Origin of the sequence: Rathayibacter rubneri (genome assembly GCF_023743255.1) — a bacterium.
Lineage (GTDB): Bacteria > Actinomycetota > Actinomycetes > Actinomycetales > Microbacteriaceae > Rathayibacter > Rathayibacter rubneri.
In genome coordinates this window covers 1-42946 of the sequence record NZ_JAMRYM010000021.1, presented here as the reverse complement: position 1 = coordinate 42946, position 42946 = coordinate 1, and the positions used below count along the sequence as shown (strand labels likewise).

Here is a 42946-nt window from a genome sequence, read left to right as displayed (position 1 = left end):
CCCCCGGCGCTCCTCCCCCGGCGCCCCTCCGCGAGATGCCACTCCGGTACGCCCCGCCCGGCGCGCCGCGTACCGGAGTGGCATCTCGCGGTGGCCGCCCGCGGTGCTCCTCCGGGCCCCGTCCTTCCCAATGGTGACGTCAACATGTACCGTGGCGCTCGAGCGTGTTCACGTGAACGCGCATCTCTTCTCACCGCCGAAAGAGAGACAGCATCAATGTCGATGTCCGTTAGACGACTGGCCGCGCTCGCCACGAGCGCCGCACTGGCCGCCGGGGCGGTGCTCGCCCTGCCCACGGCGGCAGCCCCCGCCGAGGCCGCGGACGGGGTCCGCATCACCCCCAATCCCGCCTACTCCGGCGAGGCGTACGAGGGCTGGGGCACCAGCCTCGTCTGGTTCGCCAACGCCACCGGGAACTACCCCGAGGCCCTCCGCGAGGACCTGTACCAGAAGGTGTTCGGCGAGGACGGCCTCGACCTGAACATCGCCCGCTACAACATCGGCGGCGGCAACGCCTCCGACGTGAAGGACTACCTCCGCCCCGGCGGCGCGGTCGAGGGCTGGTGGGCGGAGAACCCCACCGGCGACGCGTCCGTCTACGGCGGCACCTCCACGAACCTCGCCGACCGCGACGCGCTGCTGGCGAAGTGGGACCCCTCCGACCCCGCCTCCTACGACTTCACTGCCGACGAGACTCAGCGCTGGTGGGTCGAGAAGCTCGCCGCCGAGCAGCAGATCACGCACTGGGAGTCGTTCGCCAACTCCGCCCCCTACTTCATGACCGAGAGCGGCTACGTCTCGGGCGGCTTCAGCGCGACGGCCGAGCAGCTCAAGCCCGCCGCCGAGGCGAAGTTCGCCGAGTACCTCGCCACCGTCACCGAGCGGATGGAGGACGAGTACGGCATCGAGTTCGACACCCTCGACCCGTTCAACGAGCCGAACACGAACTACTGGGGCACCACCCTCACCAACGGCGTCCCCACCGGCGGCCGCCAGGAGGGCATGCACATGGGCCCCGCCGCCCAGGTGAGCCTGCTCCCCGACGTCGCCGCCGCGCTGGCCGCCTCGGACTCCGACGCCGGCATCGCCGCGATGGACGAGACCAACCCCAGCATCTTCAAGACGAACTGGGCCGCGTACCCGCAGTCCGCCCGCGATCTCGTCGACCGGATGAACGTCCACACCTACGGCACCGGTGACCGCCTCGCGGTCCGCGACCTCGCCAAGCAGGCCGACAAGGACCTGTGGATGAGCGAGATCGAGGGCAACTGGGTGCAGGGCTGGAACCCCACCAGCATCGAGAACGGCCTCGGCATCGCCGGCCGCATCACCGACGACCTCCGCGAGCTCGAGCCGAAGGCGTGGGTGCTCTGGCAGCCGGTCGAGGACTACTACAACATGGAGAAGGCTCCGCCCCGGGGCGAGAACCTCAACTGGGGATCCGTCTTCATCGACCTCGACTGCAAGCCGTACCAGGAGGGCGGGGCCGAGGTCTGGAAGTCGGTGCGCCGCGTCGCGGACGCCGGCGGCGACTCCACCAAGGCGCCCGTCTGCGGCGTCGAGACGAACTCGAAGTTCAACACCATCCGCAACTTCACCAAGTTCATCCACGAGGGCGACCACCTGATCGCCGTCGACGACGCCGCCAGCACCGCCGCCACCCGCGCGGACGGCTCGGGCGCCACCGTCGTGCACACCAACACCGGCACGGCCGAGCGCACGATCACCCTCGACCTCTCGCGCTTCGGCACGATCGCCGAGGGCGCGTCGGTCACCCCCTACGTCACGACCCAGGCCGCCTCGGCCGCTGCCCCCACGGGCAACGCGCTCGTCGGGAAGGCCCCCGTCGTGATCGACCGCGAGGCGCGCACCGCGACCGTGACGGTGCCCGCGAAGTCGGTCACCACGTTCTCGATCGACGGCGTCTCCGGAGTCGCTGACACGGCCTCCGCGTTCCGCGACGGCCACGACTACCAGCTGGTCGGCACGCAGAGCGGCAAAGCGCTCACGGCGACGACCTCGTCGACCGCGATCACCGCGCTCGCGACCGACTCCGCCACCGCCGCCAAGCAGACCTGGACCGCGCACGAGGTGCCGGCCGGCGAGCGCGAGGCCACCCGCCGGGTCGTCCTCGAGAACGGCGACGGTCGCGTGCTCGGAGCGACCAGCGCCGGCACCGACCTGCGCAGCGTCTCCGTCGACTCCGCGAAGGGCACCGCCGCGACCCGCTGGATCGTGAGCACCACCGACGGCGCCCGGTACACGCTCGTGAACGAGGCGCTCGCGCTCTCGCTCGACGTCAACGGCCAGTCGACCACCGAGAACACCACGGTGGGCGTCTACGGCTCCAACGGCGGAGCGAACCAGTCGTGGCAGCTGCGCGACCTCGCCCCGCTCGCCGCCCAGACGGTCCCGGTGCGCACCACGGTCGGCGTCGCGCCGACGCTGCCCGCCTCCGTGACTCCGCAGTACCAGTGGGGCGCGGGCGCTCCCGTCGCGGTGACCTGGCAGCAGCCGGCGTCCTCCGCCTGGGGCACCGCCGGCCGCGTCGAGGTGCCCGGCACCGCGACCGACCTGTACGGGCAGTCGATCCCGGTCACCGCGCTCGTCGACGTGGGCGGCCTCACCGCGACCGACCCCGTGTCGGTGACCGTCGCGAGCGGAGCCTCCACCAGCGCCGTCCGCGCCGCCGCTCCCACGACCGTCCCGGCTCGCGTCGGGGCCTCGACCAGCACGTTCGCCGTGCCGGTCGCCTGGGACTGGACGCCGCTGACCACCGCCTCGCTCGCGCAGACCGGCTCGGTCCGCATCACGGGCACCGCGACCGCCGACGGAGCGACGCTGCCCGCCACCCTCACGGTGCTGGTCACCGCGGGGACGCTGCGCAACTTCGCCCCCGACGCCGGCATCACCGCCACCGCGTCCTCGTCCGAGTCGGGCTACGGCCCCGAGCGCACCCGCAACGGCGTGCTCGGCGACAAGGGCTGGTCGAACTGGGTCTCGTCGAACAAGGCGACGCAGAGCACGCTGACCTACACCTTCCCGGCGGCGAAGCAGGTCGAGAAGGCGAGCGTGCAGTTCTACCGGGACGGCACGAACAGCTGGGCGCAGTCGATCCAGCTGCAGGCCCGCGGCACCGACGGCACGTGGACCTCGGTCCCCGGCTGGGAGACGGCGCAGCCCGTCGCCTCGCCCGCCGACGGCACCGCGCCGACCTACTCGGCGACGTTCGCCCCGATCACCGCGACCGGCTTCCGCGTCGTGATGAACGCCTACGCGAACACGCACATGATCGTGTCGGAGGTGCAGCTGTTCGACGCGACGGCCTCCCCCGCCGCGGTGAGCACCCTCGGCGCCCTGCGCGTCGACGGCGTCGGCGTGGCCGGGTTCGATCCGGCCCGCACCGAGTACGCGGTCGTCGTCGAGGGCACGCGGATGCCCGTGCTCGGCGCGGTCGCGACCGACTCGGCCGCGAAGGTGCGCGTCACCCAGCCCACCACCGCGAACGGCGGAGTCGGCACGGTCGCCGTGACGTCCGCCGACGGGTCGAGCACCACCACGACCCGGGTGAGCGTCGAGCTGCGGCCGCCCGCCGCGCTCGCCGTGACGGTGACGGCGTCGACCCGCTGCATCGGCGGCAAGGTGACGCTGACCGCGACCGGGCGGAACGACTCCGCGGTGCCGGTCGGCATGACCGTCGCCTCGGCGTTCGGCTCGAAGCAGTTCACCGGAGTCGCCCCCGGCAAGTCCGCGACCGCCGCGTTCTCGACCCGCGCGGCCTCGGTCGCCGCGGGCGAGGTGTCGGTCACCGCGACGGGCACGGTCGACGGGAAGGCCGTGACCACGGTCGTCACGGCGCCGTACACGGCCCGCGCCTGCTGACCTCCCGTCCGCTCCCCTCGTGACCGCCTCCGCCCCTCGGGCCGGGGGCGGTCACGTCGTCTCGGCGCCCTCCTCTTGCTGGTCGAGCAGCCGCGGAGCGGCGTATCGAGACCCACCCACGCCCGGAGAACGGGGATCTCGATACGCCCGCTGCGCGGGCTACTCGATCAACAGGGAGCTGCACAACCTCAGCCAAGAGCCCGCGTCAGCCACCATCGCCGCTGAGCCGCACTCCCAGCTGACGTTCTGCACCCCACCGCCCGGCCACCCGCCCGCTCTGCTGGTCGAGTAGCCCCGAAGGGGCGTATCGAGACCCACCCTCGCCCGGACGACGCGGATCTCGATACGCCCGCTACGCGGGCTACTCGATCAGCAAGAGGCGCCGGGCGGCCCGTCATCGAGCAGGGGCGCGTCGCTCGCTCCGCGAGTCGCCGCGAGTCGGGTTGCCCGCGTCCGCCGGCCCCCGCTTCGCGTCCACTCGTCGCCGCCGCAAGTCGCGACTCGACCCGTGACGGGCCCCGCGCGCACTGCGGCCCCCGCTTCGCGTCCACTCGTCGCGCTCCTGCGCCCTCGTCCCGGCCTCGCCGGTACGTCAGCACACGGGCCCAGCCGCCCGGCCTGCTGGTCGAGTAGCCCCGACGGGGCGTATCGAGACCCCCACTCCCGGAGGACGCGGATCTCGAGACGCCCGCTGCGCGGGCTACTCGATCAGCAATGCGCGGAGGCCCGGTCAGCGGGAGCCCGAGGTCAGTGCCCGGTCGGCGCCGGCTCGCCCTTGCGGCGCAGCGCCGAGATGCCGGTGACGATCGCGACCACGATCGCTCCGAGCACGAGGCCGAAGATCATCGAGACGAACGTGTCGGCCAGCCACACCACGACCGGCCCGGCCGCCTCGACGGCGTGCGTCACGACGTGCACGAGGTCGTACGGCAGGTGCCAGAACGTCTCGGCGAGGTTCGAGATCACGAGGTGCCCGCCGACCCAGAGCATCGCGAGCGTGCCGATGATGCTGATGACCCGGAACACGACCGGCATCGACGCGACGATGCGCGCACCCGCACGGCGCACCCCGCGCGAGGAGTTCTTCATCATCCCCAGGCCCACGTCGTCGATCTTGACCAGCAGCGCCACGGCGCCGTAGACCAGCGCGGTCATGCCGAGGCCGACGAACGCGAGCGCGCCCAGCGTCAGTCCGAAGCCGAAGTCGGGGTCGAGCCCGTCGAGCGCGATCAGCATGATCTCGGTGCTCAGGATGAGGTCGGTGCGGATCGCGCCGAACACCAGCTTCTTCTCGTCCCGCGCCTCGGTCTCGGCTGTCGCGTGGTGCAGTCCGAACCACTCCGCCACCTTCTCGGCGCCCTCGAAGCAGAGGAACGTGCCTCCGATGATCAGCAGGAACGGCAGCACCGCGGGCGCGAAGGCCGACAGCAGCAGCGCCAGCGGGATGATGATGACGAACTTGTTGAACAGGCTGCCCAGCGAGATCTTCCACACCACGGGCAGCTCGCGCGCCGGCGTCAGACCCTGGACGTACTGCGGAGTGACCGCCGCGTCGTCGATGACGACTCCCGCGGTCTTCGCGCTGGCTTTCAGGGCGGCGGTGAGGATGTCATCGACCACCGCGAGCAGACCGACCGACATGTTCTTCTCCCGTATCGTCTCGCCCGGCCGCTCGACCGGGACGACGTCCACAGTACCGACGCGCACACCGCCGGGCGGGGTCGCGCCGAGGGGGGTGCGTTCCGGGCGGATCCGTGCGCGGCGCCGCTGCGCGTGGTTCGCTGGAGCATGAGATCCGATCGGCCGATCCCCGGCGACCCCTGGCCGCACGACATGGCGATCCGCGTCGAGGAGTCCTCGGCGGTGCTGCTCGAGCTCCTGTGGGTCCGCGAGCGGTTCGGACTGGCGCCGGCCGGCGACGACCTGCCTCCGCTGCTCGTCGATCCTCCGTCGCCGATCACGGATCCCGACCGGATCCTGCATCAGGACGCCTGGGCCGGGCTCTGGCGGGGTGCCCTCGAGCACGCCGCAGCCGGTCAGGATCCGACCCTGTTCGACCGGCTGATCGTGACGGAGGACGGGTCGGTGGAGCGCGCCGACCTCCTCGCGCGGCTGATCGGCCCGCGCTGGGGCGACCGCTTCGGGACGGACGGGCTCGGCGAGTCCTTCGAGCAGTGGAGGGCCGAGCAGCTGCCGGAGATGCCGACCGCTCTCGAGGACCACCCCGAGCGACGCGACCTGGACGCCCTGGTCCCGGCCTGGCGGGCGGGCCTCACGACGATCGTCACCGTGCCGTGCCGCGGGGAGTGGTCGCGCCGGATCGGCCGATCGGCCCTGCTCACGACGGCTGCGACCCGCGCCGACAGCGCCTCGTTCCGCCGCGCCCTCGGTCTCTTCGTCCGATCCGCCGGCTGAGTCGCCCCGAGCGGCTCGCAGCACGCCGGAGGAGCGAGCCCTTCCCGGAGACTCGAACCCGTCAGGCCGGGGCCGGCCCCGTGCTGGCCCGCACGACGAGGCCCGTCGGGACGAGCACCGCTCCGGTGCGCTCGCCCGTCTCGAGCTCGTGCAGCAGCATCTCGACGGAGTGGCGGCCGGTGTCGGCGAACGACTGCTGCACCGTGGTGAGCGGCGGCCAGAAGCTCGCCGACTCCTCCATGTCGTCGAAGCCGACGACGCTGACCTCGCCGGGGACGGCGCGGCCGGCCTCGTGCAGCGCGCGCAGCACGCCGAGCGCCATCTGGTCGTTCGCGGCGAAGATCGCGGTCACCGACGGGTCGGCGGCCAGCTCGGCACCCAGGCGGTGGCCGGAGGTGCTCGACCAGTCGCCGACGAGGACCTCGGGCACCCCGGCGCCCCGGGAGCGCAGGGTCGCCTCCCACGCCTCGCGGCGCCGCTCGGCGGAGTAGGAGCGGGGCGGCCCGGCGATGTGGTGGACCGTGCGGTGACCGAGGTCGAGCAGGTGCTCGACGGCCTGGCGCGCTCCCGACACCTGGTCGGTGTCGATGACCGCGTGGGTGTCGTCGCCGGCGGAGTCGACCACGACGACCGGCAGATCGGGCGGCAGCACGATGTCGGCCTCGTCGAGCAGGTGCGCCTCGACGATGATGATGACGCCGTCGACAGCCTCCTCGCTCAGGCGGTGGAAGGCCACCGAGACCTCGCCCTGCGTCGGGTGCGGCACGGGGATGAGGGTGATCGAGTAGCCGGCGTCGGCCGCTGCGACGGCGATCGCGTCGAGGGTGCGCATGTTGCCGAACGAGGACAGCGTGAACATGATCACGCCGATGCTGTGGAACCGGCCGGTGCGCAGGGCGCGGGCGGCGCTGTTGGGGCGGTAGCCGACCTGCCGCATGGCCTGCAGGACGCGCTCCCGGGTCTCGCCGTCGACGTTGCTCCGCCCGTTCGACACCCGCGAGACGGTCTGACCGGAGACCTTCGCGAGGCGGGCGACGTCGGCCATCGAGGGACCGCGGCGCCGCGGAGCCGCGCTGGTGGTCGGAGTCGCGTCGGCAGCCATGGTCCCTCGTTTATAGCGCGTGCCCGAACCTGATCGCGCCGAGCAGGGCCCCCCGTGCGGGAAACCACCGTGATCCGATCGATATCGGAGGTGTTGACGTGAACATGGTACGGTGGGTCTCGCCGTGTTGACGTCAACACGAGAAGACACCCTTGAAACGGAAACCCCAGATGACGACGACGTCTCCACCCGTCCCTCTGCGCGAGGTCGACCCCCCGGTTCCGCCCCTCAAGCAGGCCCCCCGCGTCCGCGCGAAGAGCGAGTGGAAGGGGCTCGCTTTCGTGGCGCCCTTCCTGGTCGTGTTCCTGCTCGTGTTCATCGCGCCGGTGATCTACTCGGTCTACCTCAGCCTGTTCCGCGAGCAGCTCGTCGGAGGCACCGCCTTCGTCGGGTTCGACAACTACCTGACGCTGTTCGGGGACCCGAACTTCTGGGAGGGCTTCGTCCGCGTCGTCCTGTTCCTGGCGGTCCAGGTCCCGGTGATGCTGGTCCTCGCCCTCGTCGCGGCGCTCGCGATCGACAGCGGCCGGCTGCACGCGACCGGCTTCTTCCGCATCGTGGTGTTCCTCCCCTACGCGGTCCCCGCCGTCGTCGCCGTGCTGATGTGGGGCTTCATCTACGGCGACAACTTCGGCCTCGCGGCCAACGTCAACGACCTGCTCGGCTCCGATGTCGTCGCTCCGTTCTCGCGCGACTGGATCCTCGTCTCGATCGGCAACATCGTGACCTGGGAGTTCGTGGGCTACAACATGCTGATCTTCTACTCCGCGCTGAAGACGATCCCCGGCGAGCTCTACGAGGCCGCCGAGATCGACGGCGCCGGGCCGATGCGCGTGATCCGCTCGATCAAGCTGCCCGCCCTGCGCGGCGCGATCGTCATCGCCACGATCTTCTCGATCATCGGCAGCTTCCAGCTGTTCAACGAGCCCAACATCCTCCGGACGCTGGCGCCGAACATCATCACCACCTACTTCACCCCGAACATGTACGCCTACAACCTGTCCTTCGCGGGTCAGCAGTACAACGCGTCGGCCACGGTCGCGATCGTGATGGGAGTGATCACCGCGGTGATCGCCTACGTGGTCCAGCTCCGCGGCGCGCGCAAGGAGAACTGATGGCCGTCACGACCGCCCCCACCGCTCCCCGTTCGACGCGGCCCCGCCGCGCTCCCCGCCGCGGATCGTCCGTCCAGCCGAAGAAGTCGATCGCCTTCACCCTGCTGATGTCGGTGTTCATCCTCTACAGCCTCGTACCGCTGGCCTGGCTGGTGATCAACGCGACCAAGACGCAGGCCGGACTGCTCTCGAGCTTCGGACTCTGGTTCGACGGCGACTTCGTCCTCTTCCAGAACATCGCCGAGACGCTCACCTACCGCGACGGCATCTTCCTCCGCTGGCTCGGCAACACCCTCCTCTACGTCGTCGTCGGCGCGGGAGGAGCGACGCTGCTCGCCACGCTCGCCGGCTACGGCCTCGCGAAGTTCCGCTTCGCCGGCCGCAAGGCGGTCTTCGCGGTGGTCCTCGGAGCGATCGCCGTGCCGGGCACCGCCCTGGCCGTCCCGACGTTCCTCATGTTCAGCCAGCTCGGCCTCACCAACACCCCGTGGGCGATCATCATCCCCTCGCTGATCAGCCCCTTCGGGCTGTACCTGGTCTGGGTGTACGCGGTCGAGTCGGTGCCCACCGAGCTGCTCGAGGCGGCGCGGATGGACGGAGCGGGCGAATTCCGCACCTTCTTCACGATCTCCATCCGGCTCCTCGCCCCGGGCATCGTGACCGTGCTGCTCTTCTCGGTCGTCGCCACCTGGAACAACTACTTCCTGCCGCTGATCATGCTGAGCGACCCCTCCTGGTACCCGCTCACCGTGGGTCTGAACCAGTGGAACGCCCAGGCCACCGGCGTCAGCGCGCAGCCGATCTACAACCTGGTGATCACGGGCTCGCTGCTCACGATCATCCCCATCGTCGTCGCCTTCCTCGGACTCCAGCGCTTCTGGCAGTCCGGCCTGAGCGCCGGCAGCGTCAAGGGCTGACGCCCTCGACCTCCCCCCCGCACCGGAGCACCCGCGCCGGTCGCCACCACCCGCAGCACGAAGAAGTGAAGGGACCCCCCCTATGAAGTTCACGAGCTCCGCCCTCCGGCGGACCCTGACCGTGGCCGCCGCGGCCGCCCTCGCCGCCGGCTCCCTGGCCGCCTGCTCCTCCCCCTCCGCCGGTGGCGGAGCGAGCACCGGCGGCAGCGCCGCCGACCTCGACGCCGCCCTCGAGGCGGGCGGGAAGCTCACCTACTGGAGCTGGACCCCCAGCGCCGAGGCGCAGGTCGCCGCGTTCGAGGAGGCGTACCCCGACGTCGACGTCGAGCTGGTCAACGCCGGCACGAACACCGACGAGTACACCAAGCTCCAGAACGCGATCAAGGCCGGCTCGGGCGCCCCCGACGTCGTGCAGATCGAGTACTACGCCATGCCGCAGTTCGCCCTGTCGGACTCGCTCCTGGACCTCTCGCAGTACGGCCTCGGCGACCTGGAGGACAAGTTCAGCGCCTCCACGTGGGGCAGCGTGAACGTCGACGGCAAGCTCGTCGGCCTCCCCCAGGACTCGGGCCCCATGGCCATGTTCTACAACAAGACGGTCTTCGACCAGTACGGCATCGCCGTCCCGACCACCTGGGACGAGTACGTCGCCGCGGCCGAGAAGCTGCACACCGCCGACCCCTCGAAGTACATCACCGCCGACACCGGCGACGCGGGCTTCGCGACCAGCATGATCTGGCAGGCCGGCGGACAGCCGTTCCAGTTCGAGGGCGAGGACATCACCGTCGACGTCGCGGACGAGGGCACCAAGAAGTGGACCGGAGTCTGGAACCAGCTCGTCGAGAAGGGCCTGCTCTCGGACACCCCCGGCTGGGGAGACGAGTGGTACAAGGGCCTGGGTGACGGCTCGATCGCCTCGCTGATCACCGGCGCCTGGATGCCCGGCGTGCTCGAGTCCAGCGTCACGGACGCGGCCGGCGACTGGGCCGTCGCGCCCATCCCGACCTACGACGGCACCCCCGTCAGCGCCGAGAACGGCGGAGGCGGCCAGTCGGTCACCTCGCAGAGCGAGAACCCGGCCCTCGCGGCCGCGTTCCTGCGCTGGCTGAACAGCGACCCGGCCTCGGTCGACGTCTTCCTCGAGAGCGGCGGATTCCCGTCGACCACCGCCGACCTGACCGACGCCGAGTTCGTCGGAGCCGAGTCCGAGTACTTCGGCGGCCAGAAGATCAACGAGGTGCTGACGCAGGCCTCCGAGGACGTGCGTCCGGGCTGGTCGTACCTGCCCTACCAGGTCTACGCGAACAGCGTCTTCGGCGACACCGTCGGACAGGCCTACGCGAACGGCACCAGCCTCGACGACGGCCTCGCAGACTGGCAGAGCAAGCTCGTGCAGTACGGCAACGAGCAGGGCTTCACGGTCTTTGAGTAGATCGCAGGGCCTGTTGAACAGGAGATCGCCGTCGCGAGCACGGCCTGGTCGTGCGAGCTGCAAGGAGGAAGCCGAAGGTCGATGCGGGCATCGACCGAGGATTCCGCCGCAGATCGTGCGATCAGGCCGAGCGGAGCACGCGAGATCGTGTTCAACAGGCCCGCCCCAGGGAGGCCGGCCGGATCGCTCCGGCCGGCCTCCTCGCGTACCACCCGCTTCTCCTGATCCGAGGGATGATCATGACCACCGCACCCGAGAGCCGCTTCGCCATCGGCGCCACCGACTTCGAGCTCGACGGGCGGCCGCACCGGATCCTGTCCGGCGCGCTGCACTACTTCCGGGTGCACCCGGACCTCTGGGCCGACCGCATCCGCAAGGCGAGGCTGATGGGCCTGAACACGATCGAGACCTACGTCGCATGGAACGCGCACGAGCCGGTCCGCGGCTCCTTCCGCGCCGACGGCGGCCTCGACCTCGGCCGCTTCCTCGACCTCGTGGCGGCCGAGGGCATGCACGCGATCGTGCGCCCCGGCCCCTACATCTGCGCGGAGTGGGACAACGGCGGGCTCCCGGCCTGGCTGTTCCGCGACCCCGAGGTGGGCGTGCGCCGATGGGAGCCGCACTACGTGGCCGCGGTCAGCGACTACCTCCGCGAGGTCTACGCGATCGTCGCTCCGCGCCAGATCGACGCCGGCGGCCCGGTCGTCCTCGTGCAGATCGAGAACGAGTACGGCGCCTACGGCTCCGACAAGGAGTACCTCGCCGAGCTCGTCCGGGTGACCCGCGACGCCGGCATCACCGTGCCGCTCACGACCATCGACCAGCCGACGCCGCAGATGCTCGCCGACGGCAGCCTGCCCGGGCTCCACCTCACCGGCTCGTTCGGCTCGCGGACCCCGGAGCGCCTCGCGACGCTGCGCGAGTTCCAGCCCACCGGCCCGCTGATGTGCATGGAGTTCTGGTGCGGCTGGTTCGACGACTGGGGCACCCAGCACCACACGACGGACGCGGCCGCCTCGGCCCGCGAGCTCGACGCGCTGCTGGCGGTGGGCGGCTCCGTCAACGTCTACATGTTCCACGGCGGCACCAACTTCGGCCTGACCAGCGGAGCGAACGACAAGGGCCGCTACGCGGCGATCACCACCAGCTACGACTACGACGCGCCACTGGACGAGGCCGGGCATCCGACCGAGAAGTTCTGGGCGTTCCGCGAGGTCATCGCGCGCTACGCGCCGGTTCCGGAGGCGTCGCCCGCGCCGCGCACGCCGTCGCCCGCGCTGACGGCGCCGCTGGTGCCGGGGCCCGCCCTGCTGGGCCTGGACGCGTTCGGCGCGGTCGCCGAGCTCCAGGGCATGGCATCGTTCGACGAACTGGGCCACGACGACGGCTTCGTGCTGTTCGAGACCGAGCTCGCCGGCTCCGATTCCCCCGCCCGCCTGGTCGTCGGCGAGGAGGTGCGCGACCGCGCCTGGGTGCTGCTGGACGGCGTGCCCGTCGGCGTGCTGGCGCGCGACCACCACGAGCGCGCGCTGACGCTGCCGCGCGGCCGCGGATCCCTGGCGATCCTGGTCGAGAACCAGGGGCGCGTGAACTACGGAGTGCGCATCGGCGAGCACAAGGGCCTGATCGGCGGCGTCGCGCTCGACGGCGCCGAGCTGACCGGATGGACGGCCCGGCCGCTGGACCTGTCGCGGGTCCCGTCGCTCGCCGTCGCCACCGGAGCCTTCGCGGCCGGGCCGTCGCTCGCCTCCGGATCGGTCGAGCTCGACGAGCCGGCCGACCTCTTCCTCGACACGCTGCACTGGGGCAAGGGCCTGGTCTGGGTGAACGGGTTCCTGCTCGGCCGCTACTGGCGCCGGGGACCGCAGCGCACGCTGATCGTGCCGTCGCCGGTCACCCGCGCCGGGCGGAACGAGGTCGTGGTGCTCGAGCTGGAGGGGCTCGCCGAGCCCGAGATCCGGCTGCTCGCCGCCGCCGACCTCGGGCACACCGAGGTCTGACGCTCCCGCCGAGGCCGGGTGACCGCGTGCTGCGGGCACCCGGCCTCCGTCGTTCGCGCGGGAAGATCCCGGCACCCTGAAGGGGGCCGCATCGGGAGGACATCCGCCCGTCGCGGCGCGGATGTTCACGGTAACGTGCGGGCGACCCTTCAGCGGAGAAGGTCCGCGGCAGGTGCTCCCCGCACCCCCGCGGCCGCTCGGGGCGCGACCTCCTCGGAAGGACCTCATGCGACGCCAGGCCCTGCTCCCCGGTGCACTCACCGGACTCCTCCTGCTCTCCGGCCTCGCCGCCGGAGGGCCCGCCTCGGCGGCGCCGGCCGCCACGGCGCCGACCGCCACCGTTCCGTCTCCCGCTCGCGCTCCCGCGCCCGACCGCCCGGTCGCGGCTCCGGACGCCGAGCCAACCCTCGTCGAGCCGGAGGCCGACGCCACCTCCCAGCAGGCAGCGCTCGCCCTCGACGCCGACTTCGTGGGAGTCGAGATCCCCGCCCGCGCCGAGGTGCAGACCCACCGCGTGACGATCGCGCTCGTCGCTCCGCAGGGCACGACGCCCGGCGCGTTCACGACGGCCGACGCCGTGCGCTCCCTCGAGCTCGTCGACGACTTCTACGCGCGGGAGACGGGCGGTGCGATCCGCTTCGAGCTCGAGCGCGTGATCGACTGGCAGGTGGTCGACGAGCCGATCGGCTGCACGAACACGGGCGGTCTGCAGGACTGGATCAGCCGGACGAACGGCTGGCAGCCCGGCCCCGCCCGGCACCTGGTCGCGATGGTGCCCGAGGGCGACCCGTGCCCGAACTGGGCCAACGGCGAGCAGCCGGGCGATCCCGACGACGGCGGACGCACCTTCCAGCCGGGCCCCGACGCGTACTTCCTCGCGCACGAGCTCGGCCACAACCTCTCGCTGCCGCACGCGTACAGCGTGCACTGCGGCACGACCCGCGACTACTCCGCTCCGCTGCCGGCCGACTGCCGCCGCGAGGAGTACGGCAACCGGACCGACGTGATGGGCGACTCCTGGTCGTTCCTGCCCCTCTCTGCTCCGTCGCTCGCACGGCTGGGGACGCTGCCGAACACCCGTCAGCCGGTCTGCGGCGCTCCCCGCACCGCGACGATCGACACGCTCGGGGCCGGAGTCGCCGCGCAGCGCGCGCTGACGTGGACCGACCCGCAGGACGCGTCGATCCGCTACTGGGCGCAGTACAACGACCGGGCGGACACGACGTCGGACGGCGGGGCGTACAGCAGCCCCTTCCAGGTGCGCCGCGACGTCTCGGGCGTGCAGATCCTGAGGTCGAATCCCGGCCAGCCGTACGCCGGCGACCTGCTCGAGCGCCCCGGTGACGCGAGCGAGGCGAACGAGTTCGTCCTGGCCGGCGAGACCGCGACCCTCAACTCCGGCATGTCGGTGCGGGTCGACCGGATCGACGCGGTGACGCGTCGCGCGACCGTCACGGTGACCGTGCCCTGCACCCAGTACGTCGGCGACATCGCTCCGCTCGCCTCCTCGACCACCGCCTCGTACAGCTCGCCGTGGACCTCGGTCGGTGCCGCCGTGGACGGCGACACCGGCACGATCTGGGGCACCTGGCCGCGGGTCGGCGAGCAGTCGCTGGAGCTGCAGTGGCCCTCCGCCGTCACCGTCGACAGCGCCTCGGTGCGCTTCGCGAGCGACGCGGCAGACGCCGACGGGCGCGGCCTGATCCCCGCGCGGTCGTGGCGCGTCGAGCACCTCGTCGGCGGCACCTGGACCCCCGTGAGCGGAGCGGCGCCCGGGCGGGCGCGCGACGTGCTGAACACGGCGTCGTTCGCTCCGGTGACCACGACGGCTCTGCGCCTGGTCTTCACGGCCTGGGGCGCGGCCGAGTACGGCGGATCGACGGGCGTCGCCGAGCTCGCCGTGAACGGCGTGGCGGTCGCCGCGTCGCTCGAGGCGCGCGGGGCGGCGTCCAGCGTGCCCGCCTCGACGACGCGCGATCTCGCGCAGTCCGTCGTGGTGCGCGACGCGTCGGGACGCGCCCTGGCGGGCCGCAGCGTGGGCTTCGCGCTCACCGGGCCGGCGACGTTCGAGAGCGGAGCGACGACCGCCGCGGTGCTCTCGGGCGCGGACGGCACCGCCGCCCTGCCCCGGATCCGCACCGGCTCCTCCTCCGGGACCGTGGCGATCACGGCGCGCGCCGACGCGGCCACGGCCAGGCTCGCCGGGGCGACCGTCACCGCCGGCGCCTCCCTCACCGCGAAGGCGACGACCCGACTGGTCTCGGGGCGCGTCGTCCTCACGGCGACGGCGACCAACACGGGGCCGGCTCCGGCCGACATCACCGTCGTGACCGCCTACGGATCCGCGACCGCCCTCGCGGTCGCGCCGGGGGCCACGGTGTCGAAGGCGTTCCGCACGGGGAAGACGTCGATCCCGGCGGGGACGGCCTCGTTCACGGCCGTCTCGGGATCGTCTCGGGCGAGCGTCTCCGCTCCCTACCCCGCTACCTGATCGGCGGCCGCTCGTCGAGCCTCCGACCCGGCGCGGACCGGGTCGGGGGCAGCTGTTAGCGTCGGAGGGTCCGTCCGGCCTCCCGCCGCGGCGGAGGGGGACGGGGACACGATGACGCGCACGAGGACGGCCGGAGCCTGGGCGGCGGCGGCACTGCTGCTCGCCCTCACGGGATGCACGGGAGGCGGCGAGCCCGCGGCCACGTCGGAGGCGGTCCCGCAGCTGAGCGAGGACGAGCTGGCGGCGGTCCTCACCGGCATCCAGTTCGTGCCGGACCAGTACGACGGCACGCAGGAGATGCTCGACTCGATCTACCCGGGGCTCACCGCCACCGATGCGAGCTGCCTCGCTCCGTTCGGGCTCGGCTGGGACGAGGACGAGACGCTCGACGACTCCGAGGTCGAGTTCGGCACGAGCAACGACCGCTCGATGACGTCGGTCGTGGCGAGCACGGGCGACGCCGACGTCGCCTCCTCGCTGGTCGCCGACGCGGAGGACGCGCTCGAGCGCTGCGCCGACGGCTCCGACCTGTTCGCCCTGCAGGGCGAGCCGGTGCGGACGACGGTGGAGCAGACGGAGCCGGCGCTGACCGGGACGGACGACGCGGTCGGCTGGACGGTCACGGGCGACGTGGGCGGCAGCCCCTTCACGCTGGTGGGCATCACGGCGCGGGTCGGCGGCGACGTCGTCGCGCTGGTGGGCTGGGACCCGGCGACGAACGAGTCGTACGTGCCGCAGGCCACGCAGATGTTCGTCGACGAGCTGTAGGGGCGGCTCGACTCCTCAGAAGTCGTCGTACTCGAGCGCCCAGTACGACGACTTCTGGACACTCGCGCTCCGGCGCGCGGCTCCCCGCGGGGGCGGTGCGCTCGACTCCTCGAGAGTTGTCGTACTCGAGGCCGAGCACGACAACATCTGCGGAGTGGCGATGCGTGCGACGAGCGCGAGGGTCAGGTGAGCCAGGACAGGCGGCCGCCGTGCGGCGTCGTGCAGGCGAGCGGCACGCCGTCGGCGGCGAGCAGGAACGGGGTCGGCTCGGGTGCCGTGAGCGCGGCGCGCGGTGCGCCGAGATGCGGGAGCAGCGACTCCGCCTCGAGGGTCACGAGGCTCGCGCCGGCGGCCCCGACCGCGGCCAGCACCCGCTCGCGGGAGGCGCGCGGCAGGTAGACGAGCGTCCCGAGCGAGACGACGACGGCGCGCATCCCGCGCGGCACCTCCAGCAGCAGCGCCGGCAGAGCTTCGGCGGCGTCGCCCGCGACGATCAGCGGAGGGTCCTCCCGCAGCACCGTGACGGCCTCGCGCAGCCGCGCGGTCCGCTCCGGGCGGTCCTCGGGCAGCAGCGCCTCGAGCCACGCGCGGTCCTCCGTCGAGCGGACGTCGAGCGGACGCAGGTCCAGGCCCCGCCGCCAGGCGATGCGCGGGAGTCGCGTGGGCGCGGCTCCGCCCGTCACGACGCACTCGAGCAGCGGTCCGCCCGTGCCGAGCCGTGAGACGTCGCCCCCGGAACCGCCCGCCGCTGAGAAGGAGTAGGAGTAGCGCTCCGGCGCGAGGCAGAGCCCCGCGGACGCGCCGATCTCGACCAGTGCGATCGGCTCGTCCGGCTCGGTGATCCGCTCGAGGGCCGCGACCAGCGGGGCGCAGCGCAGCGCCTCGTTCGTCTGCGTCAGGCGCTCGGCCGCGACCGGGGCGACGCGCGGCCACTCCGCCAGCATCCAGGCCACGAACTCCTCCGGATCCGGCGGCGAGCCCAGGTACCGCGCGACCGAGAACAGGAGCGACGGCTGCCGGTGCGCACTCGGCAGCTCGTCGATCCGCGCGAGCAGGGCGTCGCTGCCGGCCACGGCGAGGGCGCGGCGCACCTGCAGCTCGGAGGTCTGCGCGAGCTCGCGGGCGGCGCGGCGGTACCGGTCAGCGGTGGAGTCCATGCCTCCATCCTGCGGGACGGCCCGGGCACGCCGATGTCGGTGGTCGCCGGTAGAACGGACCCATGTCCGACACCCGGGAACGCACGCTCCTCGACGTGCGGCGCATCTACGCCGAGCAGGCGGCGCTCGAGCTGCCGCGCGGGCAGGAGATCGTGGCGCGCTGGCCCGGAGCCGAGATCGTGCCGGTCGACTCGCACTGGATGATCCCCGAGGTGCACGGCGACGAGACGAACGTCTCGCGGTGGGTGCGCATCAAGACCGAGGCCCTCGTGCTGGGAGTGAAGAAGTCGCTGGTCACCCGGCCCAACGGGCGCTCGGCCGACTTCATCGCCCCCTCGCACGCCAACGGCTGCGCGATGGCGTGCGTCTACTGCTACGTGCCGCGGAGGAAGGGCTACAGCAACCCGGTCACCGTGTTCACGAACATCGAGCAGATCCAGCGGCACCTCGCCCGCCACATCGCCAAGCAGGGCACCAAGACCGAGGCGAACCAGTGCGACCCCGACTCCTGGGTGTACGACATCGGCGAGAACAGCGACTGCTCGGTCGACGCGATGCTCAGCGACAACGTGCGCGACCTCTGCGAGCTGTTCCGCATGTCCCCCACGGCCAAGGCCTCGTTCGCGACCAAGTACGTCAACCGCGAGCTGCTCGAGTGGGATCCGCTGGGCCGCACCCGCATCCGCTTCTCCCTCATGCCCGCCGAGACGGCCAAGGTCACCGACATCCGCACCTCGCCCGTCGCCGAGCGGATCGCCGCGATCAACGACTTCGTCGACGCCGGCTACGAGGTGCACGTCAACTTCTCGCCCGTGATCCTCACCCCCACCTGGCAGCGCGACTGGGCCGAGCTCTTCGAGCAGCTCGACGCCGCCCTGCACCCGCGCGCGAAGGCGCAGCTCGCGGCCGAGGTGATCCTCCTGACCCACAACGAGCGCCTGCACGAGGTCAACACGGGCTGGCACCCGAAGGCCGAGGAATTGCTCTGGACGCCGGGCGTGCAGGAGTCGAAGGTCTCCGAGAACGGGGCGGTCAACATCCGCTACCGCCGCGATCTCAAGCGCGCCGCCCTCGACCGCTTCCTCGCCCTGCTCGGGCGCACGCTGCCCTACTGCCGCGTGCGCTACGCGTTCTGACCCGGGCGCCGCACCCGGGGCGGTGCACGAGGATGGGCGGATGAACGGACGCGAAGGCCGGGATCCGGTACCGGGGGCCCTGCTGATCATCGGACTGGTCTGCATCGCGGTCGCCTTCTTGAAGGTCTACGCCTCGGGCCGACGCGGCTGGCGGGACGTCTGCGTCGAGGACTTCCCGTACCGCGGGCCGACCGGCGACGTCGTCAGCGGTGAACCGTCGTGGTGGCCGCTCGGCGTGCGCTGCGAGCACCGCGGAGCGAACTCGGGCGACCTCCTCGTCGTCGAGCACACCGGCTGGGACCTCACCGCCCTGGTGCTGCTCGGCCTCGCGGCCGTCGTCACCTGGTTCGCGGTCACCGTCCGACGTCCGCGCTGAGCCGCGCCGGACGGGCCCGCCCCGGGCTCCGCGTGCACGTTTCGCAAAGCGGATAGGAATCGGGGGCGCGCGCCGCACCTCCCTTACTTTGGTGGCACGGCAGGACGAGTGGTCCCCGCCGGCCTGCCACCGCCCCGCGACTCCGCACTCCGGAACCCGGGCGACGAACGGATGCCGCTCCCCCGGCCGGCACCGTCCCCCCGAACCCCCCACCCCGACGGATCCGTCGGGACGCCCCTCACGAGTCGCGGCCGATACCGCGGCGATCTCACAGAACGGACTCCGCACATGGGCTCCCTCCTCTACGGCACTCCCGCCACCGCCCACGACATCGACGACCGCGCCCTCGCGCACCTGCAGATCGTCATGATCAACAAGTTCCGCCGCAACGAGGCGTTCGCCTTCCAGATCGAGGCGTCGAACACCCACGGCACCGGTCGTCAGACCCTCTGGCTGCACCCGGCCATCCCGCTGCAGTTCTCGTTCAACGGGAGCCGCATGCCGGCGATCAACCCCACGTGGGTCCGATCGCTGATGGAGGAGGCCAACAGCGGCCGCGGCCTGCGCGTCATCCCCGAGCCGGCTCCCCAGCCCGAGAGCGTCGGCCTGACGCACGCGGCCTGAGCCACGATGATCTCCACCGGTGACGCCGACGGTGACGTCGGCGGAGCCCCGGGGGCGGAGAGGGGTGCCAGCGTGACGGACGATCCGACCCGCGGCGCTCCGCTCGACGGGATCACCGATTTCCTGGGCCTCGCCGGCCGCGAGGACCCCGAGTCGGTCTTCACCTGCTCCTCCCGCGTGCGCGGAGTGACCGGCACCCTCCTCGTGCTGCCCGACGCGCTCGTGCTCAGCGAGGACGAGGGAACGGTCCGCATCCCGGCCGGCGAGGTCGACGCCTGGTGGGACTCGACCTCGGGCGACGCCTTCTCGCTCGCCGTTCAGGGACGGCACCGGCACTCGGTCGTCCTGCTCTCGGAGTTCCGCAGTGCGACGGTGCACGCGATGACGCGGGCGTACGGCCCCCTGAATCGTTTATCCGCTTAACGAACTCCCGGTCTCCCGCGTCGACGCAGGCGCGTCCCGCGTGGGACGCTGATCCGGATGAACGACTCCTCCTCCGAGGTCGTCCGCTCCGACATCAGCGGGCACGACATCGACGAGGCCCGCCTGATGTTCGAGGGGGCCTACAACGGCCACCGCTTCGCCGTCGAACCCGGCGACGACTTCGCCTACCGCTACACCTCGGTCGGCGACGCCGACATGACCCTCCGGGGGAGCTACTTCGCCGGGTCCGTTCAGGGTCGGATCCAGACCGAGGGCGAGTACGTCGTCTCGTGGCTGACGTCGGGCACCGGGGTCACCGACATCGACGGCGATCCCGTCGCGCTGCAGCTCGGGCAGCCCGCGGTGTTCGTGAACGACCGGCCGACGGCGTTCGAGTTCCACGACTACCGGCAGAACCTCATCCACTTCGACGGCGCCTACCTCGAGGGCATCGCCCAGGACGTCGAGGGCGTCGAGCCCGGCCCGCTGCTCTTCGACTCGACGGCGCGCCCCACCGGGGAGAGACTGCGCCGCTGGTCGGCGACCGTCGCGGCGATCGCGCGCGCCATCTACTCCGATGAGAGCACGCCGCTCCTGCGCAGCGAGGCGAACCGCGCCGCGGCCGTCGCCCTGCTCGAGACGTTCCCGCACGCGGTCCTCGCCGCGCACACCGACCTCCTCGTGCCGCGCAGCGGACGGCTCCGCACCGCCGTGGAGTACATGTACGAGAACGCGCACCTGCCGATCCGCACGGAGGAGATCGCTCAGGCGGCCGACATGAGCCTGCGCACGCTGCAGAGCGAGTTCCGCCGCGAGTTCGACATGACCGCGCTGGACTACCTGCGGCGCATCCGCCTCGACGCGGTGCAGAAGGAGCTGCGCGGAGGCGACTCCGGAGCGGTCACCGTGACCGAGGTCGCGCACCGCTGGGGCTTCGCGCACCTCGGCCGCTTCTCGGCGTCGTACGCGCACCGCTTCGGCGAGAGCCCGAGCACGACGCTCGAGAAGTAGGGCTCGACGAGCAGGTCGGGGTCAGAGGAAGTCGTCCTCGTCCGGCTCGGCCGGCTGCGCCTGCGGACGAGCGGGCTGCAGGTGACGGGTCTTCTCGCGCATCGACTCGACTGCTGCCGGATCGTCGAGGTCGACGCCGCGGTCCAGCGCGGGGCTCGCGAAGAGCTGACTCGCCGGCCCCAGCAGCAGGCGCGTCTCGCCGAGCATGCCCTCGTCCGACAACGACGGCACGATGACGAGATCCGACTTGCCGACGTTCGCGAGCGCCTGCGCGTACTCGACGACCGCGGTGCAGATGGCGTCGCCGAGGAGCACGTATCCGCTGGCGTAGTAGAGCTTCTGCATGGTGTCCTCCCGATCGCGCGCGACGCGGGATCCCCGCATCCGTCCCTGTCGACGCTAGGACCGGGCCGCACCGGACCCCACCCCTTGACGACGGGACGCCCGCGCGGGACGGAGCCCGGCCCTCCGTGAGCTCGACGGAGGGAGGACGTGATCGGACGGATCGTGCCGGGCGAGCGCTGAGGGCGCCGGCACTCAGGCCCCGACCGACTCCGGCTCGTACTCGGCGGTGCGGGCCCGCGGCCAGAGCGCGCCGACGATGAGGATCGCACCCGTCGCCAGCAGGCAGCCCGCCGCCCAGAAGCCCATCCCGGGCGGGAAGTCCCACGACGTGTAGCCGCCGTTGAGCAGCGGAGCCGCGGCGTGATCGATCATCCCGTTGCCGAGCAGGAGCGGCAGCAGCGCCCACGCGAACGGGCGGCGCCCCGAGCGCGCGAGGACGAGACCGGCGATCACGAGCAGCAGCGCGACTCCCCAGACCGACAGCACGAGGGTGTAGTCGAAGTCGGACTGGAGCGCTCCGCACTCGCGCCCGCTGAAGGCCCTCGCCTCGAAGCAGACCCGCCACGCCCGCGCGACGATCGGGAGCAGCCCGGCGCCGGAGAGCCCGAGGACGAGGCCGAGCGCCGCCGTCAGTCGTGCCGTCGGTCCGCGCCCCATCCCGGCAGTGTCGCCCACTCGGGTGACGGGCGGGCGACGGGGCGGTGACGCGCGCGCGAAGGTGCGAGGGGGGATGCTCGCTCCCCCCGCTGGTCGAGTAGCCCCGACAGGGGCGTATCGAGACCCCCGCTCGATCAGCGGCAGCGGGCCCCGCTCCTCCGGATCGGCTACCGCGACTGCGCCTCGTGCGCCACCGACTCCAGGCGGGCGCGGTACGCCTCCCACCATGCGGCGTCGCCCTCGGGCAGGTTGTCGCCCTCGCGCCGCAGGCCGACGCGGCCGTCGATCAGCTCGCGGACGATGTCGGCGTGCCCCGCGTGCCGGTGCGTCTCGACCGAGATGTGGACGAGGATCCGGTGCAGCGTGACGTCGCGGTTCGTCCACCACGGCACGACGCCCGGCGCATCCAGCGGCAGCGCGGCGACGGTGGCGTCGGAATGGGCCTGCACCCGGCGGTACAGGGCGACGACGGCCTCGCGCGACTCCTCCGCCGTAGCCCACATGTCGGCGTTGGGCTCCGAGTCCTCCTCCATCCAGGGCAGCGGCTCGGGGAACGGACGCCCGAACACGAGGCCGAGATACCCCGCCTCGGTGCCCGCGACGTGCTTCACGAGTCCGAGCAGGTTGGTGCCCGTGGCGACCAGCGGCCTCCTCGCGTCGTACTCCGAGACGCCCTCGAGCTTGGTCAGCAGCGCGTCGCGGCCCTCCTGCAGGTACAGGAGGAGGGTCTGCTTCTCGTCGATCATCGGTCCAGGATGCCGCGCGGCACGCCTCGCCACCAGGCCGCTGCCGTCGGGACAGCACCCCGCCGCCCCGCGCGCAAGCCTCGACCGGTGCCGCCGCGGCGCGCCATACTTTCGTGCCCGCACCGCCGCGAGCGCCGACGAGGGAGCCCGCCGATGACCACCTGCACCGACCCGTTCCCGACCGCTCGGGCCCGACGGTGAGCGGCTCGAAGACGGCCCGGCTCTCGGCCTGGCACGAGAAGTTCGTCGTCGAGGAGCGCACGCTCACCGCGGCCGACCGGCGGCGCCTCCTGATCACCGCGGGCCTGCTGATGCTGCTCGGCGGAGTCGCGTTCGTCGCGATCCTCCTGGGCGTCCTCACGCAGACCGGAGTCGAGCGGCTCGACGGGCCGGTCGAGGACTTCTTCGACGCCCGCGTGGAGCGCGACCGGACCGGGCCCATGATCGTGCTCGCCGTGCTGTTCGGGCCGGTGGTGCTGCCGATCGTCGTCCTCGTCGTGCTGATCGGATGGATCATCCTGGCCAAGCACCTCTGGCGGCCCCTGCTGCTGCTGGTCGGCATGGCGACCGGCGTGATCCTCGCCCAGGTGATCGCGCCGCTCGTGCAGCACCCGCGCCCGCCGGTCGCCGAGATGCTCTTCGGGCCCGACCACACGTTCTCGTTCCCGTCGGGGCACGTGCTCGGCACGGCCGACTTCCTCCTGATCACGACCTACCTGCTGGCCAGCAGGCTCCAGCGGCGCTGGTTCACGGTCACCGCGATCACCGTGGCGGTGACGCTGATCGTCGTGCAGATCGTCAGCCGCCTCTACCTCGGGTACCACTGGCTGAGCGACACGGCCGGCTCGGTCGCGCTCTCGCTGGTGATCACGGGCGCGGTGATCGCGGTCGACGTGCGGCGGACGGTGCGGGTGCGGGAGGAGTGATGCAGCGGCTCCGGTGACCTCGGGCTCGTCGGATCGCGGCGCGCGTCCCGAGGTCCTCTTCCGGCGCGGACGCTCGACGGCCTAGCGTGGCGGAGACGACGAGGGGACGACCATGGGCGACGACACGGGCTTCTCGGCCCAGGAGAGAGCGGCGATGAAGGCGCGGGCCGCCGAGCTGAGGGCTGAGGCGCGCGCAGGCAAGGCGGCCGAGAAGGCCGAGGCCGAGCGGGTGGCGCAGGACGAGAAGATCGCCGAGATGCCCGAGCCGGACCGCGCGCTCGCGCTGCGGCTGCACGCCCTCGTGACGGAGGCGGCGCCGATTCTGCGACCGAAGCTGTACTACGGGCAGCCCGGCTGGGCGAAGGACGGGCGGATCATAGTGTTCTTCCGCAGCGGGCTCGTCGACAAGGCGCGGTACTCGACCGTCGGCTTCAGCGTCGACGCGGCGCTCGACGACGAGGGCGGACTCTGGCCGACGTCGTACGCACTCGACCACCTCGACCACGCCGGAGCAGCGCTCCTCGCCGAGCGGGTGGCGCAGGCCGCGCGCTGACGGGCGGACCGCTCGGGCCGCAGGACCCGCGGGGTACTCTCGCACGGTGCCGACGACACTCGACTCCCTTTACCGCTACCCGGTGAAGGGGCTGACGCCGGAGCGGCTCGGGAGCGTGGCCCTGCAGCCCGGACGCGGCGTCCCGACCGACCGCCGGTACGCCCTCGCGAAGCCGGACGGGGCCTACCGGGCCGACGCGTTCGTCCCGCTGTCCAAGCGCGAGTACTTCGTGCTGCTGAACACCGAGCGCCTCGCGGGGCTGCGGACCCGCTTCGACGAGGACGCGCAGACGGTCGAGGTCACCGTGCAGGGCCACCGGGTGCTGGAGGCCGACCTCACGACGGCCGACGGGCGCGAGGCGTTCGTCGAGCTGTACGCGCGGGTCGCCGATCTGCCCGACGGGGTGCGGCCGGTCCTCGCCGAGCAGGAGGGGTACAACTTCACCGACAACGCGAAGAACGGGCCGCGGATGATGCACTCGATCTCGCTCGTGTCGCTCGCCTCGGTCCGCGACCTGTCCGAGCGCATCGGGCACGACCTCGATCCGCTGCGCTTCCGCTCGAACGTGTACGTCGACGGCCTCGAGCCGTGGGCGGAGCGCGACTGGGTCGGGCGCGAGCTGCAGCTGGGCGAGGTGCGCGTGCGCGTGCTCGACGAGACCGGGCGCTGCGCGGCGACGGAGGTCGATCCGACGACCGCGCGGCGCGACGTGCCGGTGGTGCGGCTGCTGCACGAGCACTGCGGGCACGAGAACGTCGGCGTCTTCGCGGAGGTGCTCTCGGGTGGCGTGCTGCGTCCGGGCGACTCGGTGGTGCCGGGCGACCCCGTGGTCGCGGGCTCCCCGGTGGTGCCCGCGTGAGGCTCGTCGTCGCCGCGCGCCGGATGCTGACGGCGGACGTCTGCGAGCTCGTGCTCCGGAACCCGGACGGCTCGCCGCTGCCGGCCGCCGAGCCGGGCGCGCACCTCACGGTCGCGACGCCGTCGGGAGCGAAGCGCAGCTACTCCCTCACCGGCGACCTCCGCGACCGGAGCCGGTACACGATCGCCGTGCGGCGCTCGGAGGGCGGGCGCGGCGGATCGCGCAGCCTCGTCGACTCCGTGGCCGTGGGCGACGCGCTGGAGGTCGACGGCGCGCGCAACTCCTTCGAGCTCGTCGAGGCGCCCGCCTACCTGCTGATCGCGGCGGGGATCGGCGTCACGCCGATCCGGGCGATGCTGACGGAGCTCGGGCACCGCGGCGCGACGGACGTGGAACTGCTCTACCTGACCCGCTCCCGCGAGGAGTCCCCGTACCTGGACGAGCTGACCGCCGCACTGCCGGAGCTGAGGGTCCACCACCGCCGCGAGCGCGGGCCGGTCGACTGGTGGTCGCTGCTCGCCGAGCCGGGCGAGCGGCACCTCTACGTCTGCGGGCCCGAGGCGCTGCAGGAGGAGATCCGCGCGCTCACCATGCACTGGCGGCCGAGCCGGGTGCACGCGGAGGACTTCGCGGGAGTGCCGGCGTTCGACGGGCTGACCGCGCCCTTCACCGTGGAGTGGCGGCCGACCGGCGTGGAGGTCGCGGTGCCGGCGGCGCGGACGATGCTCGACGCGCTCGAGGACGCGGGGATCGACGTGCCGAGCTCGTGCGTCAGCGGCACCTGCGGCACGTGCCGGCTGCGGCTCGTCGAGGGTGCCGTGGACCACCGCGACCTGGTCCTGACGGCTGAGGAGCGGGAGTCGGCGGTGATGCCGTGCGTGTCGCGGGGCGTCGGCCGGGTGGCCGTCGCTCCGCGGTGAGTCCTCGCTCCGGCGCGTTTCCCGTGCGCGACGAAGGAAGGATCCGTCCCCGCGGGTCCGGATCCGCGAGGATCGGGAGCTCGGGACGGATCCTTCCTTCGTGGTGAACGCGAGTCGCGTCAGCCCTCGGCCTTCGACGGCTTCCCGTCGGCGGGCAGGACCTCGACGGGAGTGTCGCGCGAGTCCTCGCCCTCGGCCTGCGACGGCTTGTCGGACTGGTCGTCCGGGTCCTGGACCGGGGACGTCGTGTCGCTCATCGGAGGCCGTCCGGGTCGTCGGAGGCCGGTGAGGGCTGCACGTCGGCCTCGAACTCGGACCAGGCCCGGTCGAAGCCGGACTGCGCCTCGGCGGGCTCGCTCGCGAAGTAGCCCTCGTAGATCGAACGGCCGCCGTGCTCGGGCAGGTCGGTGTGTGCGGCGAACTCCTGGGCGAGCGTGCCCACCTCGTCGTCGCGCGTGCTCTGGTCCCGCAGCCATGCGGGGAAGGTCTGAGTCATGGGACTCCTTTCTCCTGCGTCCATCCCACGCCCGGCGGCCGGGAGCGGCAACCCCTTGCGGGCGGCGCGATCCGGCGCGACGGGCCGCCGACCTGAGCGGGCGGGAGCCGTTCGCGACGGGTCGCGGCGCTCCTCCGCTGATCGAGTAGCGCGCGGAGCCCCTCCCCTGCTGATCGAGTAGCGCGCGGAGCGCCTCCCCTGCTGATCGAGTAGCGCGCGGAGCGCGCGTATCGAGATCCGCGACCTCCGGAGTCAGCGGGTCTCGATACGCCCCTCCGGGGCTACTCGACCAGCAGGGGAGGGGCCGCGCGCCCGCACGCCCCGGGAACGCGGGGCGGACGGGCGCGCCGGGTCACGCCAGAGTCGTCTCCTCGAGCAGCACGCTCGTGCGCACTACGCGCTCGGAGGCGGCGGTCACCGCGGTGACCGGGCCGACCAGCGTCAGCGACGAGGTCGTCTCCTTCGACGCGCAGTCCGGTCCGACCCACAGCTCGACGTCGCCGGGCTCGACGATGCGGTCGCCGGAGCGGCCCGTGAAGGCCAGTCGCGCGGCCGGCACCTCGAAGCGCACCTGCGCCTCCTCTCCCGCGGCCAGCTCGACCCGGGCGTAGCCGAGCAGCTGGGCGACGGGCCGGGTGACGCTCGCGTACACGTCGCGGGCGTAGAGCTGCACCAGGTCGGTGCCGCTGCGCTCGCCCGTGTTGCGCACGCGGACCGAGGCGGTGATCACTCCGTCGGTCGCCACCTCGTCCGCCCCCACCGACAGCTCGCTCCGCGAGAACGTCGTGTACGAGAGGCCGTGGCCGAACGGCAGCACCGGGGTGCTGTCGGCGCTCGTCACGTCCGACGGACCGCCGAGGATCGGGTGCAGGTACGAGAACGGCTGCGCCCCGGCCGAGCGCGGGAGCGACACCGGCAGGTGCCCGGACGGCACGACGCGCCCCGAGACGACGCCGGCGATCGCGCCGGCCCCCTCCTCCCCCGGGAAGAACGCCTGCAGCACGGCCGAGGCGCCCGAGAGCGCCCAGTCGATCGCGTAGGGGCGCCCGGTGAGCAGCACGAGCACCACGGGCGTACCGGTGGCGACGACCGCCTCCACCAGCTCGCGCTGGCGGCCGGGCAGCTCGAGGCTCTCGACGTCGTTGCCCTCGCCCACGGTGCCGCGGCCGAAGAGGCCGGCGCGGTCGCCGACGACGACCACGGCCACATCGGCGGTCCGGGCGACGTCGGCGGCGGGGGCGATCCCGGAGTCGTCGTCACCCTCGACCGCGCAGCCCTCGGCCACGAGGATCTCGCCCGCGAACTCGTCCGCGAGCGCCTCGCGCACCGTCGGGATCTCGAAGCCCAGCGGCACGCCCTCGTGGTGGGCCAGCACGTGGTTGGCGAAGGAGTAGCAGCCCATGAGGGCCTGCGCACTGTCGGCGTTCGGGCCGATCAGCGCGATCCGGCGCGGCGCCGCGAGCGGCAGCACGCCGTCGTTCGAGAGCAGCACGAGCGACTCCTCCGCGAGGCGGCGGGCGACGTCGCGGTGCGCGGGCGAGTCGAGGTCGATCGACTCCGGCACGTCGTCGAAGCGGGCGTCGAGCAGCCCGAGGCGCTCCTTCTGCGCCAGCAGGCGCAGCACCGCGCGGTCGACGAGCTCCTCGCTCATCTGCCCGGAGGCGATGCGGGCGGCGAGCGGCACGAGGAACGCGTCGCCCGTGGGCAGCTCCACGTCGATCCCGGCCTCGAGCGCGAGCTCGGCCGCCTCGCCGAGGTCGGCGGCGACCGCGTGCATCAGGTGCAGGAACGCGACCGAGAAGTAGTCCGAGACCACCACTCCGTCGAAGCCCCAGGCGCCGCGCAGGATGTCGGTGAGGTAGGCGGGAGTCGCGCCGACGGGGTCGCCGTCGATCTCGGCGTACGAGTTCATCACCGAGCGCGCGCCGCCGTCGCGGATCGCCATCTCGAACGGGGGCAGCAGCACGTCCGCGATCTCGCGCGGCCCGGCGTGCACCGGCGCGTGGTTGCGGCCGCCGCGGGAGGCGGAGTAGCCGATGAAGTGCTTCAGGGTCGCGTCGACCCCCTCCGACTGCATGCCGCGCACGTAGGCGGTGCCGAGGGTGCCGACCACGTACGGGTCCTCGGCGATGCACTCGTCGACGCGGCCCCAGCGGGGGTCGCGGATCACGTCGAGCACGGGGGCGAGGCCCTGGTGGATGCCCAGCTCGCGCATCGACGCGCCGATCAGGCGGCCCATCTCCTCGACCAGCTCGGCGTCGAACGACGCGCCCCAGGCCAGCGGAGTGGGGAACGTCGCGGCCTTCCACGCCGCGAGCCCCGTCAGGCACTCCTCGTGCACGATCGCCGGGATGCCCAGCCGCGTCTCCTCGACGAGGCGGCGCTGCTCGGCCCACAGCCACTGCGCGCGCTCGATCGGATCGACGGGGCGCGTGCCGTAGACGCGGGTCAGGTGCCCCAGCCCGTGGGTGGTCGCGTCCTCGTAGCGGGTGGAGGTGGCCATCTCGCCGGCCAGCGGCGCGACGACCTCCCCGCCCTGGTCGACCCAGTAGCCGACGAGCTGGGCGAGCTTCTCCTCGAGCGTCATGCGCTCCAAGAGCTCGGCGACGCGGGCCGAGGGGACGTGCGGTTCGGCCACGGCGTGACCCTCTCTGCTGGAAGCGGACGGCGGGGTGGAGGTCATCCCTTCACCGCCCCGGTGAGGCCGCCCACGATGCGGCGCTCGAAGACGCTGAAGAAGATGAGCGCGGGGATCATCGACAGCGAGACGAACGCGAGCACCTTGGCGGTGTCGACGGAGTACTGCGACGAGAAGGCCTGCACCCCGAGCGGGAGCGTGAAGCTCGACTCGTCGTTGAGGATGAACAGCGGCAGGAGGTAGCTGTTCCAGCTCGCGATGAACGCGAGGATGCCGGTCGTGATGACGCCCGGCATCGCCAGGCGCACCACCATGCGGAAGAAGAAGCCGATCCGGCTGCAGCCGTCGATGAACGCCGCCTCCTGGATCTCGTCCGGGATGGCCCGCAGGAACGGGACCAGGATGATGATCGTGGTCGGCAGGCCGAACGCGATCTGCGGCAGCACGACTCCGGCGAGCGAGTTCATCAGGCCGAGGCTCTTGATCACCAGGTAGAGCGGAGTGATCGCGACGGTCATCGGGAACATCAGGCCCGCCGCGAAGAGCGCGTAGAACACTCCGCGGCCCGAGAAGTCGTAGCGGGCGAGCACGTAGCTGGCCATGAGGCCGAGCACGACGACGCCGAGGGTGGTGGCGAGCGCCGCGATGGTGGAGTTGCCCACCTCGCGCCAGAAGATGCCTCCGGTGATCACGTCGAGGTAGTTCTGCACGTTCCACGGCGAGGGGAACCCGGCCGGGTCGGTGGTGATCTGCGCGTTCGTGCGGAAGCCGCCGATGATGATGTACGCGACCGGGGCGAGCATCAGCGCGATCACGACGACCGCGACGACGTAGGCGATCATCGTGCCGCGGCCCATCGGCGGGCGGCGGCGCTTCACGGCGAGGGGCCGGCGCGTCTCGGGGGTGATCGGCGGGGCCGTCATCGTGGTGGTCATCGCTTGCCTCCGGTGAGTGCGCCCTCGGTGTCCCGCCGCAGCACGAAGCGCTGGTAGAGCAGGGCGACCACGAGCGAGATCAGGAACAGGATCACCGCGACGGCGTTCCCGTACCCGTAGTTGCCGGCGTTGCGGCCGTTGGTGACGAGGTAGGTCGCCATCGTCGAGGTGCCGGCGGTCGACGAGACGTACTGGCCCCAGATGATGTAGACGAGGTCGAACAGCTGCAGGGCGCCGATGATCGACAGGAACGCCCAGATGCGCAGCGTCGGGGCGAGCAGCGGCAGGGTGATGCGCCGCTGGACCTGCCAGTAGGACGCTCCGTCGATGGCCGCCGCCTCGGACAGCTCCTCGGGGATGCCCTGGAGACCCGCGAGGAAGAGGATCACGGCGAAGCCGATGTACTTCCACGTGATGATCAGCATCAGCGTCCACATCGCGATCGCCGGGTTCGCCAGCCAGTCCTGCTGCAGCGCCCCCAGGCCGATGTTCTCGAGCATGCCGTTCACGGCTCCGCGGGTCTGGAGCATGAGGCTCCAGCCGGTGCCGACGACGACCTCCGAGATCACGTACGGCACGAAGATCAGCACGCGGATGAACGACTGACCGCGCAGCTTGCGGTTGAGCAGGAGCGCGATCAGGATCGCGGCCGGACCCTGGAGCACGAGCGAGAGGATCACGATCGTGCCGTTGTGGGACAGCGCCTCGTGGAAGGTGGGGTCCTGGAGGATCGTGAGGTAGTTGCGGAAGCCGACGAAGTCGGTCGGCACTCCGTAGCCCTGCCAGCTGAAGAAGCCGTAGTAGGCCGCCATCACGACCGGGAAGATCACGAAGGCGAGGAACACGATCAGCGCGGGGCCGACCAGGATCGCGACCTCGAGCCGGCCAGCCCAGCCGAGGCTGCGGCGGCGCCGGCGCACCGGGGGTGCTGCGACGACCGCAGCACCCCCGGTGGTCTCGCGATCGCGGGGCGCATCCGCTCCGAGGAGCGGGCTCTCGCGAAGCGCCATGGTTACGCCTTCTTAGCAGCGGCGTTGACGGCCTCGACCAGCTGCTCCGGGTCGCTCTTGCCGGCGAGCAGGTCGACGACTCCGACGTTCAGCGCGTTGCCGACGTTGAGGCCGTAGACGGTGTCGAGCCACTGCGAGACGTAAGGCGCCGAGTTGTAGGCGGCCAGGATGTCCTGCAGGTAGGGCTCGGTGACGGCCTCCTGGGCGACCTGGTTGACCGGCGGGGCGTTGAAGGCGGCGTAGTACTCCTTCTGCACGTCGGCGGTCGCGAGGTAGTTCAGGAAGTCCACGCACTCGGCGGGAGCGTCGACCGAGCAGGAGTAGCCGTCGACGCCGCCCATGATCGAGCCGGGCTCGCCCTCTCCGCCGTCCACCTCGGGGAAGGGGAACCAGCCCAGGTCGGGCAGGGGCTTCTCGTCGGGGGTGAGGGAGGCGATCACGCCGGGGTTCCACGCGCCCATGAGCTCCATGGCGGCCTGGCGGTTGGCGAGCAGGCCCGCCGAGCTGCCGGCGCCCTGCTGGGCGGCGGTGGTGAGGAAGCCCTCGTTGAAGGGCTCGGTCTCGGAGAAGGTCTGGAGGTCCTCGCCGGCCTTGACCCAGCACTCGTCCGAGAAGTCCTTCGAGTCGGCCGCCTCGGCCATCGTCTCGGGGCTGCACTCGCGGAGCGCGAAGAAGTAGTACCAGTGCGCGGCGGGCCAGGCGTCCTTGCCGCCGAGCGCGATCGCCTGGGTGCCGCTGCCCTTGAGGGCGGTCACGGCCGAGTCGAGCTCCTCGAGCGTCGACGGCGGGGTGCTGATGCCCGCTGCGCTGAAGAGGTCCTGGCTGTAGAAGACGCCGCCGGGGAGCACCGCGACCGGCATCGCCCAGACCTTGTCGTCGAGGGTGTTGGCTCCGAAGGAGCCCTCGGTGATCTCGCTCTTGGCCTCGTCCGAGATCTTGTCGGTCAGGTCCATCAGCTGGCCGCCGGCGACCATGGCCGCCATCTTGCCGCCGCCGCGCTGGAGGAAGATGTCCGGCGCGTCGCCGGAGTTGAGCGCGGTCTGCAGCTTGCCGTCCAGGTCCTCGTTCTGGATGGCCTGCGGGGTAATGGTGACTCCGGGGTTCGCGGCCTCGAAGTCGGCGACCGTCTTGTCCCAGAACTCCTGGCCGGGGCCCGTGGTGGAGTTCTGCCAGAGGGTCATCGAGACGGTGCCGTCGGAGGAGCCGGACTCCTGGGCGGAGCAGCCGCTCAGGGCCGCGGCCGCGCCGAGCAGGGCGACGGTGGCCACTGCGATCTTTCTGAACTTCATCGTTCGACCTGTTCTCTTCATCGAGTGGGCGCCGCCAGGGAGAGCGGCGCCGAGGTGCACCCGCCGTCATCCGGTGGGCGAGGTCAGTCTCCGTACTGCTCGATGCGAGCGTCAAACGTTTTCGAAATCATTTTCCAAACGGGCTCGCGGAGGGTTACGGTCGGTGCTGTGAGTCACCGCCCGACCATCCACGACGTCGCCGCCGCGGCCGGAGTCTCGGTCGCGACGGTCTCGAAGGCGGTCAACGGCCGGTACGGCATCGCCGCCGCGACGGCGACGCGCGTGCTCGACGTCGTGCGCGAGCTGGGCTACGAGTCGAGCCTCGTCGCCAGCAGCATGCGCTCGCGGCGGACCGGCGTCATCGGCGTGCTCGTCGCCGACTTCGAGCCGTTCAGCGCCGAGATCCTGAAGGGCGTCGGCGCCGAGCTGCGCGGCTCCCGCTTCGACCTGCTCGCCTACAGCGGGTCGCACCAGGGAGAGGGCGAGGGCTGGGAGCGGCGCTCGCTGAGCCGCCTGAGCGGCACGCTGATCGACGGCGCGATCATGGTGACTCCGACGGTCCTCACCGCCGCGTCGGACATCCCGCTCGTCGCGATCGACCCGCACACCGGTCGCGCCGACCTGCCGACCGTCGAGGCGGACAGCTACGGCGGGGCCCTGCAGGCGACGCGCCACCTGGTCGAGCTCGGACACCGCCGCATCGGCTTCGTCGCCGGCCGGCCCGACCTCCGCTCCGCACGACTGCGCGAGGCCGGCTACCGCGCCGCGCTCTCGGAGGCGGGCATCGCCTTCGACGAGCGCCTCGTGCACGTGGGCCTGTACCAGCACGACACCGCGCGCCGGCCGGCCTCGGCGCTGCTGTCGCTCCCGGACCGGCCCACCGCCGTCTTCGCCGCGAACGACGTCTCGGCCATCGCCATCATCGAGATCGCGGCGCGCATCGGGCTCGACGTGCCCCGCGACCTCTCGGTGGTCGGCTTCGACGACGTGCCGGAGGCGTCGCGCCTGGACCCGCCGCTGACGACCGTCCGGCAGCCCATGCAGACCCTCGGCTCGACGGCGGCCGAGATGCTGACGGCGCTGATGGCGGGCGAGACCCCGCGCTCACTGCACGTGCGGCTGCCGACGCAGCTGGTGCAGCGCGCGACGACGGGGCCGCCTCCGCCGACCCGCTGAGCGGGCCCGTCCCCGTGCCGCCCGCGCGAGCGAGCCGGGCACGCCCCCTCCTTGCTGATCGAGTAGGCCACGCAGTGGCCGTATCGAGATCCCCCGACTTCCGGGGCCGCAGGTCTCGATACGCCCCTCCGGGGCTACTCGACCAGCAAGGGCCCTGCTGATCGAGTAGGCCGCGCAGCGGCCGTATCGAGATCCACCACTACCGGCGGACGCGGGTCTCGATACGCCCCTCCGGGGCTGCTCGACCAGCAGGCAGCCCCGAACCCGCCCCATCTGCACGATAAACTTATCAAGGTCACCCCAGGCCGGTAAAGTTATCACCATGCGCGACGCCCTCGACAACCCGTTCAGCCCCGGGTCCGACGCCGTTCCCGAGATCTGGGCCGGTCGGACCTCGCAGCTCAGCGACTGGCGCGATGTCCTCCGGCCCCGACTGAACCGGGGCCTTCCGGAGCGCGGTCGCACCGTCCTCGGCGAGCCCGGACTCGGCAAGTCGTCGCTCGTCCGGCGCATCGCGAGGGACGCCGCCGCCGGAGGCGACTGGGTGACACCGCAGCTGCGGATCCCGTCCGGCGCCGACCCGCTGAAACTCCTCGCGTCCGCCCTGCTCTCGCTGGCCGAGTCCGCGGGACTCGCGACGGCCCGCGAGAAGCGGATCGCGGGTCTGATCGATCGCGTCCAGGCCGTTGCGGCATCGGGGCTCTCGCTGACCCTCCGCGGAAAGGAGGGGCCCGAGCCGCACGCCGTGCTGACCGAGCTGCTCGTCGAGGTGGGCCGCGCGGCGATCGCCCACGACGTCGTCGTTCTCGTCCACCTCGACGAGGTGCAGAACATCGTCGACGAGAGCGCCCTCTCGCAGCTCCTCATCGCCCTCGGCGACGCGATCACCCACGAGGAGACCGTCGAGCTGCCCGGCGGGGCGCGGGTGACCCGGTTCCTCCCGCTCGCGGTCTACCTCTCGGGCCTCCCCGACTTCGAGGATCGGGCGGGTGCGCAGAAGGGCGCCACGTTCGCGCGCCGATTCAAGACGACGATCCTCACGGCGATCGACGACGACGACATCGTCGCTGCGCTGCAGGACTTCGTGCTGCCGGGATGGGAGGTCGCCGACCACCGCGGAGGAACGGGGCGGATCCGCATGGAGACCGACGCGGTCTCGACGATCGTCGATCTCTGCCGCGGCGAGCCGTTCCTGTTCCAGCTGGCCGGCGAGAGCGCCTGGTACGCCGGCACGGGCTCCACCATCACCCGACAGCAGGTGCTCGCCGGCTGGCGAGGGGCGCAGAGAGAGGCCGCGGCCCACGTCGAGCGGATCCTGGGGCGCCTGCCCGCCCGGGAACGGGACTTCCTCGAGGCGATGGCGGCCCTGCCCGTCCGAGACCGCACCCTCACCCGGATCGCGAAGGCGATCGGGCTGTCGAGCGCCACCGAGGCCGGGACGACCGCGCAGCGCCTCGACACCGTGCGGGGGATCATCGACCGCGGCAAGCCGTACGGGTTCCGGCACCGCGCGATCGAGGCGTCCCTGACGAGCGAGTGGCCGCGCGTGGAGTGACCGGACCGGTCTGCGCGCAACGACTCCGGCGCCGTCGCAGCCGATCCCCCCGTCTGTGGGGCATTCTGTGACGATTCCCATCTATTCCTCGTTCGGCACCGAACGTCCTTGCATAGTCGGGAGTGCACCGGTACGCCGGTGCCGATCGCCCGCGCTCGGGAAAGACGACCGGAGGAGTCAGCCATGCTCGGAGACCTCGCACCGGATCCGCGGCTCGCCGCGCTCGGCGAGCTGGACATCATGGGCACCCCGCCCGAAGAGCGCTTCGACCGCATCACGCGCATGGCGAAGGACCTCTTCGGGGTCGCGCTGGCCGAGATCCACTTCCTCGACGAGACCACGCTCTTCACGAAGTCGCCGCAGGTGCCGGGATGGCCGCTCGAGTACCCGAGGGCCGGCACGTTCTGCGATGCGACGCTGCGCGAGCAGCGGATGCTCGTCATCCCCGACCTCGAGACCGACGGCGAGTTCGCCGCGCACGAGAACGTCGCGGGAGCGCCGCACGTGCGCTTCTACGCCGGCCGCCCGCTGATGGTCGAGGCCGACCTCGCGGTCGGCACGCTGTGCCTCCTCGACTTCGTGCCGCGCGAGCTGACCGCCGACCAGGAGGCCCTGCTCGACGAGCTGGGCGACTGGGTGGAGCGCGAGCTGCGCGACCGGATCGAGCGCGACCGCGCCGCCGACGTGCAGCTGCGACTGGCTCCGGCCGACGAGACCCACCCGGCCGGCTACGAGTTCTCGGGCCTCTCGATCCCGATGCGCGGTCTCGCCGGCGACTTCTACAGCTGGCGCGGCGGCGATGTCGTCGACCTGACCCTCGTCGACGTCATGGGCAAGGGCACCGCGGCGGCGATCGTCGGGGCGGGCGTCCGCTCGGCCTTCCACGCGCGCACCGGGTCCTCCGCCACCGATGCCGTGTCGGCCGTGAACGAGCAGCTGCTCGACGACTTCGCCGCGACCGGCACGTTCGCCACGCTCTTCCACGCGCGCCTCGAGACCGAGACGGGGCGCCTGTCCTTCGTCGACGCCGGCCACGGCCTGTCGGTGCTCCTGCGCCCGGACGGCTCGTTCCAGCGCCTGGCCTCGCTCGGCCTGCCGCTGGGCATCGCGGCCGAGGGCGGCTGGGTCGACCAGACCGTCCAGCTCGCGCCCGGCGACTCCCTCGTCTCGTTCACCGACGGACTGCTCGACCTGTACGACGGCACGCTCGACTCCCTCACCGAGGCGACCGAGCTGGCCCGCTCGTGCGGCAGCACGGAGGAGTTCTTCGCCGCGATCCGCGCGCTCGCCGACTCCGGCAAGGCGCTGGACGACATCACCGTCCTGGTGGTGACCCGCACGTGAGGCGCGGGAAGCCCCACCGACCGCGCGCCCTCCTGGTCGCCGCCTCGGCCGTCGTTCTCGCGCTCCTCGGCGCCCCCGCCGCGGCGGCCGCCGACCGAGCGCCCTCCCCCGACGTGCTCGTGCCCGAGTCGGGCGCGTACTTCGGAGCCAGCCTGGACTGGAGCATCGACAGCGCCGCGCAGCAGAGCGAGCGCCTCGGAGCGCCCGCCGCGGTCCTCGAGCACTCCGCGACCCTCCCGCTCTCCAGCGACGAGACGACCTACCTCGCGCAGTTCCTGCGCCAGGCCCAGGGCGAGGGGTCGCTCGCCGCGATCACGCTGCGCCCCTCCGGAGACCTCGTCGGGTTCGACGAGAGCGACGCCGAGGAGGCGGTGGCCGCCCTCGCGGACGCCCGCCAGGACGATGCGCTCCCGCTCTACCTCCGCTTCGCCCCCGACATGAACGCGGACTGGGTGCAGTGGGGCCAGGCTCCGGAGGCGTACATCAGCGCCTTCCGCGCGTTCTCGGACGCCGTGCACTCGGACCTGCCCGACGCCGCCGTGGTGTGGTCGCCGGTCGCGGGCGCGACGTACCCGTTCCAGGCGGCGCGCGGCGGCACCGACCCCGCCCTCGACACCGACGGCGACGGACTGCTCGCCGCGGGCGACGACCCCTACGGCCCCTACTACCCGGGCGACGAGTACGTCGACCGGGTCGGGCTCTCGGCCTATCACGACCCCAGCGGCGGCGGTCAGCCGCTGAACGAGGTCCCGCGGCCCGGCGCCCTCGACACCGCCCTCGCCGGCGGCGGCGATCTCGACTTCTACCAGCGCTTCTCGGAGGCGACCGGCACCCCGATGCTGCTCGAGACCGCGGCGTTCTTCAGCCCCGGAGCGGGCGGACCGACCGCGCTCGAGATCAAGCAGGAGTGGTGGCGGCAGGTCATCGCCGCGGTGTCCGGCCCGGAGTACCCGCTCCTGGACGTCGTGCTGTGGCGCGACTCCTCGTCGGCCCGGGCTGTCGTCGGCGAGGTCGTCATCGACTGGAGCATCTCGACCGACGCCGAGACCGCCGCGGCGTTCCGCGCCGACGCGGCCGGCAGCGGACTCGTGTTCGGCCCGCTCTACGCGCCGTACGGCACGGCGGGTCCGGTGCGCACCGACGGCGGCACCCTCGACGGCGCGGCCGCCTGGATCGTCGTCGCCGGCGTGCTGCTCGCGGCCGTCGCGCTGACGCTCTGGGGGCTCCTGCGCGGCCGGACGAGCCGCCTCGCCTACTCCGGCCCGCCCTCTCGCGATCTGCGCATCGACCTGCTGCGCGGCGGAGCCATCGTCTTCGTCGTGATCAACCACCTCGCCCTCGTCTCGATCTTCCAGAACGCTACGCAGGAGGCGATCGGCATGGTCTCGGGCGCGGAGCTGTTCGTGCTGCTCTCGGGCGCGGTGCTGGGCCTCGTGCACCGCCCCAAGATCGTCGGCGGCGGCCTCGGCGAGGTGACCCTGCGCACCGGGGCGCGTGCCTGGAAGCTCTACGTCACGGCGGTCGTCGTGACCCTGATCGTCGGCTTCGTCAGCCTGGTGCCGTTCGTGAACGCGGTGCCCGCGACGACCTACGTCGACGAGGGCACCGGTACCGCGGGCAGCGAGGCGACCGGCCGCGTCTACGACCTCTTCAGCGGCTTCGACGGCCTCATCCGCTACCCGGTCGACCCGCAGACGATCGTCGACATCGCGCTCCTGCGGATCGGTCCGTGGCAGGTCAACGTGCTGGGCCTCTACGTCGTCATGCTGGTGATCGCCCCGCTGATCCTGTGGGCCCTGTCGCGGCGCCGGTGGATCCTCGTGCTCGCCGTGAGCTGGGCGCTCTACGCCGTGCAGGCCCTGCTGAGCCTGCGCCTGCTGCCGTCGCAGTTCGAGGACTCGTTCCCGCTGCTGACCTGGCAGGCCCTGTTCGTGACGGGCATGGTGGCGGGCTTCCACCGGCGCGAGATCCTCGGCTGGTTCGCCACCCGCGCCGGCCGCGTCGTGCTGGCCGTCTCGGTGATCGCCACGGTCGCGCTCGCGCTCTTCTCGTGGAACAACCCGTACCTCTCGAGCGCCTACGACCTGCGGCTCGGCCTCGTGCCGGCCAACACGTTCTCGTCGATCTACTCCTTCGCGTTCGAGCGCACCACGCTCGACCTGGGCCGCGTGCTCAACGTGCTCCTCGTGACGATCACGGGCTACGCGCTGCTCAGCGTGCTGTGGAAGCCGATCCACCGGGTCCTCGGGTGGTTCCTCATCCCGCTCGGCCAGGCCACGCTCTACGTGTTCGTGATGCACGTGCTCTTCGTGCTGATCGTCGCCAACGTCCCGTTCCTCGATCAAGGGAGCATCGTGATCGACACGCTCGCCTACGTCGTCGTCCTCGCCCTGCTCTGGGTCATGGTCAAGACGCGGTTCCTGTTCGGGATCGTGCCCCGATGAGCGCCCGCGGGGAGAAGAAGAAGAAGAAGAGCGGAGTGACGGGGCCGGGCACCGAGAGCACCCTCGTCTCGCCGGGTCGCATGCTGCTCCTGCGCATCATCGTGCTGCTCACGATCGCGCTCGGCGTGAACTACGTCGCGTGGCGCTGGGTCGCGTCGCTCAACTGGGACGCCTGGTGGATCGCCGTGCCGCTGATCGCGGCCGAGACCTACAGCCTCATCGACGTCTGCCTCTACGGCATGACCATGTGGCGCGCGCGGGGCCGGCCGGCGCCGCCCGAGCCCGACCCCGAGGCCACTGTCGACATCTTCATCACGACCTACAACGAGCCGATCGAGCTCGTCATGGAGACGGCGCTGGCGGCGCAGGCCGCGCGGATCCCGCACTCGACCTGGGTGCTCGACGACGGCGACAGGCCCGAGATGCGGGCGGCCGCAGAGGGAGCCGGACTGGGCTACATCACCCGGTCGCAGGCGTGGAAGGACATGCCCCGGCACGCCAAGGCGGGCAACCTCAACAACGCGCTCGAGCAGACGATGGGCGAGTTCCTCCTGATCCTCGACGCCGACCAGATCCCCCGCCCCGAGATCCTCGAGCACACGCTCGGCTACTTCCGCGATCCGGAGGTGGCGCTGGTCCAGACCCCCCAGGTCTTCTCGAACGTCGCCACCGGCGACCCGCTCGGCAGCCAGGCGCCGCTCTTCTACGGGCCGATCCAGCAGGGCAAGGACGGCTGGAACGCCGCCTTCTTCTGCGGCTCGAACGCGATCCTCCGCCGCGAGGCGCTGATGCAGCTCGGCATCACCGGGTACATCCGCGAGCTCGACCGGAGCATCGCCCGGGCCCTGCGCACCGCCTCCCGCGCCGTGGCCAAGGCCCGCAGCCACCCCGCCGCTCGCGACGCGGCCGTCGCGAAGGCTCTGGACGACGTATCGGCCGCGATCGCCCACGGGCGCACCGCACTCGCCTCCGGGGAGCCGATCGGCTCGATCACCTACGACCTGCACCGGGCGGTCGATGCGGCGAGCTACTCGCTCGTCGCCTCCGACGTCGCCGGGCTCGAGAACGACCTCGCCGAGATCCGGGCGCTCGCGCGGGCGGCCGGAGGCGACGGCGACACCATCGTCGACATCGAGCAGGTCGTCTCGTCGCTCGCCGACCGGGAGCTCTCGCCGCTGAACGCGCTCGAGTCCGTCCAGGCGGTCCTGCAGGGCATCGCGGTGGACCGGCCCGACGAGGCCCAGCCGATCATGCCGCTGGCCACCATCTCGGTCACCGAGGACATGGCGACCTGCATGCGCCTGCACGGCCTCGGCTGGAAGACCGTCTACCACCACGAGCTGCTCGCCGACGGCCTCGCTCCCGAGGACGCGGGCACCATGCTGGTGCAGCGGCTGCGCTGGGCGCAGGGCACGATGCAGGTGTTCCTCCGCGAGAACCCGCTGCTGCAGCGGGCCCTCTCGATCCCCCAGCGCCTGATGTACTTCGCCACGATGTGGAGCTACCTCAGCGGCTACGCGGCGGTCGTCTACTTCGCGGCGCCGATCGTGTTCCTGGTGCTCGGGATCCTGCCGGTCTCCTCGCTGGCGGCGGACTTCTTCATCCGCTTCATCCCGTTCATGATCGCCAACCAGCTGCTCTTCCTCGTCTCGGCGAAGGGCACGCCCACCTGGCGCGGCCAGCAGTACAGCCTCGCGCTGTTCCCGGTCTGGCTGGAGGCCTGCCGGACGGCCGTCAACAACGTGATCCTGCGCATCCCGCTCGGCTTCGCCGTCACTCCGAAGACGCGGCAGGAGTCGACCGGCACCCCGTGGCGCCTGATCAAGGTGCAGCTCGTGGTCATGGTGCTGCTGGTGATCGCGATCGTGGTCGGCGTCTTCCACCTCGTGGTGAACGGGGCGGAGCCGATCGGCACCGGCGTCAACATCTTCTGGGCCGTCTACGATCTGGTCGTGCTCAGCGTCCTGTTCCAGGCCGTCCACTACCAGGGCTTCTCCCCCGAGGAGTCCGCCGTTCCCGAGAAGGAGTCCGCATGACGTTCACCACCGAGAAGATCGAGCCGGACATCGCCGTCGTCCGCGGCGAGGGCAAGCTCAACATGGTCTCGGCCCCCGAGCTGCGCACCCTCGTGCTCCGCGTGATCGAGGAGGGCGAGAACCGCGTGGTCGTCGACCTCAGCGGCATCGAGTTCATGGACTCCTCCGGACTCGGCGCCCTCGTCGGCTGCCTCAAGAGCGCCCGCCAGGCCGGGGGCGACCTCCGCATCGCCGCCCCGAGCCCGCAGGTGTCGATGGTCCTCAAGCTCTCGAACCTCGACCGCGTGCTGGCGAGCTTCGAGAGTGCCGAGGACGCCTACCGTGTCTGAGCGCTCCATCGTCTTCCGGACTCCTCCGGACGGGGTCGAGGCCGTGCACGACGCCCTCGAGACGCTGTGGCACGACCGCACCGACGTCGACGAGATGGAGCGGATGATGTTCGAGACCGCGCTCATCGAGCTCGTCTCGAACGTGGTGCAGCACGCCTCCTCGACCACCACGATCATCTGCCAGCTGCGCCTCGAGGCCGACGAGAGCGTCCTGCGCGCCGTGCTGGTCGACACCGCCGACCCGCCGCTCGTCGACACCGACACGGTCGTCGAGATGCCCGACGAGTTCGCCGAGTCCGGACGCGGGATCCCCTTCATCCAGGCCCTGGTCGACTCGTTCGACCACGAGCGGGAGCACGGCCGGAACGTCTGGACCATCGCGAAGCACCGGCCCAGTTCCGCGTCGTGAGACCGACCCTCGCGCATCGGCGCGCACGCACGCTCCCCGCGGTCGACTCCGTCGCCCTGACCGCGAACGGCTTCGACCGGCAGATCCCGCTGGTGAAGCAGCTGCCCGTGCTCGGGCTCTTCCTCATCGCCGTCGTGCTCAGCGTCACGGTGCCGACGATCGAGGTGACGAGCGCGCCGGCGCTGATCGGCTCGGTGGTGATGATGCTGGGGGCGACGGCGCTCGCGGCGGTGCTGCCGCGCGTGGATCCGCTCGGACGGGCGACGCTGCTGATCCCCGCTCTCGACTTCCTGGTCGTGGGCGTGCTGCGCTTCGCGACCGGCGAGAGCGCGTCGATCTTCGCGTCGCTGGCCGTGCTGCCGACCGTGTGGGTCGCAGCGGGCCCGGGCCGACGGCACGTCGCCCTCGCCTGCCTCGGCGTCGGAGCCGGGCTCGTGCTGCCGTTCCTCCTCGGATCCACGCTCGAGGACAACCCCAACGAGATCGCGCGCGGGTTCTTCTCGGCGGGCGCCTTCGGGCTGGCCGCCGCGGTCGTCAACGATCTCGCCCGCATGGCGCGGGAGCGGGTGGCCGACATCAGCGCCCGCGAGAAGCTCACCCACCTCGAGCTGACCCAGGCCTCGGTCGTGCAGCAGGCGCTGCTGCCCAAGGAGCGGACGCAGGTCCTCGGATACGCCTTCGCCGGCGTCTGCCTGCCCTCGCGCGCCATCGGCGGTGACTTCTTCGACTGGTACGACATCGAGGGCGGAGCCGCGTTCACGGTCGGCGACGTGATGGGCAAGGGCGTCGGAGCCGGCATCATCGCCGCGACGGTCCGCGCGGTCGTGCGCAGCGCCCGCGGACACGACGACCTCTCGGTGGCCGCGTCGCGCGCCTCCGAGAGCCTGTCGTCCGACCTGGGCGAGACCGCCTCCTTCGCGACCCTGTTCCACGCGCGCCTCGACGAGGCGACCGGCACGGTCCGCTACCTCGACGCGGGGCACGGCCTCACGCTGCACGTGCGCGCCGACGGCACCTGGGACCGCCTCGCCTCGCACAACCTGCCCGTGGGCATCGACTCGGACGAGCCGTGGGCGACCGCGCAGCTGACCCTGCTGCCGGGCGACTCGCTCGTGAGCTGCAGCGACGGCATCCTCGACCTCTACGACGGACGGGTGGAGTCGCTCCGCCACGTCGCGGCGCTCGTCGCGCAGTCCAGGGACGCGGCCGACGCGGTCGCGCGGATCAGCGCCGGGGCCGAGGACGGGACGAACGAGGACGACGTGACCGTGCTGGTGCTGACGCGCGCGGTGTGAGCGGGCGGGACCTCGGACGCTGACCGGACACTCAGCCGTGCCGAGCGAGCGGGAGGAGCCTTCCGGGACGGATCGGCCGACAGCCCACCTCCGACGCGCGCGCGGACGCCCCACCCCCCCCTACTGATCGAGTAG

The 42946-nt window shown here is 72.0% G+C and carries 37 protein-coding genes; 25 read left to right on the top strand and 12 right to left on the bottom strand.

Going from position 1 to position 42946, the window contains the following annotated elements:
• Positions 1-222 precede the first annotated feature (222 nt).
• Positions 223-3882 (top strand): RICIN domain-containing protein, encoded by a 3660-nt coding sequence (locus NB037_RS07425; RefSeq protein WP_251944701.1) that lies wholly within the window; start codon positions 223-225, stop codon positions 3880-3882.
• A 747-nt stretch (positions 3883-4629) separates the two neighbouring features.
• Here NB037_RS07425 and NB037_RS07420 read toward each other — a convergent pair.
• Entirely contained in the window at positions 4630-5523 is an 894-nt protein-coding gene (locus tag NB037_RS07420; RefSeq protein ID WP_251944699.1) for a DUF808 domain-containing protein, read from the bottom strand.
• Between the two features lie 147 nt (positions 5524-5670).
• Here NB037_RS07420 and NB037_RS07415 point away from each other — a divergent pair, with 147 nt between their 5' ends.
• A complete protein-coding gene (locus NB037_RS07415) occupies positions 5671-6297 on the top strand; it encodes a hypothetical protein (RefSeq protein ID WP_251944697.1) in 627 nt (208 codons plus the stop codon).
• Positions 6298-6358: 61 nt separating this feature from the next.
• On the opposite strand, the gene NB037_RS07410 is transcribed toward NB037_RS07415, so the two are convergent.
• Entirely contained in the window at positions 6359-7399 is a 1041-nt protein-coding gene (locus NB037_RS07410) for a LacI family DNA-binding transcriptional regulator (protein ID WP_251944695.1), read from the bottom strand.
• 170 nt (positions 7400-7569) lie between these two features.
• Between NB037_RS07410 and NB037_RS07405 the strand changes: the two genes are divergently transcribed.
• The 6 genes from NB037_RS07405 to NB037_RS07380 all read left to right on the top strand — a co-directional run bounded on the left by NB037_RS07405 (position 7570) and on the right by NB037_RS07380 (position 16122).
• Positions 7570-8514: a carbohydrate ABC transporter permease gene (locus tag NB037_RS07405; protein WP_251944711.1), complete on the top strand. Its 945-nt coding sequence runs from the start codon at positions 7570-7572 to the stop codon at positions 8512-8514.
• Between the two features lie 107 nt (positions 8515-8621).
• Positions 8622-9431 carry a carbohydrate ABC transporter permease gene (locus NB037_RS07400; protein ID WP_251944709.1) on the top strand — a complete coding sequence of 270 codons (810 nt, stop codon included), beginning with the start codon at positions 8622-8624 and terminating at the stop codon, positions 9429-9431.
• An 82-nt stretch (positions 9432-9513) separates the two neighbouring features.
• Positions 9514-10863 carry an ABC transporter substrate-binding protein gene (locus NB037_RS07395; RefSeq protein WP_251944693.1) on the top strand — a complete coding sequence of 450 codons (1350 nt, stop codon included), beginning with the start codon at positions 9514-9516 and terminating at the stop codon, positions 10861-10863.
• A gap of 233 nt (positions 10864-11096) precedes the next feature.
• Entirely contained in the window at positions 11097-12863 is a 1767-nt protein-coding gene (locus NB037_RS07390; RefSeq protein ID WP_372490715.1) for a glycoside hydrolase family 35 protein, read from the top strand.
• A gap of 226 nt (positions 12864-13089) precedes the next feature.
• Positions 13090-15354 (top strand): discoidin/SUN/FTP domain-containing protein, encoded by a 2265-nt coding sequence (locus NB037_RS07385; protein WP_251944689.1) that lies wholly within the window; start codon positions 13090-13092, stop codon positions 15352-15354.
• A 111-nt stretch (positions 15355-15465) separates the two neighbouring features.
• The gene (locus NB037_RS07380) at positions 15466-16122 is read left to right on the top strand and encodes a hypothetical protein (protein ID WP_251944687.1); all 657 of its coding nucleotides are present in this window, start codon (positions 15466-15468) and stop codon (positions 16120-16122) included.
• A 182-nt stretch (positions 16123-16304) separates the two neighbouring features.
• On the opposite strand, the gene NB037_RS07375 is transcribed toward NB037_RS07380, so the two are convergent.
• Positions 16305-17279, bottom strand: a complete 975-nt coding sequence (locus NB037_RS07375; protein WP_251944685.1) for a DUF2332 family protein — start codon at positions 17277-17279, stop codon at positions 16305-16307.
• Positions 17280-17341: 62 nt separating this feature from the next.
• Here NB037_RS07375 and NB037_RS07370 point away from each other — a divergent pair, with 62 nt between their 5' ends.
• From NB037_RS07370 to NB037_RS07350, 5 genes are all read left to right on the top strand, one after another.
• Positions 17342-18415 carry a spore photoproduct lyase family protein gene (locus tag NB037_RS07370; RefSeq protein ID WP_251944683.1) on the top strand — a complete coding sequence of 358 codons (1074 nt, stop codon included), beginning with the start codon at positions 17342-17344 and terminating at the stop codon, positions 18413-18415.
• Between the two features lie 40 nt (positions 18416-18455).
• Positions 18456-18791: a hypothetical protein gene (locus tag NB037_RS07365; protein WP_251944681.1), complete on the top strand. Its 336-nt coding sequence runs from the start codon at positions 18456-18458 to the stop codon at positions 18789-18791.
• A 288-nt stretch (positions 18792-19079) separates the two neighbouring features.
• The gene (locus NB037_RS07360; protein ID WP_207407152.1) at positions 19080-19415 is read left to right on the top strand and encodes a DUF7882 family protein; all 336 of its coding nucleotides are present in this window, start codon (positions 19080-19082) and stop codon (positions 19413-19415) included.
• Positions 19416-19487: 72 nt separating this feature from the next.
• A complete protein-coding gene (locus NB037_RS07355) occupies positions 19488-19838 on the top strand; it encodes a hypothetical protein (RefSeq protein ID WP_251944678.1) in 351 nt (116 codons plus the stop codon).
• Between the two features lie 57 nt (positions 19839-19895).
• Positions 19896-20849: a helix-turn-helix transcriptional regulator gene (locus NB037_RS07350; RefSeq protein ID WP_251944677.1), complete on the top strand. Its 954-nt coding sequence runs from the start codon at positions 19896-19898 to the stop codon at positions 20847-20849.
• A gap of 21 nt (positions 20850-20870) precedes the next feature.
• Here NB037_RS07350 and NB037_RS07345 read toward each other — a convergent pair whose 3' ends face one another.
• From NB037_RS07345 to NB037_RS07335, 3 genes are all read right to left on the bottom strand, one after another.
• Complete coding sequence (locus tag NB037_RS07345) at positions 20871-21233, bottom strand: hypothetical protein (protein WP_251944675.1); 363 nt, start codon at positions 21231-21233, stop codon at positions 20871-20873.
• A gap of 153 nt (positions 21234-21386) precedes the next feature.
• Positions 21387-21851 (bottom strand): hypothetical protein, encoded by a 465-nt coding sequence (locus tag NB037_RS07340; RefSeq protein ID WP_251944673.1) that lies wholly within the window; start codon positions 21849-21851, stop codon positions 21387-21389.
• A 167-nt stretch (positions 21852-22018) separates the two neighbouring features.
• Positions 22019-22597 (bottom strand): DinB family protein, encoded by a 579-nt coding sequence (locus tag NB037_RS07335; protein ID WP_251944671.1) that lies wholly within the window; start codon positions 22595-22597, stop codon positions 22019-22021.
• Between the two features lie 197 nt (positions 22598-22794).
• Between NB037_RS07335 and NB037_RS07330 the strand changes: the two genes are divergently transcribed.
• The 4 genes from NB037_RS07330 (at position 22795) to NB037_RS19845 (ending at position 25855) form a co-directional block, all read left to right on the top strand.
• On the top strand, positions 22795-23523 hold the full coding sequence (locus NB037_RS07330) for a phosphatase PAP2 family protein (RefSeq protein WP_251944669.1): 729 nt from the start codon (positions 22795-22797) through the stop codon (positions 23521-23523).
• 112 nt (positions 23524-23635) lie between these two features.
• Positions 23636-24076, top strand: coding sequence for a DUF1801 domain-containing protein (locus NB037_RS07325; protein ID WP_251944668.1), 441 nt, complete (start codon positions 23636-23638; stop codon positions 24074-24076).
• Positions 24077-24122: 46 nt separating this feature from the next.
• Positions 24123-24935: an MOSC domain-containing protein gene (locus tag NB037_RS19850; RefSeq protein WP_251944667.1), complete on the top strand. Its 813-nt coding sequence runs from the start codon at positions 24123-24125 to the stop codon at positions 24933-24935.
• A complete protein-coding gene (locus NB037_RS19845; protein ID WP_251944666.1) occupies positions 24932-25855 on the top strand; it encodes a PDR/VanB family oxidoreductase in 924 nt (307 codons plus the stop codon). Before NB037_RS19850 ends, NB037_RS19845 begins: the two co-directional genes overlap by 4 nt.
• A gap of 119 nt (positions 25856-25974) precedes the next feature.
• On the opposite strand, the gene NB037_RS07310 is transcribed toward NB037_RS19845, so the two are convergent.
• The 6 genes from NB037_RS07310 to NB037_RS07285 all read right to left on the bottom strand — a co-directional run bounded on the left by NB037_RS07310 (position 25975) and on the right by NB037_RS07285 (position 32223).
• Positions 25975-26112, bottom strand: a complete 138-nt coding sequence (locus NB037_RS07310; RefSeq protein ID WP_251944664.1) for a hypothetical protein — start codon at positions 26110-26112, stop codon at positions 25975-25977.
• Entirely contained in the window at positions 26109-26351 is a 243-nt protein-coding gene (locus tag NB037_RS07305) for a hypothetical protein (RefSeq protein ID WP_251944662.1), read from the bottom strand. Before NB037_RS07305 ends, NB037_RS07310 begins: the two co-directional genes overlap by 4 nt.
• Before the next feature lie 352 nt (positions 26352-26703).
• Positions 26704-28938 (bottom strand): beta-xylosidase/alpha-l-arabinosidase, encoded by a 2235-nt coding sequence (locus NB037_RS07300; protein ID WP_251944707.1) that lies wholly within the window; start codon positions 28936-28938, stop codon positions 26704-26706.
• 92 nt (positions 28939-29030) lie between these two features.
• The gene (locus NB037_RS07295) at positions 29031-29846 is read right to left on the bottom strand and encodes a carbohydrate ABC transporter permease (RefSeq protein ID WP_251944705.1); all 816 of its coding nucleotides are present in this window, start codon (positions 29844-29846) and stop codon (positions 29031-29033) included.
• A 74-nt stretch (positions 29847-29920) separates the two neighbouring features.
• Entirely contained in the window at positions 29921-30934 is a 1014-nt protein-coding gene (locus tag NB037_RS07290; RefSeq protein WP_251944660.1) for a carbohydrate ABC transporter permease, read from the bottom strand.
• Positions 30935-30936: 2 nt separating this feature from the next.
• Positions 30937-32223 (bottom strand): extracellular solute-binding protein, encoded by a 1287-nt coding sequence (locus tag NB037_RS07285; RefSeq protein WP_251944658.1) that lies wholly within the window; start codon positions 32221-32223, stop codon positions 30937-30939.
• 168 nt (positions 32224-32391) lie between these two features.
• Between NB037_RS07285 and NB037_RS07280 the strand changes: the two genes are divergently transcribed.
• The 8 genes from NB037_RS07280 (at position 32392) to NB037_RS07245 (ending at position 42811) form a co-directional block, all read left to right on the top strand.
• A complete protein-coding gene (locus NB037_RS07280) occupies positions 32392-33399 on the top strand; it encodes a LacI family DNA-binding transcriptional regulator (protein WP_251944656.1) in 1008 nt (335 codons plus the stop codon).
• Between the two features lie 322 nt (positions 33400-33721).
• The gene (locus tag NB037_RS07275; RefSeq protein ID WP_251944654.1) at positions 33722-34954 is read left to right on the top strand and encodes an ATP-binding protein; all 1233 of its coding nucleotides are present in this window, start codon (positions 33722-33724) and stop codon (positions 34952-34954) included.
• A 183-nt stretch (positions 34955-35137) separates the two neighbouring features.
• Positions 35138-36298 carry a PP2C family protein-serine/threonine phosphatase gene (locus NB037_RS07270; protein ID WP_251944652.1) on the top strand — a complete coding sequence of 387 codons (1161 nt, stop codon included), beginning with the start codon at positions 35138-35140 and terminating at the stop codon, positions 36296-36298.
• Complete coding sequence (gene opgC, locus NB037_RS07265) at positions 36295-38742, top strand: OpgC domain-containing protein (RefSeq protein ID WP_251944650.1); 2448 nt, start codon at positions 36295-36297, stop codon at positions 38740-38742. Before NB037_RS07270 ends, opgC begins: the two co-directional genes overlap by 4 nt.
• An 80-nt stretch (positions 38743-38822) precedes the next feature.
• Complete coding sequence (locus NB037_RS07260) at positions 38823-40778, top strand: glycosyltransferase family 2 protein (RefSeq protein ID WP_251944703.1); 1956 nt, start codon at positions 38823-38825, stop codon at positions 40776-40778.
• The gene (locus NB037_RS07255) at positions 40775-41107 is read left to right on the top strand and encodes an STAS domain-containing protein (protein ID WP_207407174.1); all 333 of its coding nucleotides are present in this window, start codon (positions 40775-40777) and stop codon (positions 41105-41107) included. The genes NB037_RS07260 and NB037_RS07255 overlap by 4 nt, the downstream gene beginning before the upstream one ends.
• The gene (locus NB037_RS07250) at positions 41100-41516 is read left to right on the top strand and encodes an ATP-binding protein (protein WP_251944648.1); all 417 of its coding nucleotides are present in this window, start codon (positions 41100-41102) and stop codon (positions 41514-41516) included. Before NB037_RS07255 ends, NB037_RS07250 begins: the two co-directional genes overlap by 8 nt.
• Positions 41513-42811, top strand: a complete 1299-nt coding sequence (locus tag NB037_RS07245) for a PP2C family protein-serine/threonine phosphatase (RefSeq protein WP_251944646.1) — start codon at positions 41513-41515, stop codon at positions 42809-42811. Before NB037_RS07250 ends, NB037_RS07245 begins: the two co-directional genes overlap by 4 nt.
• Positions 42812-42946: the final 135 nt, after the last annotated feature.

Coding starts and splice junctions, on each gene's coding strand:
- NB037_RS07335 (WP_251944671.1), bottom strand. CDS start 22,597: ATGATCGACGAGAAGCAGACCCTCCTCCTGTACCTGCAGGAGGGCCGC.
- NB037_RS07345 (WP_251944675.1), bottom strand. CDS start 21,233: ATGCGGGGATCCCGCGTCGCGCGCGATCGGGAGGACACCATGCAGAAG.
- NB037_RS07295 (WP_251944705.1), bottom strand. CDS start 29,846: ATGGGCCGCGGCACGATGATCGCCTACGTCGTCGCGGTCGTCGTGATC.
- NB037_RS07360 (WP_207407152.1), top strand. CDS start 19,080: ATGGGCTCCCTCCTCTACGGCACTCCCGCCACCGCCCACGACATCGAC.
- NB037_RS07325 (WP_251944668.1), top strand. CDS start 23,636: ATGGGCGACGACACGGGCTTCTCGGCCCAGGAGAGAGCGGCGATGAAG.
- NB037_RS07370 (WP_251944683.1), top strand. CDS start 17,342: ATGTCCGACACCCGGGAACGCACGCTCCTCGACGTGCGGCGCATCTAC.
- NB037_RS07380 (WP_251944687.1), top strand. CDS start 15,466: ATGACGCGCACGAGGACGGCCGGAGCCTGGGCGGCGGCGGCACTGCTG.
- NB037_RS07365 (WP_251944681.1), top strand. CDS start 18,456: ATGAACGGACGCGAAGGCCGGGATCCGGTACCGGGGGCCCTGCTGATC.
- NB037_RS07395 (WP_251944693.1), top strand. CDS start 9,514: ATGAAGTTCACGAGCTCCGCCCTCCGGCGGACCCTGACCGTGGCCGCC.
- NB037_RS07420 (WP_251944699.1), bottom strand. CDS start 5,523: ATGTCGGTCGGTCTGCTCGCGGTGGTCGATGACATCCTCACCGCCGCC.
- NB037_RS07270 (WP_251944652.1), top strand. CDS start 35,138: ATGCTCGGAGACCTCGCACCGGATCCGCGGCTCGCCGCGCTCGGCGAG.
- NB037_RS07385 (WP_251944689.1), top strand. CDS start 13,090: ATGCGACGCCAGGCCCTGCTCCCCGGTGCACTCACCGGACTCCTCCTG.
- NB037_RS07390 (WP_372490715.1), top strand. CDS start 11,097: ATGATCATGACCACCGCACCCGAGAGCCGCTTCGCCATCGGCGCCACC.
- NB037_RS07405 (WP_251944711.1), top strand. CDS start 7,570: ATGACGACGACGTCTCCACCCGTCCCTCTGCGCGAGGTCGACCCCCCG.
- NB037_RS07350 (WP_251944677.1), top strand. CDS start 19,896: ATGAACGACTCCTCCTCCGAGGTCGTCCGCTCCGACATCAGCGGGCAC.
- NB037_RS07305 (WP_251944662.1), bottom strand. CDS start 26,351: ATGACTCAGACCTTCCCCGCATGGCTGCGGGACCAGAGCACGCGCGAC.
- NB037_RS07300 (WP_251944707.1), bottom strand. CDS start 28,938: ATGACGCTCGAGGAGAAGCTCGCCCAGCTCGTCGGCTACTGGGTCGAC.
- NB037_RS07410 (WP_251944695.1), bottom strand. CDS start 7,399: ATGGCTGCCGACGCGACTCCGACCACCAGCGCGGCTCCGCGGCGCCGC.
- NB037_RS07415 (WP_251944697.1), top strand. CDS start 5,671: ATGAGATCCGATCGGCCGATCCCCGGCGACCCCTGGCCGCACGACATG.
- NB037_RS07375 (WP_251944685.1), bottom strand. CDS start 17,279: ATGGACTCCACCGCTGACCGGTACCGCCGCGCCGCCCGCGAGCTCGCG.
- NB037_RS07425 (WP_251944701.1), top strand. CDS start 223: ATGTCCGTTAGACGACTGGCCGCGCTCGCCACGAGCGCCGCACTGGCC.
- NB037_RS07400 (WP_251944709.1), top strand. CDS start 8,622: ATGTCGGTGTTCATCCTCTACAGCCTCGTACCGCTGGCCTGGCTGGTG.
- NB037_RS07340 (WP_251944673.1), bottom strand. CDS start 21,851: ATGGGGCGCGGACCGACGGCACGACTGACGGCGGCGCTCGGCCTCGTC.
- NB037_RS07255 (WP_207407174.1), top strand. CDS start 40,775: ATGACGTTCACCACCGAGAAGATCGAGCCGGACATCGCCGTCGTCCGC.
- NB037_RS07260 (WP_251944703.1), top strand. CDS start 38,823: ATGCTGCTCCTGCGCATCATCGTGCTGCTCACGATCGCGCTCGGCGTG.
- NB037_RS07275 (WP_251944654.1), top strand. CDS start 33,722: ATGCGCGACGCCCTCGACAACCCGTTCAGCCCCGGGTCCGACGCCGTT.
- NB037_RS07285 (WP_251944658.1), bottom strand. CDS start 32,223: ATGAAGTTCAGAAAGATCGCAGTGGCCACCGTCGCCCTGCTCGGCGCG.
- NB037_RS07290 (WP_251944660.1), bottom strand. CDS start 30,934: ATGGCGCTTCGCGAGAGCCCGCTCCTCGGAGCGGATGCGCCCCGCGAT.
- NB037_RS07310 (WP_251944664.1), bottom strand. CDS start 26,112: ATGAGCGACACGACGTCCCCGGTCCAGGACCCGGACGACCAGTCCGAC.